The sequence below is a fragment of the Paenibacillus sp. 1001270B_150601_E10 genome, assembly GCF_015558675.1.
Classification (GTDB): Bacteria; Bacillota; Bacilli; order Paenibacillales; family Paenibacillaceae; genus Paenibacillus_B.
In genome coordinates this window covers 188,507-246,177 of record NZ_JADMOL010000001.1, presented here as the reverse complement: position 1 = coordinate 246,177, position 57,671 = coordinate 188,507, and the positions used below count along the sequence as shown (strand labels likewise).

At 46.3% G+C, this 57,671-nt stretch carries 56 protein-coding genes (1 of these 56 cut by a window edge); 46 read left to right on the top strand and 10 right to left on the bottom strand.

Annotated features, from left to right (window positions below):
- From I2H74_RS01195 to I2H74_RS01135, 13 genes are all read left to right on the top strand, one after another.
- On the top strand, positions 1 to 394 hold the 3' portion of the coding sequence (locus tag I2H74_RS01195) for an anti-sigma factor family protein (RefSeq protein WP_195570937.1). Its footprint begins 206 nt before the window's first position; the window shows 394 of its 600 coding nt (coding positions 207–600); its start codon lies off the left edge, out of view; its stop codon occupies positions 392 to 394.
- A 67-nt stretch (positions 395 to 461) separates the two neighbouring features.
- A complete protein-coding gene (locus tag I2H74_RS01190; protein WP_195570934.1) occupies positions 462 to 1,058 on the top strand; it encodes a histidine phosphatase family protein in 597 nt (198 codons plus the stop codon).
- 163 nt (positions 1,059 to 1,221) lie between these two features.
- Positions 1,222 to 2,355, top strand: coding sequence for a hypothetical protein (locus tag I2H74_RS01185; RefSeq protein WP_195570932.1), 1,134 nt, complete (start codon positions 1,222 to 1,224; stop codon positions 2,353 to 2,355).
- Between the two features lie 89 nt (positions 2,356 to 2,444).
- Positions 2,445 to 2,951 carry a gamma carbonic anhydrase family protein gene (locus I2H74_RS01180; protein WP_195572079.1) on the top strand — a complete coding sequence of 169 codons (507 nt, stop codon included), beginning with the start codon at positions 2,445 to 2,447 and terminating at the stop codon, positions 2,949 to 2,951.
- A 26-nt stretch (positions 2,952 to 2,977) separates the two neighbouring features.
- Positions 2,978 to 3,157, top strand: coding sequence for an IDEAL domain-containing protein (locus tag I2H74_RS01175; protein ID WP_195570931.1), 180 nt, complete (start codon positions 2,978 to 2,980; stop codon positions 3,155 to 3,157).
- A gap of 83 nt (positions 3,158 to 3,240) precedes the next feature.
- Entirely contained in the window at positions 3,241 to 3,693 is a 453-nt protein-coding gene (locus I2H74_RS01170) for a DUF2487 family protein (RefSeq protein WP_195570928.1), read from the top strand.
- Positions 3,694 to 3,858: 165 nt separating this feature from the next.
- Positions 3,859 to 4,401 (top strand): ubiquinol-cytochrome c reductase iron-sulfur subunit, encoded by a 543-nt coding sequence (locus I2H74_RS01165; RefSeq protein WP_195570926.1) that lies wholly within the window; start codon positions 3,859 to 3,861, stop codon positions 4,399 to 4,401.
- Positions 4,402 to 4,417: 16 nt separating this feature from the next.
- The gene (gene qcrB, locus I2H74_RS01160; protein ID WP_085493651.1) at positions 4,418 to 5,089 is read left to right on the top strand and encodes a menaquinol-cytochrome c reductase cytochrome b subunit; all 672 of its coding nucleotides are present in this window, start codon (positions 4,418 to 4,420) and stop codon (positions 5,087 to 5,089) included.
- A 17-nt stretch (positions 5,090 to 5,106) separates the two neighbouring features.
- Entirely contained in the window at positions 5,107 to 5,976 is an 870-nt protein-coding gene (locus I2H74_RS01155; protein ID WP_195570924.1) for a c-type cytochrome, read from the top strand.
- 120 nt (positions 5,977 to 6,096) lie between these two features.
- Complete coding sequence (locus I2H74_RS01150; protein ID WP_195570922.1) at positions 6,097 to 6,741, top strand: DUF1405 domain-containing protein; 645 nt, start codon at positions 6,097 to 6,099, stop codon at positions 6,739 to 6,741.
- 294 nt (positions 6,742 to 7,035) lie between these two features.
- Positions 7,036 to 7,485: a VOC family protein gene (locus I2H74_RS01145; RefSeq protein WP_195570920.1), complete on the top strand. Its 450-nt coding sequence runs from the start codon at positions 7,036 to 7,038 to the stop codon at positions 7,483 to 7,485.
- 14 nt (positions 7,486 to 7,499) lie between these two features.
- A complete protein-coding gene (locus I2H74_RS01140) occupies positions 7,500 to 8,261 on the top strand; it encodes an SDR family NAD(P)-dependent oxidoreductase (protein ID WP_195570918.1) in 762 nt (253 codons plus the stop codon).
- Between the two features lie 95 nt (positions 8,262 to 8,356).
- Positions 8,357 to 9,262 carry a sporulation protein YpjB gene (locus I2H74_RS01135; protein ID WP_195570916.1) on the top strand — a complete coding sequence of 302 codons (906 nt, stop codon included), beginning with the start codon at positions 8,357 to 8,359 and terminating at the stop codon, positions 9,260 to 9,262.
- 132 nt (positions 9,263 to 9,394) lie between these two features.
- Here the strand turns inward: I2H74_RS01135 and I2H74_RS01130 are convergent, their stop codons facing one another.
- Positions 9,395 to 10,267, bottom strand: a complete 873-nt coding sequence (locus I2H74_RS01130; RefSeq protein WP_195570914.1) for a YitT family protein — start codon at positions 10,265 to 10,267, stop codon at positions 9,395 to 9,397.
- Between the two features lie 214 nt (positions 10,268 to 10,481).
- Between I2H74_RS01130 and I2H74_RS01125 the strand changes: the two genes are divergently transcribed.
- The 21 genes from I2H74_RS01125 (at position 10,482) to I2H74_RS01025 (ending at position 32,113) form a co-directional block, all read left to right on the top strand.
- Complete coding sequence (locus I2H74_RS01125; protein ID WP_229106350.1) at positions 10,482 to 10,802, top strand: nucleotide pyrophosphohydrolase; 321 nt, start codon at positions 10,482 to 10,484, stop codon at positions 10,800 to 10,802.
- A gap of 4 nt (positions 10,803 to 10,806) precedes the next feature.
- Positions 10,807 to 11,610 carry a 4-hydroxy-tetrahydrodipicolinate reductase gene (gene dapB, locus I2H74_RS01120; RefSeq protein WP_195570910.1) on the top strand — a complete coding sequence of 268 codons (804 nt, stop codon included), beginning with the start codon at positions 10,807 to 10,809 and terminating at the stop codon, positions 11,608 to 11,610.
- An 84-nt stretch (positions 11,611 to 11,694) separates the two neighbouring features.
- Positions 11,695 to 12,120: a methylglyoxal synthase gene (locus I2H74_RS01115; protein ID WP_195570908.1), complete on the top strand. Its 426-nt coding sequence runs from the start codon at positions 11,695 to 11,697 to the stop codon at positions 12,118 to 12,120.
- Entirely contained in the window at positions 12,120 to 12,809 is a 690-nt protein-coding gene (bshB1, locus tag I2H74_RS01110) for a bacillithiol biosynthesis deacetylase BshB1 (protein WP_195570906.1), read from the top strand. The genes I2H74_RS01115 and bshB1 overlap by 1 nt, the downstream gene beginning before the upstream one ends.
- Before the next feature lie 66 nt (positions 12,810 to 12,875).
- Positions 12,876 to 14,042 (top strand): N-acetyl-alpha-D-glucosaminyl L-malate synthase BshA, encoded by a 1,167-nt coding sequence (gene bshA / locus I2H74_RS01105; RefSeq protein WP_195570905.1) that lies wholly within the window; start codon positions 12,876 to 12,878, stop codon positions 14,040 to 14,042.
- Between the two features lie 23 nt (positions 14,043 to 14,065).
- Positions 14,066 to 15,478 (top strand): CCA tRNA nucleotidyltransferase, encoded by a 1,413-nt coding sequence (locus I2H74_RS01100; RefSeq protein WP_195570904.1) that lies wholly within the window; start codon positions 14,066 to 14,068, stop codon positions 15,476 to 15,478.
- 160 nt (positions 15,479 to 15,638) lie between these two features.
- Complete coding sequence (locus I2H74_RS01095) at positions 15,639 to 16,607, top strand: biotin--[acetyl-CoA-carboxylase] ligase (protein ID WP_195570902.1); 969 nt, start codon at positions 15,639 to 15,641, stop codon at positions 16,605 to 16,607.
- A gap of 266 nt (positions 16,608 to 16,873) precedes the next feature.
- Positions 16,874 to 17,740, top strand: a complete 867-nt coding sequence (gene panB / locus I2H74_RS01090; RefSeq protein ID WP_195570900.1) for a 3-methyl-2-oxobutanoate hydroxymethyltransferase — start codon at positions 16,874 to 16,876, stop codon at positions 17,738 to 17,740.
- A complete protein-coding gene (gene panC / locus I2H74_RS01085) occupies positions 17,741 to 18,622 on the top strand; it encodes a pantoate--beta-alanine ligase (RefSeq protein ID WP_195570899.1) in 882 nt (293 codons plus the stop codon). It begins immediately after the preceding gene.
- A gap of 3 nt (positions 18,623 to 18,625) precedes the next feature.
- Positions 18,626 to 19,009 carry an aspartate 1-decarboxylase gene (gene panD / locus I2H74_RS01080; RefSeq protein ID WP_195570897.1) on the top strand — a complete coding sequence of 128 codons (384 nt, stop codon included), beginning with the start codon at positions 18,626 to 18,628 and terminating at the stop codon, positions 19,007 to 19,009.
- Positions 19,010 to 19,127: 118 nt separating this feature from the next.
- Positions 19,128 to 19,865 (top strand): hypothetical protein, encoded by a 738-nt coding sequence (locus I2H74_RS01075; protein WP_195570895.1) that lies wholly within the window; start codon positions 19,128 to 19,130, stop codon positions 19,863 to 19,865.
- A gap of 108 nt (positions 19,866 to 19,973) precedes the next feature.
- Positions 19,974 to 22,829 carry an ATP-dependent DNA helicase DinG gene (dinG, locus tag I2H74_RS01070; protein WP_195570893.1) on the top strand — a complete coding sequence of 952 codons (2,856 nt, stop codon included), beginning with the start codon at positions 19,974 to 19,976 and terminating at the stop codon, positions 22,827 to 22,829.
- A 52-nt stretch (positions 22,830 to 22,881) separates the two neighbouring features.
- Positions 22,882 to 23,553 carry a redox-sensing transcriptional repressor Rex gene (locus tag I2H74_RS01065; RefSeq protein WP_195570891.1) on the top strand — a complete coding sequence of 224 codons (672 nt, stop codon included), beginning with the start codon at positions 22,882 to 22,884 and terminating at the stop codon, positions 23,551 to 23,553.
- The gene (locus tag I2H74_RS01060) at positions 23,528 to 24,838 is read left to right on the top strand and encodes an amidohydrolase (RefSeq protein ID WP_195570889.1); all 1,311 of its coding nucleotides are present in this window, start codon (positions 23,528 to 23,530) and stop codon (positions 24,836 to 24,838) included. Before I2H74_RS01065 ends, I2H74_RS01060 begins: the two co-directional genes overlap by 26 nt.
- Positions 24,839 to 24,854: 16 nt before the next feature.
- Entirely contained in the window at positions 24,855 to 25,397 is a 543-nt protein-coding gene (locus I2H74_RS01055) for a DUF5590 domain-containing protein (protein WP_195570887.1), read from the top strand.
- A gap of 240 nt (positions 25,398 to 25,637) precedes the next feature.
- The gene (locus tag I2H74_RS01050; RefSeq protein ID WP_195570885.1) at positions 25,638 to 26,189 is read left to right on the top strand and encodes a quinolinate synthase; all 552 of its coding nucleotides are present in this window, start codon (positions 25,638 to 25,640) and stop codon (positions 26,187 to 26,189) included.
- Complete coding sequence (locus tag I2H74_RS01045; protein ID WP_195570883.1) at positions 26,170 to 27,690, top strand: AAA family ATPase; 1,521 nt, start codon at positions 26,170 to 26,172, stop codon at positions 27,688 to 27,690. Before I2H74_RS01050 ends, I2H74_RS01045 begins: the two co-directional genes overlap by 20 nt.
- A 144-nt stretch (positions 27,691 to 27,834) precedes the next feature.
- Positions 27,835 to 28,707 (top strand): 3-hydroxyacyl-CoA dehydrogenase family protein, encoded by an 873-nt coding sequence (locus I2H74_RS01040; protein ID WP_195570881.1) that lies wholly within the window; start codon positions 27,835 to 27,837, stop codon positions 28,705 to 28,707.
- Positions 28,704 to 29,909, top strand: a complete 1,206-nt coding sequence (locus tag I2H74_RS01035; protein WP_195570879.1) for an acetate kinase — start codon at positions 28,704 to 28,706, stop codon at positions 29,907 to 29,909. The genes I2H74_RS01040 and I2H74_RS01035 overlap by 4 nt, the downstream gene beginning before the upstream one ends.
- Positions 29,910 to 29,933: 24 nt before the next feature.
- On the top strand, positions 29,934 to 31,229 hold the full coding sequence (gene asnS, locus I2H74_RS01030) for an asparagine--tRNA ligase (RefSeq protein ID WP_195570877.1): 1,296 nt from the start codon (positions 29,934 to 29,936) through the stop codon (positions 31,227 to 31,229).
- A gap of 197 nt (positions 31,230 to 31,426) precedes the next feature.
- A complete protein-coding gene (locus I2H74_RS01025; protein ID WP_195570875.1) occupies positions 31,427 to 32,113 on the top strand; it encodes a DnaD domain-containing protein in 687 nt (228 codons plus the stop codon).
- Positions 32,114 to 32,365: 252 nt separating this feature from the next.
- Here I2H74_RS01025 and I2H74_RS01020 read toward each other — a convergent pair whose 3' ends face one another.
- The 8 genes from I2H74_RS01020 to I2H74_RS00985 form a co-directional block, all read right to left on the bottom strand.
- Positions 32,366 to 33,013, bottom strand: coding sequence for a methylthioribulose 1-phosphate dehydratase (locus tag I2H74_RS01020; RefSeq protein WP_195570873.1), 648 nt, complete (start codon positions 33,011 to 33,013; stop codon positions 32,366 to 32,368).
- A complete protein-coding gene (locus tag I2H74_RS01015; protein ID WP_195570871.1) occupies positions 33,006 to 33,686 on the bottom strand; it encodes a 2-hydroxy-3-keto-5-methylthiopentenyl-1-phosphate phosphatase in 681 nt (226 codons plus the stop codon). The genes I2H74_RS01020 and I2H74_RS01015 overlap by 8 nt, the downstream gene beginning before the upstream one ends.
- Complete coding sequence (locus I2H74_RS01010; protein WP_195570869.1) at positions 33,686 to 34,900, bottom strand: 2,3-diketo-5-methylthiopentyl-1-phosphate enolase; 1,215 nt, start codon at positions 34,898 to 34,900, stop codon at positions 33,686 to 33,688. Before I2H74_RS01010 ends, I2H74_RS01015 begins: the two co-directional genes overlap by 1 nt.
- The gene (gene proC, locus I2H74_RS01005) at positions 34,901 to 35,740 is read right to left on the bottom strand and encodes a pyrroline-5-carboxylate reductase (protein ID WP_195570867.1); all 840 of its coding nucleotides are present in this window, start codon (positions 35,738 to 35,740) and stop codon (positions 34,901 to 34,903) included. It lies immediately after the preceding gene.
- A 39-nt stretch (positions 35,741 to 35,779) separates the two neighbouring features.
- Complete coding sequence (locus I2H74_RS01000) at positions 35,780 to 37,027, bottom strand: glutamate-5-semialdehyde dehydrogenase (RefSeq protein ID WP_195570866.1); 1,248 nt, start codon at positions 37,025 to 37,027, stop codon at positions 35,780 to 35,782.
- Between the two features lie 78 nt (positions 37,028 to 37,105).
- Positions 37,106 to 38,215 carry a glutamate 5-kinase gene (gene proB, locus I2H74_RS00995; protein WP_229106271.1) on the bottom strand — a complete coding sequence of 370 codons (1,110 nt, stop codon included), beginning with the start codon at positions 38,213 to 38,215 and terminating at the stop codon, positions 37,106 to 37,108.
- A gap of 619 nt (positions 38,216 to 38,834) precedes the next feature.
- Positions 38,835 to 40,028 carry a pyridoxal phosphate-dependent aminotransferase gene (locus tag I2H74_RS00990; protein ID WP_195570862.1) on the bottom strand — a complete coding sequence of 398 codons (1,194 nt, stop codon included), beginning with the start codon at positions 40,026 to 40,028 and terminating at the stop codon, positions 38,835 to 38,837.
- 109 nt (positions 40,029 to 40,137) lie between these two features.
- Entirely contained in the window at positions 40,138 to 40,662 is a 525-nt protein-coding gene (locus tag I2H74_RS00985; RefSeq protein WP_229106270.1) for a type IV secretion system protein VirB6, read from the bottom strand.
- 74 nt (positions 40,663 to 40,736) lie between these two features.
- On the opposite strand from I2H74_RS00985, the gene I2H74_RS25070 reads away from it, so the two are divergent.
- Genes I2H74_RS25070 through I2H74_RS00975 form a run of 3 tightly spaced genes read left to right on the top strand, consistent with a single transcriptional unit; the run spans position 40,737 to position 43,514 of the window.
- On the top strand, positions 40,737 to 41,105 hold the full coding sequence (locus I2H74_RS25070; RefSeq protein ID WP_324253970.1) for a nitrilase-related carbon-nitrogen hydrolase: 369 nt from the start codon (positions 40,737 to 40,739) through the stop codon (positions 41,103 to 41,105).
- Positions 41,098 to 41,565, top strand: coding sequence for a nitrilase-related carbon-nitrogen hydrolase (locus I2H74_RS25065; RefSeq protein ID WP_324253969.1), 468 nt, complete (start codon positions 41,098 to 41,100; stop codon positions 41,563 to 41,565). The genes I2H74_RS25070 and I2H74_RS25065 overlap by 8 nt, the downstream gene beginning before the upstream one ends.
- Positions 41,566 to 41,591: 26 nt before the next feature.
- Complete coding sequence (locus I2H74_RS00975) at positions 41,592 to 43,514, top strand: glycoside hydrolase family 3 protein (protein WP_195570859.1); 1,923 nt, start codon at positions 41,592 to 41,594, stop codon at positions 43,512 to 43,514.
- A 10-nt stretch (positions 43,515 to 43,524) separates the two neighbouring features.
- Here I2H74_RS00975 and I2H74_RS00970 read toward each other — a convergent pair whose 3' ends face one another.
- Positions 43,525 to 44,478: a LysR family transcriptional regulator gene (locus I2H74_RS00970; protein ID WP_195570857.1), complete on the bottom strand. Its 954-nt coding sequence runs from the start codon at positions 44,476 to 44,478 to the stop codon at positions 43,525 to 43,527.
- A gap of 133 nt (positions 44,479 to 44,611) precedes the next feature.
- On the opposite strand from I2H74_RS00970, the gene leuC reads away from it, so the two are divergent.
- From leuC to I2H74_RS24410, 9 genes are all read left to right on the top strand, one after another.
- Positions 44,612 to 46,033 carry a 3-isopropylmalate dehydratase large subunit gene (leuC, locus tag I2H74_RS00965; RefSeq protein ID WP_195570855.1) on the top strand — a complete coding sequence of 474 codons (1,422 nt, stop codon included), beginning with the start codon at positions 44,612 to 44,614 and terminating at the stop codon, positions 46,031 to 46,033.
- A 16-nt stretch (positions 46,034 to 46,049) separates the two neighbouring features.
- The gene (gene leuD, locus I2H74_RS00960; RefSeq protein ID WP_195570854.1) at positions 46,050 to 46,664 is read left to right on the top strand and encodes a 3-isopropylmalate dehydratase small subunit; all 615 of its coding nucleotides are present in this window, start codon (positions 46,050 to 46,052) and stop codon (positions 46,662 to 46,664) included.
- 237 nt (positions 46,665 to 46,901) lie between these two features.
- On the top strand, positions 46,902 to 48,344 hold the full coding sequence (locus I2H74_RS00955; RefSeq protein WP_195570852.1) for an N-acetylmuramoyl-L-alanine amidase family protein: 1,443 nt from the start codon (positions 46,902 to 46,904) through the stop codon (positions 48,342 to 48,344).
- A gap of 60 nt (positions 48,345 to 48,404) precedes the next feature.
- Positions 48,405 to 49,070: a GerMN domain-containing protein gene (locus tag I2H74_RS00950; protein WP_195570850.1), complete on the top strand. Its 666-nt coding sequence runs from the start codon at positions 48,405 to 48,407 to the stop codon at positions 49,068 to 49,070.
- 100 nt (positions 49,071 to 49,170) lie between these two features.
- Positions 49,171 to 51,930 (top strand): S-layer homology domain-containing protein, encoded by a 2,760-nt coding sequence (locus tag I2H74_RS00945; RefSeq protein WP_195570848.1) that lies wholly within the window; start codon positions 49,171 to 49,173, stop codon positions 51,928 to 51,930.
- A 144-nt stretch (positions 51,931 to 52,074) separates the two neighbouring features.
- On the top strand, positions 52,075 to 52,743 hold the full coding sequence (gene nth / locus I2H74_RS00940; protein WP_195570847.1) for an endonuclease III: 669 nt from the start codon (positions 52,075 to 52,077) through the stop codon (positions 52,741 to 52,743).
- A gap of 28 nt (positions 52,744 to 52,771) precedes the next feature.
- Positions 52,772 to 53,044 (top strand): NAD/NADP transhydrogenase alpha subunit, encoded by a 273-nt coding sequence (locus tag I2H74_RS00935; RefSeq protein ID WP_195570845.1) that lies wholly within the window; start codon positions 52,772 to 52,774, stop codon positions 53,042 to 53,044.
- 114 nt (positions 53,045 to 53,158) lie between these two features.
- The gene (locus I2H74_RS00930; protein WP_229106269.1) at positions 53,159 to 56,899 is read left to right on the top strand and encodes a dynamin family protein; all 3,741 of its coding nucleotides are present in this window, start codon (positions 53,159 to 53,161) and stop codon (positions 56,897 to 56,899) included.
- Positions 56,900 to 57,184: 285 nt separating this feature from the next.
- The coding region (locus I2H74_RS24410) for an ABC transporter transmembrane domain-containing protein (protein WP_267490696.1) at positions 57,185 to 57,671 on the top strand (487 nt) is incomplete at its 3' end.

Genomic DNA, 57,671 nt, shown 5'->3' with positions numbered 1-57,671 from the left:
TAGGCCCGAGCTTGTTATGGAACGAATCTATAACGAGAGCGGCTGGCTCATGCCGGTTCAGCGAAGAGGGTACCGGATGTCGCCGCGGGTTCGCAATACGCTGGCAGGCATTATTGCCTTTTGTGTATCCATTTTCATTTGCAGTATTGTTGTACTCGCAATTCGCGCCGACCAAGAGATTCCTGAGATGCCAACGACCGGACTTGTACCTACGGCAGTAGCAGGTGAAGTGAATGCTGGCTCCATACAGATTGAGCTTCCTGGAACGGGAGCAAGTGAACCCTTCTTGCTGCACGTGGCACCTACTATTCCGAGCTATTGGATCGCATTATCTTTAATTGGAATTGTATTTGCGCTATTGCTTATTAACTGGCTGACTCGAGTAAAGACTTAGTGTAAGTCTTTTTTTGATACAAACGTTTGACTTGTAACAAACGAACATGAGGAGCAGAAGAGACGGAATGAATCATCAACGTATTGGATTAGTTCGACATGGACTGACGGATTGGAATGTGGCAGGAAAAATTCAAGGTCAGACAGATATTCCTCTGAATGACCATGGACGAGAACAAGCGATGCTGCTTGCTAATCGGTTGAAACAGGATGATTATCATTTTGACCTTGTCGTATCAAGCGGATTGAAGCGTGCCGAGGAGACGGCTGTTATAATTGCCAAGGAACTAGGTCTTCCTTTGTTGGAACCCCATGAAGGATTGCTTGAACGCGCCTTCGGTATTGTTGAAGGAACGACTGCAGCAGAGCGCGAAGCCAAGTGGGGCGTTGACTGGCGTGGTCAGGATCTCGGACAAGAAACAGATGAAGCGCTGAGAAAGCGCGCGTCAGAAGCGTTAGAACAGATTGCGATGAAGACACCCGATCAAAATGTGTTGATTGTCTCTCATGGCAGCTGGCTGGCTCAGCTCTTTATTTCGCTATTTGGGGAAGCATGCAGCGGACATATTGGAAATTTGTCCTTCACGGTGATCGAACGGACCGATCATGGCTGGAAGCCCATTCTGCTGAACTGTTCTGCCCATGTAGAACAACAAACCTCTTAAAATAATGATGAAGTCGAAGCGTGCGCAAATAGCGTACGCTTTTTTGTTGCTTTAGAAAGGTACAAAAGATTTCCATTATACTCGTATAAATGAACCGAAATGTCCAATAATGGATACTGTACAGCACGAATCGGCTCGCAATCGGGTAGGGTGGAGGTGAAGTATGAACTTAGCGGATATGCTGAGCTATGCGGATATCCAACAGCTAGCGAGAATTGCTCAGCAGTATGGTTGTGAATGCAATACAAACTCGAAGCATGAGCTTATCCAGGCGATATTAATCGAGTTGGGAAGAAAAGATCTATTTGAAGAGCATATCAACAAGATGTCGATAGAAGAAATTCGGTTTCTTAATTCGATGCTCTTCGACCAACAGGGATATTTCAGCATCGAAGAACTTGTCGCTAGAGTCCAGCAGTCTCGCTTTGATTCAGAAGCGAGTGAGAACGCGACGTTTAATCCAAGAGATATGATCGTCAAGTTCAAGCATAGTGGCTGGCTGTTTAGCGGATGCACACAACAGACAAAGTACTTGCTGCATATCCCTACAGACTTAAAGCATCGATTCAGAGAAGTTCTTCACCAACGATTCAAGGCTCAATTGCTGACAATCCCTCAGCCAGACGCGTATCGTGATGAGGATGGGCGATTAGGAGAGGACATGATTCACTTTCTTCGCTTCATCGATCGAGAGATGGTTCAGCTAAATGGAGATGGCGTCATGTATAAAAGGACTCAGCAGCAGCTTCTCGAACAATTGGCCGTATTAGAGCCGGTTGTTGCCAAAGGAGAATGGCGATTCGGGTACGGTAGACGCTTTCACAATTATCCTGACCGCTTATCTCTGCTTTATGATTATGTCTTCTATCGAGGATGGATTGAAGAAGGTAACGGAAGCTTGCAACTAACGCAAGCTGGTGAGGAAAGATTACATCAGGGATCAGCTTATGAACCGCTTCAGCCTGTGTATCGGTTCTGGCTGAAGCTATACAAAAATGCGATTCCTAATCTGCTCGCTCTTGTGCATTGGATCCAATTATGTACAGACAAGTGGACCACAGTCGATACATTACAAAAGACGTTAGTTCCATATATCAAGCCATTTTACTATGATACGCCGGAATCTATATTAGGTCAGCGTATTATCAAGATGATGATTCATCTAGGCTTGCTTCGGTATGGAGAAGATGCCGTGCATGGTTCCTTGGTTCAGATCACAAAGCGAGGACAAACCCTGATTCAAGGGATTTATGTGCCGCATGAAGAGAAAATTGAGCTTGTCGTTGACAAGCCGTAACCCGCTTGCTAAGATGAGACCAACTTTTTCCTGAACGGCTTTAGGTTATAAGGACCTGAAACACACGGGAGAGCTGGAGGTTACGGATGATGTTGATACCTTACTTAGGCAAATCGCCTGTGATTGATCCGTCTGCATACCTTGCGGATGGTGTGAAAATTATCGGAGAGGTTACCATTGGTCGAGAATCGACCGTATGGTTTAACGCGGTATTGCGTGGTGACCTTGCTCCTATACATATTGCCGATCGAGTCAATATTCAGGATGGCGTTATCGGACATGTTAATTCCGATCAACCGCTCATGATTGAAGAGAATGTGTCCGTTGGACATGGAGCTATTGTTCATGGCTGCCGTATAGGCAAGGGTACATTGATTGGCATGGGGGCTATCGTACTGAACGGGGCAGACATCGGTGAATATGCTTTAATAGGGGCGGGTTCGGTTGTCACCGAAAACACGAAGATACCGGCCTATACCCTTTCTTTAGGCACACCTGCACGTGTTGTCCGAGAGTTGACGGAACAGGACTTAGAGCGAATGAGACGCACAACAGATAGCTATGTGTTGAAGGGAAAGGAATATAGGATCTCTTAATCGTTCAGGTTTGGAGGGTGTATCCTATGGACAAAATGAAAGAAACGTATGAAGCGATGCTCAGCTTAACGGCTGAAATGGTGTGGGATGACGCAATTAAAAAGCATCGAACAAGCAAAATTTATGTAGCCATTGATGAAGCATTAGCAGCAGGAGACGAGGCTGCCTTTCGAATGCTGACGAACGAGCTAAAGACTTTACAATGAAGAACCGCAAAGTGGTTCTTCATTTTTTTTTATGGACAAGTATAATAGGAAGAAAACAAAAGGAAAATTGTGGAGGGTGCAGCATGAAATTCAGTGAAATTACCGAACAATCCTGGGAGGAGCTTAAGCCATATCTAGATACTTGCCTCCTGCCTGTTACAGGACTTACAGGATTGGAATCTCCTATTGAAGCATGCCGACAATTGGAGATGCTTCGAGACTGGCTGGACTTAGCTGAAATTCCCTTTCAAGGGAGATTAGTGACCTATCCAGCGTATCATTTTGTAAATGACGATGACAAAGATTCGGAGTGGACGCGATTAGAGCAGATTGCCTTAAAGCTAAAGCAGGCTGGGTTCCACTATGTGATCTTAATGTCAGCGGCTTATGACCTGTCCATCCAAGAAGAGTCAGCGGTTGACCTTGTGCTGACTCCCTATCAAAGTGAGTTGAGTGAAGCGCCGTCGCAGGGGCTGTATGTGCGCAAAAAAATTGAAGAGCTGTGGCATCGTTCACAAATCGGTCATCAATTGTGACAAAATACCAACATTTATATGAAGGCATATGGCTAAACTTGCCAAATTAATTGGTAAATTCTTGACGGTGTTTGGGGGCTGGGATATTATAGGAATGTCCTAGTTATAATGTGATATTGATCACGCTAAGCTGCAAGAACGGTTGGGTAAAGGGGGTAAGAGACGATGAGCAAACCGCATGAGAACGAGCACAATCCTCACAAACCGACGGCACGTAAAGAAATGTCACGCAGACAATTTCTTTCATACACGTTAGGTGGGGCAAGCGCTTTCATGATCGGCGGAGCGGCATTGCCAATGGTTCGCTTTGCAGTGGACCCGTTGCTGCAGAAGAAGACCGATTCGGAATATGTCAAGGTTGTAGAGGCGAGCAAGCTGACTGCTGAGCCACAAGAGTTCAATTTTGAAGTCTTGCAGGTGGATGGATGGTACGAGAGCAAGCCTACAATGACAGCATGGATAAGCAAGGACGAAAAGGGAATACTCGCTCTGTCACCTACATGCAAGCATTTAGGATGCACGGTATCCTGGAACAACAATGAGAAATACAAAGACCAATACTTCTGCCCTTGTCATGGTGCGCACTATACCAAAGAAGGCAAGCAGTTGGCTGTAGCCCGCGCTCCGCTTGATGAGTATAAGGTCAAAGTGAGTGACGATGGTTTTGTTTATTTGGGCAGCAAGCAACCGAATACAAGGGTCCAATAAGGAGGCGTAAAGACAGATGTTTAAAACGGTGTACAACTGGATTGACGAGCGTCTTGATATTACGCCGATGTGGAGAGACGTTGCCGACCATGAAGTGCCTGAGCACGTTAACCCTGCACATCACTTCTCGGCCTTCGTATATTGCTTCGGCGGCCTGACGTTCTTCATAACGGTCATCCAGATTCTATCCGGAATGTTCCTTACGATGTATTATGTGCCGGATATTATTAATGCATACTACAGTGTGGAATACTTGCAGACGAAAGTTGCTTTCGGTCAGATCGTTCGCGGTATGCACCACTGGGGAGCAAGCTTAGTCATTGTCATGATGTTCTTACATACGCTTCGCGTATTCTTTACAGGATCCTATAAGGCTCCTCGCGAAATGAACTGGGTTGTTGGCATGCTGATTTTCTTTATCATGCTGGGCCTTGGCTTTACTGGTTATCTGCTCCCATGGGATAACAAAGCCTACTTTGCAACAAAGGTTGGTATGGAAATTGCGGATACCGTGCCATATATCGGTCCTTACGTGAAGGAACTGCTTCAAGGCGGTGAGATTGTAGGAGCACAAACATTGACCCGGTTCTTCGCAATTCATGTCTTCTTCCTGCCAGCGGCATTATTAGCCATGTTAGGTGCTCACTTTATTATGATTCGCCGACAAGGCATATCCGGACCGCTATAAGAGAGGAGGAACGTTAAATGGCACATGGACATTCACCGAAGGAGAAAGTCGTGTACGTTGGCGACTCCCGAGTGAAGAAGAGAGTAAATCCATTGCTTCAACCTGACTATTCGGCTTTTCCTGGAAAGTCTGAAGCATTTATTCCTAACTTCCTATTAAAAGAATGGATGGTAGGATGTGTCGCGCTAGTCGCCTTCTTAGTATTAACCATCTCAGAACCTGCACCTCTAGGCTACCCAGCCGATCCAAACAACACAGGCTTTATTCCTATCCCAGACTGGTACTTCTTATTTTTATATCAATTCTTGAAATACCCTTACGCATCGGGTAGCTATGTCGTATTCGGTACGGTGTTAATTCCTGGTATCGCTTTTGGAGCTTTGCTCCTGGCACCTTTCCTCGATACAGGCAAGGAGCGTCGCTTCTATCGTCGTCCAATCGCAAGCTCCATGATGATCGTATCCTTGCTTGCGGTAATCTTCTTAACGAAGTCCGCTTGGAACGAGTATCAACACGAGTTGAAGGAATTGAATATCATTCCGGAGCATATTGAACGTGAAGAGAAAGCTCGTGAAGATGCAATGGCTGGTAAACCGACAGGGCAGCCTAAGCCAAATCAGGAGATTGCACTTGTCGAAAAGGATGATCCAGCATTAGAGACCATGAAGAAGGCAGGCTGCCTAAGCTGTCATGGCACTGATCTCAAAGGCAGTGCAGGACCAAGCCTCCGCGGTATCGGCGACAGCTTATCGCAAGAGGATATCCTTAAGGTTCTTCACGAGGGACCGATGAAGGCGCAATATGAGCAAGCGCTTGCTCAAGGCGTAACGGAAGAAGAAATCACCAACATCGCTGCATGGCTTGCCAAGCAAAAGTCTGCAGAATAAGCCATAGCATGTACCAAACAGCCTGGCCGATCTACTGGTCAGGCTGTATTTTTTGTATAAGTACTGTATTATAGTTTTATTATACATAATAAGCTTTAATTGAACTTCTGGGGGTGTAGGATGCGTTTGTCTTTCTATTGGAGCCGCTCGTTTTTATCGCAACGCTGGGTATTATGGGGGCTTTTTATTGCAAACTTATTAGGAACGATATACGGTTACTACTGGTATGGCGCACAGTTGCAATATACCTGGTCGCATAACTTGAAATGGCAAATTATATTTGTGCCGGATAGTCCAACAGCAAGCTTGTTTTTTACGCTAGCCTTACTGTTTCTATTGTTTCCAATGAAGGAAAGCAAAGGATGGCTGCATGTTGTTCGAGTCTTAATTGAAGGTTTAGCTGTCGTTACGTCTGTGAAGTATGGAATCTGGGCATGTGCGATTATTTTCGCAGGCGCCAATCTTGGGGAGCCTCTAATATGGCAGGACTGGATGCTGGTAGGGTCTCATCTGGCAATGGCCGTAGAAGCGCTTTTGTTTGTTCGATTATTCAAATTTGGCCCACTTGCTATCGCGATAGCAGCTGCTTGGACCTGGTTGAATGATATTTTAGACTATACGTATGATATCTTTCCGTGGTTGCCAGGCCCTCTTTATAACCACTTGGGCAAAGTTTCGATGTTTACTTGTATTCTTACTGGATTAAGCGCGGCCGCTGCACTTGCGGCATGGATGTATCGCAAACATACAGATCACCTTGATTAACACGAATTGATGTTGTAAGCAAAGATTGAAGAAGCGAACATAAAGTAGAAGAAGCTGTTGTAACACGGCAGTATTGAAATTGATGAGCGATAAATGAACATTTAAATTATTTTGGAAGTTGAAAAACAACAGTTTAGGTGCTTGTGGGAAGCTAACCTTATTGTTGTTTTTTTATTTGTTATGGAGCTGCAAATAAAATCTTGGTGGTAAGATGGATAATAGAGAGCCTCAATAGGATAGATCATGATGCAGGGCTATGAATTTTTGACTGGGATAGAAGGAGAAAACCTAAATATGAAGAATGAATCATTAAAGACAATCGTTCAAATCGGCATTGTTGTAAAAGACATTGAAGCAACAATTGCAGCGTACGCAGATTTCTTTGGAGTAGAGAAGCCCCAATGGTTCTGGACAGGACCACAAGAGGAATCCAAAACTATATTTCAAGGAGAAAAGACAGAAGCCAGAGCCAAACTCGCTTTCTTTGATATTGGATCTACTCAAATAGAGCTTATCGAGCCTGACCACCACCAGAGTTCTTGGAGAAGACATTTGGATGATCAAGGTGAGGGTCCTCATCATATTGCGTTCATTGTAGAGGGAGCTGAAGGGAAGAAAACGATTCTTGAAGAGAAGGGTTTCACTGTTCAACAGCAAGGGGAATTTGTCGGTGGACGCTATTCTTTGCTGGATACGGTAAAAGAGTTGAAGGTGCTTGTTGAACTCTTAGAATATGACAAGTAGAAGGAGCGGGTCTTGTGAGAATCGATTTGCAGAATAGGAATGTACTTGTAACAGGGGCATCCGGACAATTAGGGCGTGTTATGGTACGGACGCTTGCAGCATGTGGCGCAAATGTAGCGATTCATTATCAACGCAATGAAGCGAAGGCTCTGGAGCTTCAACAGGAAGTAAAAGAGCTAGGAAGACGTGCGATGGTCGTGCAAGCAGATGTAACTCGATTGGATGATGTTCTGCACATGCGTGATGATATCCATGCTTCACTTGGAAAACTGGATATTGTAGTTGCGAATGCTGTGATCCAATATCAATGGACCTCCATCCTTGAACAGAATGTTGAAGATTACAGAAGCCAGTTTGAATCCTGCGTGCTGCAAAGCGTTCATCTTGCAAAAGCATTTGTACCGGATATGATCGAGCTTAAACGCGGACGCTTTATTGGGATCAATACTGAATGCGCTATGCAGAACTTTCCCGGTCAGTCTGCCTATACCGCAGGCAAGCGGGGAATGGACGGCGTCTACCGTGTTTTGGCAAAAGAAGTTGGCGAACACCAAATCACGGTGAATCAAGTGGCGCCTGGATGGACAGTGAGCGAAAGGGATCGAGAGAACAATAGTGAACGTAATGAAAGCTACGAGCAAGCCGTACCACTAAAGCGACGGGGTACGGATCAAGAAATAGCAAACGTGGTTGCATTTCTCGCTTCTGATCTTGCCAGCTACATAACGGGGGCTTACATCCCGGTCAGCGGCGGTAATGTCATGCCTTCTATCTAAGAAAGCTCCATACCAATAACTATCAGAGAGGTTTGTCTCCTTCTATCGTTCTAAATCATGCATTCCCCCCATACAGTAATGGGGGAGGGATGTCCATGCTACGAACGCGAATCTTTAATCTACTCGCTGTTCTCATGCTATGCTCCATCATGTTGCCGCAGTTTACATACGCGAGTGAACAGCATTCGGAGCCCACAGCAGCGGAAGAGACCAATCAAAAGCAAACGAAGGAGAAATCTTCTAACAAGTCAACTTCAAATCCTTCCACAAGCCAAGAATGGGCCCTTGTCGATCAAACAGCAGAGCAGATGTATCGGAAGGTTGTTGATGGGGATCAAAATGGTGCCTTCGAGATATTGGTTCAATTAGAGGCTGCTCTGGCAGCCCCTCACTTGTTCGACGAGTGGAAGGCTGAACATATTCATGTTATAACGGGAAGCTATGTGGAGCTTAAAAGACAGTTTCATGCCATCAAGCGAGATTCCGATGCCCTTGAGCATGCGGTAGCGAAGTTTCGTTTCGCCACAGATGCGGTCACGCATCCCGATCAGCCGATGTGGCTCCAATATGCGGACATATTACGAGATGATCTTGATCAGATGCTGCAAGCGGTAGATTCCATGCAATGGGAGCAAAGCAGTCGAAAGTGGTTGGAACATATCGATCGTATTCTTCCTGCTGCTTCGCTGCAGCGTTCACCGAACACAATCGAGATGATACACTCCGTCATGGCGCTGGTTCAGCAGTCTCATAAATCTAAGGTTACGGTTGAGCAGGTGAAGCGTACGTTGCAGGAATACGAAGGTATGTGGATGAAGGAACTATTTGGCCCATCCAAGGATTTAACGACCTTCTCGATGGATCAAGAGCAGCCACTCCCTATGCGGGCCATTATTTGGCTTACCGGGATTGTGACGGTAACGCTAGCTTATGTAGCCTATCAAAAATATCGGGATGATGAGGAACAAATTCGCTCAGGCCCGTGGAATCCATCTGCATAACGAGGATTTGAGCTGGATCGATAAGTTATTCGCGTTGTAAAAAAACAAAGAGCGAGGAGTACCGTCTGATGACTAATGGGCGGTCTCCTTGCTCTTTTTTTCATTTATTATATAGTGGGAATGGAATCATGTTTAATCTTCTTTGAAGCCTTCGCCAAGCACATCATGCACCTCGCTGACGATAATAAATGCTTTTGGGTCAATACTTTTTGCGATAGACTTGATCCGACGAAGTTCAGCTCGACTGACAACACAGTATACCATTTGCTTTTCTGCCTTCGAATAATAGCCGATTGCTGGGATCAGTGTGACTCCGCGCTCAAGCTCCTTTGTAATCTGATCTGCTATGGCATGGGGCTCATCCGTAATAATCGTAAAGGCTTTTGCAGCATAGGCGCCTTCTTGGATGAAATCAATCATTTTCGATGAAATGAATACCGTAACGAGCGTATACAATATTTTTTCCTTTGTAATAAAGAAGAGCGACGATCCAATAATGAAAATATCCAAGAAAAGAATAAACTGGCCCATGCTGACACTTAGCTTTCGGTTCGCAATTCGTGCGATGATGTCTACTCCGCCTGTCGTACCTCCAAAGCGGAAGACAATGCCTAATCCAGCACCTAGCGTAACACCCGCATATAATGTAGCTAGGATCATATCTTGTTCAGTTCGGAAGGGGTCTATGTATCCAAGTTCAACGGCCTGCTCGAAAAACCACAGGAAGAAGGTCAATGACAAAACGCCGTAAATGCTGTATACCATTTGCGTTCGACCTAAAGAACGCCAGCCGATAAGAAATAAGGGAATGTTGATGATAAGAGTTGAAAGAGATGGTGAGATGTTTAGAGCATACTTGAGAAGAACGGTAATCCCGGTTACGCCGCCTTCCATCAATTGATTCGGAAGGATGAAGTAAATCAATCCAAATGCGTAAATTGCTGTTCCTATTGTAATAGGAAGGAAAATCTGTCCGATCTTCTTCAAGAGCACGGAAGCAGTCATCTTTAGCTCTCCTTATCTTCAATTTCCTCATGCTTTCTTAGTATATCGAAATTATCAGGGGATAAAAAGCATTTGTTTTCCAGTGTGCTTTGAGATAACATAGATAATACATGTACCTATAATGAAATGCTACATAATAGAAGAAGGGGATACCTTGAACACAAGCAACCATAAAGCGTTTTTAGACTCGCTTCGCAAGAAGCCGCTTGCGGAGATGCAGCGTGAAGTAGACCAGTATATTTCTCAATTCAAGGAAGGCTACTTTAGCCCGCTCGCCTTGATGGCAAGGTTGACGGAAGAAGCCGGTGAGCTTGCCCGCGAGGTGAACCATGCTTACGGAGAGAAACCGAAGAAGCCTGATGAGAAAGATAACTCCATTGCCCTTGAGCTTGGGGACTTGTTGTTTATATTAATATGCTTTGCCAATTCTTTAGGGATTGACCTCACCAAAGCGCATGATGATGTGATGCACAAATTCAACACAAGAGATGCAAATCGGTGGACAAGAATTGACGGAGAAGAGGGGGAAGGTTAAACCTATGGGAGAGCGTATTCGTGTAGGTGTCGTCGGTGCTGGCGGCCGAATGGGTAAAGAAGTTGTCAAGATGGTGCTGCAGGATCAGGCGTTGGAGCTTGTAGCAGCTGTGGATAGATCTGCTGGTGAAGTGGATGCCGGTTCATTGGTAGGCATTGCTGCAACAGGTGTGATGGTAAAAAGCGACCTTGTAGAAGCTTTAGCTGCTGCAAAGCCAGATGTTATTGTGGATTTTACCACACCAGCTTCTGTAATGGAGAACACGGTGACTGCGATTCAGCATGGCGTTCGGCCAGTTGTTGGGACAACGGGACTTTCTGTGGAACAAATTGAAGAAATTCGTTCTTTGTGCCGTGAAAAGGGGATTGGAGCAGTCATTGCGCCAAACTTCTCCATTGGTGCATTCTTAATGATGCAATTCGCTAAACAAGCGGCAAAATATTTGCCGAATGTTGAGATCATTGAATATCATGGCGATCAAAAGCTTGATGCTCCATCTGGAACAGCAGTAAAAACAGCTGAATTGATTTCTGAGGTTCGCGAGGAGCATCGTCAAGGCAACCCGAATGAGGAAGAAAAGATTGAAGGTTCTCGTGGCGGGTACTATAACGGCTTCCGCATTCACAGTGTTCGCCTGCCAGGCATTTTTGCTCAGCAGGAGGTCATCTTTGGCGGTAACGGAGAATCCCTAAAGATTCGTCACGATTCCTATGAGCGTGCAGGATATATGCCTGGAGTCAACCTGGCGGTGAAAAAGGTCATGCAGCTTCAAGAGCTGGTTTATGACTTCGAACATCTCATGGACTAAGGAAGACAACGATATACTGTATATTCAGCGTAACCAAAAACAAACGGTAGATAGAACATACTAGGGAAAGCTGAGGAGAGAACTATGCTAAATATTGCTTTCATTGCACACGACCGTAAAAAAACCGAGATCGTAAACTTTGTGATTGCATATGAAAAAGTGTTTGAAGGTCATCAATTATTCTCCACGGGTACAACAGGAACACGCATTATGGAGCAAACCGATCTTAAGATCCACCGCTTTGAGTCAGGTCCACTTGGCGGTGACCAGCAGATTGGGGCGCTTGTTGCTCAAAATGAAATGGACTTAATTATATTCTTGCGTGATCCGTTGATGGCACAGCCGCATGAGCCGGATATTATTGCATTGCTTCGCTTGTGCGACGTTCAAGGCATTCCTGTTGCGACGAATATTGCCACAGCAGAAATTCTTGTGAAGGCGCTTGAACGCGGAGAATTCGCTTGGAGAGAGCTGCCCAACAAATATAAACCGGGAGTCGATGAAGCGTAATGATCGCACTTGACATTCTGGCTATCGGAGCGCATCCGGATGATGTAGAGATTGGCATGGCCGGAACGCTGGCGAAGCATAAACAGGCTGGCTATAAGACGGGCATCTATGATCTAACCTACGCGGAGATGTCATCGAATGGAACGGTTGAGCTTCGACAAGAGGAAGCGAAGGATGCAAGCCAGATTCTACAGCTGGATGTTAGAGGAACGATTGGTCTTCCTGATCGCGGACTTCAGCTGATCAAGACGCATATCGACGAGGTTGTTAAGATTATTAGATGGCATAAGCCAAGAATTGTATTCGCACCTTATTGGGAAGACCGTCATCCCGATCATATCATGTGTTCTCGCATTGTCCAAGAAGCGTTGTTTAATGCAAAGCTGAGAAGATATATGCCTGAGCTGCCAGCCCATACGGTGGAACAAGCTTATTTTTACTTTATCAATGATACGGTGCCGGCTGATCTTGTTGTGGATGTATCGGAGGTTTACGAGCAGAAACGGCTTGCGCTAGGTGCTTATCGATCTCAATTCACTCCACAAACGAATGAGATGGTGTCAACACCGCTTACCCAGGGTTATGTCGAGCGTGTAGAAGCAAGGGACAGCCTGCTCGGTCAAGGACGCGGGATGAAATTAGCAGAAGGATTTATAACAAAGGGTCCATATGCTGTACAGTACTTTTAAGGCTGGTTAGATTCCTCCACGTGCAAGGCCACTATTTAGCAGAACATTAAAGGAGGGGGAAACGTCTTGGGCGATGGACTGAAAATTGGCATTACATGCTACCCGTCCTTAGGCGGTTCTGGTGTCGTTGCGACAGAGCTTGGCAAATTGCTCGCAGAACGAGGTCACCAGATTCATTTTATTACTCACAACATCCCATTTCGTTTAGGCACGACGTTCCAGAAGAATATTCATTATCATGAAGTTGATGTCAATGATTATTATGTATTCCGCTACCCGCCGTATGATCTGTCCTTGGCAAGCAAGATGGCGCAGGTTGCAAACATGCAGAAACTTGATATTTTGCATGTTCATTATGCAGTCCCTCATGCGATATGTGCTTATCTCGCAAAGAAGCTTGCTCACCCTGATCTTAAGGTTGTAACAACGCTTCATGGTACGGATATTACCGTGCTGGCACAGGATGAATCGTTAAAAGACATGATTCGTTTTGCTATTAATGAGAGCGATGCAGTAACGGCTGTATCACAAGATTTGATTCGTGAGACGCGTGAACTGCTTGATATTACGCGGGACATAGACCTGACTTATAACTTTATCGATAAACGTGTCTATTATCCAAGAGATATTTCTCATCTGCGATCCGAATTCGCATATCCTCATGAGAAGATTATGATGCATATTTCTAACTTCCGACCAGTGAAGCGGGTGTCGGATGTCGTGGATGTGTTTCAGAAGGTACAGGAGAAGATCCCCGTTCGGCTTATGTTTGTAGGCGAAGGCCCGGATATGCCGAAGGTACAGTGCAAGATTCGTGAGCTGGGGCTTGAGGACAGAGTTCACTTCCTTGGGAAGCAGGATGAGATTGCCCAGGTTATCTCTCTTGCAGACGTATTGATGCTCCCTTCAGAGAAGGAAAGCTTTGGATTGGTTGCTCTTGAGGCTATGGCCTGCGGAGTTCCGACCATCGGTTCGATTACGGGCGGAGTCCCAGAGCTTGTGTCCCACGGAGAAACCGGATTTCTTGCACCGATTGGCGATACCGAGCTGATGGCGGAATATGCCGTTCAGCTGCTAAGCGACCCAGAGCTTGCGAAGCGAATGAGAGAAGCATGCTTATACCGAGCACAACATGTTTTCTGCAATGATAAGATTACTTGGGAATACGAACAAATCTATCATCGTGTGCTTGGAAGAGAAGTGTCCACTGAAGTTCCGGCTTGCGATGATTAAGTGAATGTAAAGGAGCATTATGAATGAAGCGATCACCGCAGGATTCCTTGTACTTAGAAGCCTATGAAGTCATCAGGCAGTTGGAGGCTCATGGCTATGAAGCTTATTTGGTTGGCGGCTGTGTAAGGGACATTCTTCTTGATCGACCCGTTCATGATGTAGATATCGCCACGTCCGCAGAGCCTGCGCGCGTGGCTTCCTTATTTGAGCGTGTCATTCCGACTGGCATTGCTCATGGGACCGTCACAGTCGTTATGCCTACTTATACGTATGAAGTGACGACTTTTAGGTCCGAAGAAGGATATGCCGATTACCGCCGTCCTTCTGAAGTTCATTACATAACTGATCTTACAGAGGATTTGAGACGGCGAGATTATACGATGAATGCGATCGCGATGGATCGTCACGGCCAGCTTCACGATCCATTCCATGGCGAAGCGGATTTGAATAAAGGGCTCATTCGAGCAGTGGGTGTCGCAGAGGATCGCTTTGCGGAGGACGCGCTTCGCATACTGCGCGGCATTCGCTTCGCATCGGTGCTCAAGATGCGAATTGCGAAGAGTGTATGGCGCGGGATTAAGGTGAAGAAGCCTTTACTTCAGCATATTGCGATGGAGCGGGTGCGCGATGAGCTGTGGAAGCTGACGGAAGGGCCTGATCCTGCGAAAGGCTGGAGCATGCTTCTACGAAGCGGGGTGCTGTCTCATACGAAGGAGCCGCTTCGTATTGCAGTGGAGCCGGACGGGCCTGCATGGCTGCCCGTCTACGGCGCGCTCGGGTATGTGGAGACGCCCGAGCTGCGCTTTGCTTTGGTCGCGCTCGGAATTGGCGCGACGGAGGAAGACGCAGCGCAGGATGCACGCTCGCTGCGTCTCTCTAAGGCGCAGCAGGACGCGATACTGAGCGTCCTCGGCGCCTATACAAGGCTTGAGGAAGCAGCCGCTGCTTACATGGCGTCTTCCTCAAGCGAGCACGACGCAAAGGCAGAGCATGCTCCTTTGCGTCGTGCTGTCGCGCAGGCCGTTCTCCGCTATGGGGAGAACGCCGTGCGCGGAGCGCTTCGCTGCAGCCGGGCATTGGCCCATGCGGCTGCAGCAGCGGCTGAGCGTGGCAAGCAGGAGCCGAAGTCTCGCTCCTGCGGCCTTGCCAATAGCCTCATCGCCACGCTTAAGCCCTCGTATTGCAGCGAGGGCATCCAGCTGTTGAACAACATGGCATCGTCATGGATCGATGCCATGCCCGTCAAAAAGCTCTCTGAACTGCATGTGAACGGAAAGCAGCTCCTTCAGTTGACGGATCAACCTGCAGGGGCTTGGGTTAGAGAATGCTTGGAGCACGTTTTTCTTGAAGCTGCTCTGGGAACGGTTGATCCACTTCCAACGAGTCAGAAGCAATCAGCCAAGCTATGGATGGATCAGCATCTGCATGCGAAATAGCTCCTATAGTCAGTGATGTGATGGACTAAGAGATGTTCATAGGTGTTCATATAAGGTAAAGTCATTGTGAATTAAAGAAGCTCATTCCGTTCATATTGCATTTTTAGGTAATAAATGGCGGGTAGCTTTGCCATTGGTTTAGATGAAAGGTGGGATTGCTGTGAGTGATCGATTGCTGGAATGGTTTAAAAACCATCCGAATGAATATATTTCTGGGGAACAGATTAGTCGAGAATGGAATATCTCCCGGACAGCGGTGTGGAAGCAGATTAACCGTCTTCGGGCGAAGGGCTATGAGTTTGAAGCGGTTCCGAAGCTTGGTTACCGACTCATCCAGCAGCCGACGCGCCTGGATGAACGCACGCTGCTGCTTAAGCTGAAGACAGCGGTATTCGGTCGTCAATTGAAGCTGTTGAGCAAGACGGAATCAACCCAAAACGAAGCGTTGGCTTGGGCGAAGGCAGGCGCCTCTGAGGGAGCGTTAGTACTTGCAGAGGAGCAAACCTCTGGCAGAGGGCGCCGCAACCGCTCGTGGCATTCACCTCCAGGCAAAGGCATTTGGATGAGCTTGGTGCTAAAGCCAAAGATTCCGCTGCAATTTATGCCCCATCTGACGCTCTTGACCGCTGTCGCAACCTGCAGAGCGATAAAGCGTGTAGTGCCCATCGAGGTTGGCATAAAGTGGCCGAATGACTTGCTTGTGGACGAGTGCAAAATATGCGGGATTCTGCTTGAATCCTTCGCTGAGGATGAGCGCCTGCTTAGTGTAATAGCCGGGATAGGAATTAGCGTTAACCTTGACGAGCAGGATTATCCGGAAGAAATTATGACAAAAGCGACGTCTTTAAAGATCGCATCTGGTAAAGAGGTTGACCGAGCATCTCTTGTCACTGAGATTCTCTATGAATGGGAGCAATTATACCAATTGTATGAGGAGCAAGGATTCGGGCCGGTGCGTACGTTATGGGAAGCACAAAGCATAACGATTGGACGTACGATAACAGTAGATACTCCCTATGGTGAAGTGAGCGGTGTTGCGCAGGGCCTAGATGATAGCGGTGCACTTGTGCTGCTTGGCAGTGACGGACAATATCGCAAGGTGTTCTCTGGGGATGTTCATTTTATGTAGTGAAACTGTCGAATAATTTTGCTATACTATGCACGTAGGCGGTATCTGAAAAGAACTGCACTAGCAGAACAAAGCAACAGTGCTGACAGACAAGTACATATTCCTTGTTATTGCAGCGAATTCTGCTCTGAGCCTTGGGGACCGAGACAGAAAGTGCGTCGCATGCGACCTCTTTTTTGCTTTGGGACCTTTTTGGTGGAAACACTAAAAGGTTTTTTTGTTTTGCGCAAACTAAAAAGAGAAGTCTGACAAAAGGAGATGATGAAATGGCAATGAAGAAGCAACCGCTCAGCATTGTGAAAATGAAACAGATGAAGGAAAAGCGTGAACCGATTACGATGGTGACCGCTTATGATTATCCTTCTGCCGCGCTCGTCGAAGAAGCGGGCATTGATATGATTTTGGTTGGAGATTCTTTGGGCAACGTCGTATTAGGCTATGACTCGACTTTACCTGTAACGATAGATGATATGGTGTATCATACGAGAGCTGTTCGCCGAGGGGCACCTGATACTTTTGTCGTAGCAGATATGCCGTTTATGACCTACAACAGTACAGTAAGCGAAACCTTGCAAGGGGTTCGTCGCTTGATGCAGGAAGGCCAAGCGAATGCAGTGAAGATGGAAGGTGGCATCGAAATTGCGCTCATGGTTGATGCCTGTACAAAAGCAGGTGTTCCGGTGGTCGGCCATATCGGACTCACTCCACAAGCAGTCCATCAAATCGGGGGCTACCGCGTGCAGGGCAAAACGCCTGAGGATGCAGAGCGTTTACTTCAAGATGCCCTAGCACTAGAGCGTGCCGGTGCCTGTGCAGTCGTGCTTGAACTTGTAACGGAGCAAGTCGCGGAGATGATTTCGAAAAAGCTTGCCATTCCTACAATTGGAATAGGCGCAGGCTCTCAAACGGACGGCCAAGTGCTCGTATTCCATGATATTTTAAAATATACGTCTTCCTATCGCGAAAAGCGATTTGTGAAAACCTATGCGGATATCGGCGCAGTGGTTAGAAGCAGCGTAGAGCAGTATGTAAAAGATGTGAAGGAACGCTCATTCCCAGCAGAGGAACATTCGTTTCGTGCAGATGATCAAGTGCTGGAAAGCTTGTATGGGCATGGAAAGGTGGAGTCTTAAGTGAAAGTCGTTCGGACAGTAGAAGAATTAAGAGCCGAAATAAAAGCATATCGAAAACAGCATCCCGACGCTTCTGTAGGATTCGTGCCAACGATGGGATACTTGCATCAAGGTCATGCAAGTCTGATGGAGCGCGCAGCAGCTGAGAATGAATATTCCGTACTTAGTATTTTTGTAAATCCGATTCAGTTTGGGCCGAATGAAGACTTGGATCGCTATCCTAGAAACGAGGATCGCGATCTTGCTACTGCAGAACGCTGTGGAATCGATATTGCTTTCCTGCCTGCTGTTGAAGAGATGTATCCTAAGCCAACGAAGACGAAAGTAGTCGTTGCCGACCTTACGGGGTCATTATGCGGCGCATCCCGTCCAGGGCACTTTGACGGGGTAACAACCGTTGTCTCTAAGCTGTTTCATATGATTCAGCCAGATCGCGCTTATTTTGGGATGAAGGATGCTCAGCAGGTAGCTGTTATCCAGCAAATGGTGCAGGATTTGAATATGGATGTCGAAATTATTCCTTGCCCTATCGTGAGGGAGCATGATGGATTGGCTCTAAGTTCGCGAAATGTGTACTTGTCCGAAGAAGAAAGACAGCAGGCGCTTGCGCTGTCTCAAGCGCTAAAACAGGCTTCTCAAGCGGTCGAAACAGAGTCGCATACCGTTGAAGAGGTGAAAGTGGGCATTATCGATCATATTCTGACTGCGCCTTTAGCGGATATTGATTACGTGGAGATCGTTTCGTTCCCTAGCTTGGAAGGACTCCCTAAGGATGCCAAGCTTCCACAGCAGCATTCGGATATTCTTATCGCACTAGCTGTTCGCTTCGGTAACACACGTTTAATCGATAACATCCGGATTCCAATGTCGAAAGGGGAATAACCCATGTTCCGTGAAATGATGAAGTCCAAGATTCACCGTGCAACGGTGACGGAGGCAAATCTAAACTATGTAGGCAGTATTACGATTGATGAAGAACTTATGGAGCAGGCGGATATTTTGCCTAATGAAAAGGTGCAAATTGTGAATAATAACAATGGAGCGCGCTTAGAGACTTACGTCATTACAGGCAAGCGCCACTCTGGCGTGATATGTCTTAACGGCGCAGCTGCACGGCTCGTTCAGCCTGGGGATAATGTTATCATTATTTCCTATGCTGCAATGACGAATGAAGAAGCAAAATCATACGAACCCAAAGTGGTCTTCGTCAATGAACGCAATCAACCTGTCGAGGTTGCCAAGGAAGAGCTTCACGCAACCATACGTTAATCTTTTTGGGCGCACTTGGACAGGAAACATTGGTTCGGATGAAATAGGTCTGACGTACACAAAATGAACATGAGCCGCACAACAATCGTAAGCATCACAGCTGAAGGTGGGATGAAACGTGTTGCAGCACATGTTCGCGACGATGAATGAGTTGTTGGACGATATTCTGAAGCATTATCCGACTGCAAAGCAAGAAGAGAAGCAAGAGCTTGACCGTCAGTTATCTTTGCTCCATTCCATGAGCGATCAGATCGTGGAGGAATGGCTCCGCTTTGAAGAGAAGCTGGCGCTTGTTCGCACCGAGAATAATCTGGATGCGGTATTATTCTCTCAAGGTGAAACCGTTCAGGCAACAGCTTCTTCATCACAATCTGCGGCCTCTTCCAAGAAGCTGATGCAGGTTTGCCAAGATAAGGTGGCAGATCAAGCTCCAGCTCCCGTAGATGATATGAGCTGTCAAGATTCACTGCAGTGTGGACAAGGGTATTTTATTCTTAAGATGTATGAACAAGCCATAAGGCACTTGGAACGTGCAATTCGTGTTCAGCCTGATTCTATGATGGCACGCATTTATTTAGGTTTTTCTTATTTGTTGTTGGGCCGTGCGCAGGAAGCCTGCAGTCATTTTCACTTTATCATTCCTTTAACGGAAAATAAAAAGCTGAAGGCCCTTGCGTACAATGCCTTAGGCTGTATTCAGGCCATGTACAAGAATACCGAAAAAGCACAGCAATACTTCCAAAAAGCCCACTTTGCAGATCCGACCATACCTGAGCCGATCTCTAATATTAAGGCTTGCATGCACAATAGCGGAGTACTGCAGTATGGCGAGAAAAGAATGGAATATATGGCTTGAATAGTCAAGAGGGGAACGTCTTTTCGTAAGATGTTGCCCTCTAGTCATTTCCAAATGACCGAACATCTGTTATGCTAAAAGCATCAGAAGTTGAGAGGAATTGTGAGAATGAGATTTGCCGTTTTGGACTTTGAAACAACAGGGAACCAGCCTGGAGATGAGATCATCCAGATCGGACTTGTTGTACTCGGTGATAATCTTTCTATAGAACGAGAGTATCATACGTTAGTTCGCCCTAGCGTGCCGATACCTGAATTTATCACCCAATTAACAGGAATCACAGATCAGATGGTTCACGATGCGCCTGATCTTGACGAAGCGATGACGGGCATGGTTCCTCTGCTGAATGATGTCATACTAGTAGGGCACAATGTTGCCTTTGATTATCAATACTTAAAGAATGCACTTGAGCAATCGGGGTATTTGCCATTTACAGGTCGAATACTGGATACCATAGAACTGCTTCGCATTTTATTCCCTTCCTTAACGTCCTACCAGCTTGGCAATGTGGCGAGCACGTTTGGCTTAACCCATGACAGGCCGCATCAGGCGGATAGCGATGCGCTTGCAACAGCAGAGATTCTAATTCGCTGTCTAGAAGCCATTGATGACTTGCCGCTATTAACGCTTCAGCGGATTGTTGATTTGTTAGGGGAAGAGGAGAGAGATCTCGGCTGGCTTTTGTATAATAAGCTAGTGGAACGCGAGCAAGCTGCCGCAGGCCTTCGAGATGATCCACATATTTCACCATTTCGACAACTTGCCTTTAAGGTAGAGGAATGGACAGATGAGTTGCCACCGCGTGAAGGGTTGGAGGAAGAGGCGCTAAAGGATGTTTCCTTTTCTGCATTCATGGATCAAGTGAAGCATAACCTACAGACTCAACTATCCAATTATGAAACACGCGATGCTCAAGAGCAGATGTTTAACGCCGTAATGGAGAGCTTAGAGCAGGATCAGCATTTATTGATAGAGGCTGGAACGGGGACAGGTAAGTCCCTTGGATATTTGCTGCCTTCCATCTATCATAGTGTTAAGAACGAAAAGAAAGTGATTGTTAGCACACACACGATCAATCTGCAGGAGCAGTTGCGACATCGGGATTTGCCGCTGCTGTCGAAGATTGTTCCGGTGCCATTTAAAGCTTCTATCCTAAAGGGAAGAAGCCACTATTTGTGTTTGCGCAAGTTCGAGCATAAGATAAACTATAGGGAATTTGTTCATGCGAGAGACGATGTACTGACTGCTGCTCAGATGATGGTGTGGTTAAGCCAGACGGAGACAGGCGATGATGAGGAGCTCCATCTCATCCATAAAGGAGCAGATTTCTGGGATACTGTTGCAAGTGACAGCGACTCATGTCTGAACCGAGCTTGCCCGTGGTTTAGAAGATGCTTTTATCACCGTGCCAAAAATGACGCAAACTTGTCAGACGTGATAATTACGAATCATTCGCTGCTGTTCACGGATGTGATCGCAGATCATCGTCTGCTGCCTTCTTATGAACATTTGGTCATTGATGAGGCACATCACTTTGAGGAGACCGCTGGCAAGCATCTCGGCGTTCACTTACAGTATTTCTCATTGATTCATCCATTTGTTCGATTGTTTAAAGATAGTAAGAATGGAGCTCTTTCACTCCTACAGACCAAGCTTCGATTATCCGGTAATGAAAAAGCGCTCATATGGGCGGATGGAATAGAGAAACAGTACGCACAGCTGCTCGAAGCACGTGACGTGTGGGACAGGCTGTATGATGCGCTGTATCAGCTTATGCCATCAACTGAATCCGGACAAGCTGAAGCGGGTCAGACCGTGCTGCGTCTGAAAGCTTCAAGTCGGCCGGATGCTTGGAATGCGGTACATGAACTGGAGCAGGATGTTCATGCAAGACTAAGCGATATTGTAAGAACGGGTGAGAAGCTTGTAAACGAGTGGAAGGACTTGGATGATGATGAGGAGCTTCAGAGTGCGGTTGTTGATGTTGCAGGCTTATTTAAAGAGATTGCAACCGTACGTGATGAATTTAGACAATTCATTCAAGGGACAGACCCCGATACGGTATATTGGATGGAAGCAAATGCACAATTTAAGTTTAAATCCGTGCAAATGTATGCTGTGCCTGTTGATGTAAGCGAGCAGCTGAATCGATATTTCTTCGAGCCAAAGAAGAGCGTTATTCTTACATCAGCAACACTTTCTGTAGATAAATCCTTCCAATATATTGAGGAACAGATAGGCTTAAAAGCTGCGGCCGCCGAAGGAAGAGTAAACAATGTCATTCTTCCATCGCCGTTTCGCTATCGAGAGCAGGCGCTAGTTGTGATTCCAAGGGATTTTCCTACGGTTCGAGGCGCTTACGATGCGCATTTTAACGGCAAGTTGGCGGAATCATTGGCTGAGGTCGCAGTTGCGACCAAGGGAAGAATGCTTGTCTTGTTTACCTCTTATCGTATGCTGAAGGACGTCTATGAGCCCCTTAAAGAGGCTTTGCAGCCAAAAGGAATCCAAGTGTTGGGGCAAGGAATGGACAGCGGCAATCGAAGTAAGCTGACAAAGCGCTTCCAAGAGCAATCTGCCTCGGTATTGTTAGGCACGAGCAGCTTCTGGGAAGGGGTAGATATCCCTGGTGAGGCATTAACCTGTCTCGCGATAGTGAGACTTCCTTTTCAGCCGCCAAATCACCCTCTCTTTGAGGCTAAATCAGATCGGTTAAAGCGTGATAAGCAGAATCCATTCCGTAAGCTTGCTGTACCACAGGCAGTCATTCGCTTTAAACAAGGCTTTGGACGATTAGTCCGAACATCCCAAGATAAAGGGATCGTTATTATCTATGATACGAGAGTTATTGAGACAAGCTACGGCAAGCATTTCTTATATTCTCTGCCTGGTCCTAAGATGGAGCATATGGCGACGGATCAGCTTGTCCCTCGTATTGAAACTTGGTTTCAAGAACAAGATTAAATCTTCTGTGGACAACATATAACAATACCCGATTGAGAGGAGCCGCTTTAAGATGAAAACACTCAAGATTTCCGAGGCTGTTGTAAGACGCCTGCCGATTTATTTGCGGCACCTGATGGAACTGAAGCAGCGTGAAGTGCTGACCGTTTCATCACAGGACCTAGGACAAAAGCTGGATTTGAATCCTGCTCAAATTCGTAAAGATCTTGCTTACTTTGGTGACTTTGGAAGAAAGGGCATCGGATACGATGTGTCCTATCTCATCGAGCAGATCAGACATATACTAAAGCTAGACCAAGAGGTGCATGTCGGTCTCGTAGGTGCTGGTAAGCTTGGTCAAGCATTGTGCAACTACTCTGGATATCTGAATGACAACATGAAGATCGTGGCAGTATTTGATGCTGTGCCAGAAAAGGTTGGCTCCAGCATTAACAATCTGACCGTTAAAGCAATGGATGAATTAAAGCCAACTGTCGAGAACCAGAACATTCGCATCGGAATTATTACGGTTCCTGCGCCGGAAGCTCAGTATGTTGCTGACCAGATCGTAGAAGCAGGTGTTGAGGCGATTCTGAACTTTGCACCGGTTATTTTGAAAGTACCTTCTCATGTGAGAGTGCATGCGGCAGATTTCACAACAGATCTGTTCAGCCTTGCCTACTACTTACAAGATGAAGACAGAAAGGAACAATCAGAGAATGACGAAACGGTTAATCATTCGTAATGGTAGATTTGCACAATTAAGACCCGATGCGGCAAAGTCCACTTTACAAGGGTACATGGTTGTAGAGGATGATCGGATTGCATTTATTGGTGAAGAGCTTCCTTCTGAATACGAGACGGCAGAGGCTGAATATTTGGACGGCTCCAGATTATTTTTCATGCCCGGACTTGTAAACACGCATGGTCATGCGGCTATGACGCTGCTTCGCGGCTACGGAGATGACATGGTGCTCCAGCAATGGCTGCAGGAGAAGATGTGGCCGATGGAAGCCAAATTCACGGATCAGGATGTTTATGCAGGTACTGCGCTTGCTGTTCTGGAAATGCTTAAGACCGGGACTACAACGTTTGTAGATATGTATGATCACATGAACGAAGTCGCAACAGTGTGCGAACAATCTGGCATTCGTGCAAGCCTGATGCGTGGCGCAATTGGCTTATGCAGTGAGGAGGTACAACAGCAGAAGCTGAATGAAGCTGTTCTATTTGCAAAGGATTGGAATCATGCAGCGGATGGCCGCATTACGACAATGCTTGCACCGCATGCTCCGTATACTTGTCCTCCTGCGTTCATCGAGAAGTTTGTTCAGGCGGCACATGATCTCGATCTCATGCTTCACACGCATATGTCCGAGACAGCAGCGGAAGTAGAGCAAAATGTGACGGATTATGGCTTGCGCCCGGTTACTCATTTGGAGAAACTCGGATTCTTTAGCCGCCCGTCCTACGTCGCGCATGCTGTTCATTTAACGGATGAGGAGATTGAGGTGTTGGCTAAATACAACGTAGGGGTATCCCATAACCCAGCCAGCAACTTGAAGCTCGCAAGCGGAATTGCTCGCGTGACTGATCTGTTAAAAGCGAATGTCAATGTATCGATTGGCACAGATGGAGCGGCAAGCAACAACAATTTGGATATGTTCGATGAAATGAGACTTACAGCACTTATTCATAAAGGCGTATCTGGCGATCCAACTGCTGTGCCTGCGGCAGAAGCAATGAGAATTGCAACCGTAAATGGTGCCAAGATGATTCAACTGCAGGATGTTGGCTTGCTGGAGGCAGGAATGAAAGCGGACTTTATTGCGATTAACATCGATCAGCCGCATCTTCTTCCACACACAGATTTGGTATCCCATATGGTGTACGCAGCAACCGGTCGCGATGTTGCTCATGTGTTTGTTGATGGCAAGCAAGTTGTTAAAGACGGGCATTGCATCACGATGGATGAAGAACGCGTTCGCTATGATGCCAGTCAGGCATTTGAAGGCTTGCTTAAGCGTTAGGTGGTGTTGATCATTCATGGTGAGAGGTAGTAGATCACGGTATCGTAGACGGAATCGTGCAGGGTTATGGATATTTGGTTCTGCGGTTGTGGTGCTTCTCCTCCTCGTCTTGTTTATTCGGTATGTGATGGCCATAGATTCTGTTGAGAACGAAAAAGAGAATGCGGCTATAGAACGGGCGAAGCAGGAAGTGGCATTTGAGCAGATTATCGATGTAGAACGCTCTGTTTGGGATAAAGTAACGTACGTCGTTAAGGGAACAGATACGAATGGGGTAGAGCAGCTTGTCTTTGTGCAGGGTGATGAGGCGAACGTGAAGCAAGCTTCTGATGGAAAGACAAAAGAACAGATTCGCGAACAATTGTTGGGTCTTTATCCTGAAGCTAGCATTATCCGGATTTCGTTGAATAAAGTTACATTGGATCAAAAAGAAGAATATGTTTGGGAAACACAAGTTCGACGTAAAGATGAACAAGGAGAGAAGCGAGTCTTCTATCAATTTTTCCGCTTTACGGATGGCTCACCGCTTGGTGAAGCCTATTCAATGCCTAATCAATAATCAAAAGCGCTAAGCTCACGATGAGCTTGGCGCTTTTTGATTATTGAGCTTTTTTCGTGGCATGGTCTCCATAGAATGGAATGACAGATGATGGACAGACATTTGACAATTGCCTTGAGGAAAAAAGGATGAACGGCAGAAAATGTTCTTCCATCCATTGCATTCACTTATTGATATACTTATGTGATATACTTTCATATATACTCGCCGTCAGCGATATAGCTATAGGGGGGAATTATATTGAAACAAATTCGTTGGATACCACTCGTCGTAACGATGGCAATTAGTACCGTCATCCTTTTTGGAGGCTATACATTCTATCGTTCACAGCTAATGGAAAAGCCTCTAACATCAGCACTTTCTAACATCGATCAGATTGAACATGCAGAGGTCGTTTGGAATCCAAGCGAGCTGAAGATCAATCTTTCACTCAAACCTACAACCGAGATTGCGCCTGTCATGGAGCAAGTCTATGATATAGCCAAGAAGGAAGCGAGCTCACGCAAGCTAAATGTTGAGATTGTAAACGATGCATCTAATGCTCATATTGACCAGTTTTGGAATAAAGCACTGTTCGCTGTTGCTGAGGCCATGAGCCATCAGCGTTATGGGGATATCCCGATTCGGCTTGAAGAGCTTGCTAAGCAGGACCAAGGCATTCAGGTTGAGACTTCTATGGATGAACAAAATGTGTACATCACACTGAAGGATGGATCTAATCATAAGACGATCCTATTACCGCTTCAAGGAAGCAGCATGGGGGTGTGGCCAAATGAAGAACGACAATCTTAGATGGACGGAGCTTTCCATTGGTTTTGCGATCGTCCTTGTGCTTTTTTTAGCATATGTCGGTATTAATATATGGCCGATCATCGTTGCTGCCGTTGGGATTGGCTTGCTTTTCATTGCAGCTCGATATCGAAGCGGGGGAGGCAAGCAGGCTTTCTCCAGCCGTCAAGGGCAAGCACAGAAGAATGAGACATCATCTAAGCATTCCTTTGAACAGATTGGTGGTCAAGATCGAGCTAAGAATGAATTGATTGAAGCCTTGGACTTTCTTATCAAGCCAGATCGCATTGCAAAGTTTGGCATACGTCCCATCAAAGGGATATTGCTTACAGGTCCTCCTGGCACAGGGAAGACGTTAATGGCAAAGGCAGCTGCGAATTACTCTGATGCAGTATTTATTGGGGTGTCAGGCAGTGAATTTGTTGAGATGTATGTTGGTGTTGGTGCAGGCCGCATCCGTACACTGTTTAAGGATGCGAGACAGGCAGCACAGAAGCAGAAAAAGGCGAATGCGATTATTTTTATCGATGAAATAGATGCGATTGGAGGAAAGCGTGAGGGCGGTCAGCAGCGCGAGTATGATCAAACGCTGAACCAGCTCTTGACGGAGATGGATGGCTTGTATGAGCAGGAATCTCCCCGTATTCTCATCATGGCTGCAACGAATCGCAAAGAGATGCTCGATCCTGCGCTGCTTCGTCCAGGGCGCTTTGATCGCCACATTCAAGTGGATATGCCTGATAAGAGGGGCAGAAAGCAAATTCTTGAGCTTCATGCTGCCAACAAGCCGTTTGCTGAGGATGTGAATATGGATAAAGTAGCGGAAGAAACCTTTAACTTTTCTGGCGCCCAACTTGAAAGCGTGCTGAATGAAGCGGCGATCTATGCGATGCGTGATGAGCAAGAGCAGATTGAGACACGTCACCTATCTTATGCGATCGACAAAGTCATGATGGGCGAGAAGACCGATCGTGAGACAAATGAGGAGGAGCGTAAGCGCGTAGCTCTTCATGAGCTTGGTCATGCTATTGTTGCGGAAACACTGCGCCCGAACTCCGTTTCTCAAGTATCCCTCAGTCCAAGAGGGCCGGCGCTAGGTTATGTTCGTCATCAGCCGCAGCAGGATCGGTATTTGTATACACTACCTTACCTAGAAGATCAAATCATGATTTCCCTAGGAGGAGCTGTAGCAGAGGAAATGTTTTATGGTCACCGCAGCACAGGTTCGCAAGGAGATTTTGATCAAGCCCTTCATATTGTTGAAACGATGGTCAATTCAGGGTTGACGAGCTTAGGGATTGTGAAGATGAAGCATGTGTCCCTCGATGCCTTGTCGAAAGAGATGAATACGATATTGGAGCAGCTGATTGAGCGCACTAGAGAGCTGTTAGAGAGTCACCGGGCTACCTTTGCAAGCTCACTCGATATCCTAATTCAAGATGAAACATTGTCAGGAGAACAATTCCGTTGTCTATTATGTGACAGTAAACAATTACCAGCCTGATTTTCGGCTGGTTTTTTTCTTATAAGGTAAAGAAACATGGTAATATAAAGTGAGTTACCTATGCACTAATTTGTTTAATATTGTTGTTGCGGTGTCGGACACAATATTAAATAGCGTTAGCAACATTGAAAGGTGGAAGAGACCATGTTTTTCAAAAAAATCGGCGTCATCGGCGGCGGTACAATGGGCCAAGGCATTGCAGAAATGCTGGCAGTCAAAGGCCTAGACGTGCTGTTGGTGGAGCAATCTGCAGAGAAGCTTGATCATGCCTATGAAATGATTGAAACAAGTCTGGACAAGCAGCTTGAAAAATGGGCGATTACCCAAGCAGAGAAAAAGCTTATCTTGTCTCGCATTCACAAAGTGACACATCTTGCAGAGATTAGTGCTTGCGATATGGTTATCGAAACGATCTCTGAAGATTTAGAAGCTAAAAAAGCAGTATTTGCTGAATTAGACAGTGTTTGCCCTAGCAATGTAATCTTGGCAAGCAACACTTCAACTTTATCTTTAACAGAATTGGCAAGCAACACGAAATATCCAGGGCGTGTAATCGGCATGCACTTTATCTACCCTGTTGCGAATGTAGACCTGGTTGAAATTATCCGTGGGTTAAAAACTTCTGATGAAACGTTTAATGAGACAAAGCGTTTTGTTGAAGAGGTTGTACAGAAGAAAGGCGTTATGGTTTATGAGTCGCCAGGCTTCGTCACTTCACGGATTATTTGCGTGCTGATCAACGAGGCGCTTCACGTTCTTCAAGAGGGTGTTGCGACTGCAGAAGACATCGACAACGCGATGAGAATCGGATATAATTTCCAGTACGGCCCGTTTGAAATGGCAGACCGTTTCGGTTTGGATTCGGTACTCGCAGCTATGGAGCGTATGTTCCGCGAATTTGGAGACATCAAGTATCGTCCTTCCGTCGTACTGAAGAAGATGGTCCGTGCGAATCAACTTGGAATGAAGACTGGAGAAGGATTCTTCAAGTATAACAAGGATGGGGATAGAATATGAAAGTTCTCGTAATTAACGCAGGAAGCTCCTCGCTTAAATATCAGATCTATGACATGACAACTGAAACGGCTCTTGCAGCAGGTCGTGTTGAGCGTATTGGCATGGATTCATCCATTCTCGTTCATGAGCCGCATCATACAGATGAAGTTACCGAAGTAAGTGAAATTCTCGAGCATACGACAGCCGTTCGTAAAGTGCTTGATAAGCTTACCGATCCTCAAGTTGGTGTTATCAAATCCACTACTGAGATCGATGCTGTAGGCCATCGCGTCGTACAGGGCGGCGACTTGTTTAAAGAATCTGTAATCGTTGACGCTCAAGTAAAAGCTGGGATTACAAGTCTATTCGACTTGGCTCCGCTTCATAATCCTGCACACATGATGGGAATTCGCGCAGTAGAGGCTAACATGCCAAACATTCCGCAGGTTGCTGTATTCGATACGGCGTTCCATTCAACAATGCCTGAGAAAGCGTACATGTATGCTATTCCTAAAGTGCTCTATAAAAAGCACAAAGTACGTCGTTACGGTTTCCACGGAACATCACACGATTATGTAAGCAAAGTGACGGCAGAAACAATCGGCCGCCCTGTTGAAGATCTTAAGATTATTACTTGTCATATCGGTAACGGAGCAAGCTTGACAGCTGTTGATGGCGGTATATCTGTCGATACTTCTATGGGTATGACTCCACTTGAAGGCTTAATGATGGGTACGCGCAGTGGTGATTTGGATCCGGCGATTGTACCTTTTGTTATGATGAAGGAAGATTTGACTGTTAACGAAGTCAACTCAATGCTAAATAAGCATAGCGGTTTGTTAGCGATTTCTGGTTCATCAAGTGATATGCGCGAGATTACAGATGGTATGGAGCAAGGCGAACCTAATGCAACACTTGCATTTGAAATGTACGTGTATCGTCTTCGTAAGTATATTGGTTCTTACGCTGCGGCTATGGATGGTGTCGATGCGATTGTGTTCACTGCTGGTGTAGGTGAAAACTCCGTAGTTATTCGACAACATACATGTGAGAAACTAACTTTCTTGGGTGTAGAAATTGATCCGGAGCTGAACAAGATTCGTTCAAAAGAGCCTCGCCGCATTTCCACTCCGAATTCAAAAGTGGAAGTATTGGTCGTGCCAACTAACGAAGAGCTTATGATTGCACGCGACACGTATCGCCTCGTGACAGAAGCTAAATAATCGTTAAAGGGAGAGAACGTATCAATGGCGACAACTTGTGTCATTCGCGATGTAAATCGCCATGTGGACGAAGAAGTCCGCATTGGCTGCTGGCTACACAACAAACGTTCTAGCGGCAAGATCCAATTCTTGCAGCTTCGTGACGGTACTGGATTCATTCAGGGCGTCGTTGTGAAGAGTGAAGTATCGGAAGAGATTTGGAACAATGCAAAGAGCTTGACGCAAGAGAGCTCCATGTATGTTACCGGAATCATCCGTGAAGAGCCGCGTTCAAAGTCTGGCTTTGAAATGACGGTAACGAATGTAGAGATCATTCAGATTACGCAAGATTATCCGATTACGCCGAAGGAGCACGGCGTTGACTTCTTGATGGATCATCGCCACTTGTGGCTTCGTGCGCCGAAGCAGCGTGCGATCCTTACGATCCGCGGTGAAATCATTCGTGCGGTTCAGAACTTCTTCGACGAGAACGGATTTACACTTGTGGATCCACCGATTCTTACACCGACTTCCGCTGAAGGAACAACGAACTTGTTCCACACGAAGTATTTTGATGAAGATGCATTCTTGACACAAAGTGGTCAATTGTATATGGAAGCAGCGGCTATGGCGCTTGGTAAAGTATACTCCTTTGGACCAACATTCCGTGCTGAGAAATCCAAGACTCGCCGTCACTTGATCGAGTTCTGGATGATTGAGCCTGAGATGGCCTTTGTGGATCATGAAGAAAGCCTTCGTGTTCAAGAGCAGTTCGTTAGCCACATCGTTCAATCGGTCGTTAAGAACTGCCGAGCAGAGCTGGAAACGCTTGAGCGCGATATCTCGAAGCTTGAGAAGATCAAAGCTCCATTCCCGCGCATTTCTTATGATGACGCCATTAAGTTCTTGAAGGACAATGGCCATGAGATCGAGTGGGGAGAAGACTTTGGTGCACCTCATGAGACTGCGATTGCAGAAAGCCATGAGACACCAGTGTTCATTACAAATTATCCTGCCGGAATCAAGGCATTCTACATGAAGCCTGACCCGAATCGTCCGGAAGTTGTACTTTGCGCAGATATGATCGCTCCAGAAGGCTATGGCGAGATTATTGGCGGTTCACAGCGTATCGACGATCCTGAGCTCATGGAAGAACGCTTTAAGGAACATAACCTGTCTCCTGAGACTTACAAATGGTATATGGATCTTCGCCGATACGGTACAGTGCCTCACTCTGGCTTTGGCCTAGGTCTTGAGCGCACGGTCGCATGGATTTGTGGCGTCGATCATGTACGTGAAACGATTCCGTTCCCACGTATGCTTTATCGTTTGTATCCTTAATGGACAGACGATACAGCATCGTTCATAGCTGAATGAGACGATGTGAATGGGCTTAGTGATAAGCCCCTATACTTACGTATTGGCATCCCGAATCACGGTTGTGGTTCGGGATGTCTTGTATATTATTGGGGTACATGAGACAATAAGGTCAGTCTGTCTATGACTACATACGATGATCATAAAAGGAGGGGTGTCCGATGAGGGAAGAGGCTTATCGCGCATATGCAAAAGGAATCTCACATATTCTTCAGGCAGGACAGCTTACCTTGCCTTATGTCTTATTAAAGCATTATAAACGTATGGGCCTTACAGAATCCGAAACGATGTTGATCATTCAGCTGATTGGATATAAGCAAGTGGAAGGTTTGGATTTCCCTTCACTAGATGAGCTGCAGGAGCGAATGGCGATGCCAACGGCGATGGTGACGGCAACTTTGCAGCGGCTCATCAAAGATGGCTTCTTAAGCATTGATGAGCATGTGGATGAGGTGACTCATGTTCAATATGAGCATTACAACTGGACAGGCCTTTGGGAAAAATTAGGAAAGTTGCTATCGGAAGATATTCGCAATCAGCATGAGCAGCTGAAGGCGAAGGAGCAGGCTCATAGAGGAGCACAGCAGGAGCTGAATTTGTTTGAGATCTTTGAGAAAGAATTCGGCCGCCCACTGTCCCCAATGGAGTATGAGACAATCGGGGGCTGGATAGACGATGATCGTTATTCTCAGCCCTTAATCCTACTAGCGCTTAAAGAGGCCGTATTTGCAGGGAAAATTCATTTTCGCTATATTGACCGTATCCTTCTCGAGTGGAGCCGCAATCAGATCTCGACGCCAGAGGAAGCAAGAGCGTATACCCAGAAGTTTAGAGGGAATCGTTCATGAAATAAAGAGCGATAAGGTTCAAAAGAAAAACCGCCAATTCAGCGATTGTTCTCTTGATTAACGGCCTGGAACCATCTGGCTGCTAAAAGGGCTCACTCGTCTGAAGAAGCGGTTTTTATTCTGATAAGGTTAATCAATAGACGCCTATAAAAAAGGAAAGCATGACATTAGACATTTTACATTTGAGAACATACCATCATGATAACTTAGCCAATGGGTATGTGTAGTGAAGAATGAATGACAGTATATCTGTTATAGGCTTGTCCCTTTTAAGAGCTCCATGCGGTACACATATTCGAACAGGAATTCAAAGGCTTCTAAATGTCGCTTCGCTTCAAAGCTGTTCGCTCCCCAAGCATAGATCCCGTGATTGCGAAGCAGAATGCCAGGTACTTCCGGGTTCAGCTTATCGCTTACATGGGGAACAATGCTAGGGATATGAGCGAAGTTAGGGACGATTGGAACCTCGATACGAGCATTCTCCTCCCAGATGTTAAACGCTTTGATGAGCTCAACACCTTGGATCGGAACGGCTCCTTGATCGCCATAGCGCTCGGATACGATGCTGTTGAATACGGTATGAACATGAAAGATTGCGCCGCAACCGGTCTGCTTATAAATTTCACAATGGATAAGTGTCTCTGCGCTTGGCTTTAAGTTGGTTTGCTCAATGGGGACACCTGCTTCATTCACCAATAAATAATCTTCTGGTGAATGTACGGACTTGTCCTTCCCACTGGCGGTAATGGCAAATTGGAATTGGCCATCCTCGATCTCACCGACACGAACAGAGAGGTTTCCGCTTGTTCCAGGGAACCAATGGCGGGCAGCAAAGGTCTCTTTGATCCCGCGAAGCGTTTGATAGGCCTCTTGCTTCATTTCTAGCGTCACATTATTCATGGCAAACCGTCTCCCCCTGCTCAGTAAAATGCTGAATGATGTCATGGAACGTGTCAAAAGGAGCGTAAGGAAGCTTCAGCTGCTCACATTTCTCAATCAGCTGTGCTCTTGCATATATAAAGTCTACAAGCTTTGCAGCCGCAAAGTCGGTCACACTGTCTCCAATCACAATGCGCTCATATTCCTCAGACGAGAATTGCCGCACGATGGTCGTCTTGCACATGCCGCAGTCGTTCTCGCAAGGCGCTTTACAGGCATGAGGCCAAGTAATCGTAATGCGATCCCCAGAAAAGTCGCTTCCGTTGCAGAAGATATGATCTTGTGAGATATCATAGGCCTCAAGCAGAGGAAAGACAAAGAAATCAATTCCACCGCTCGTAACATAAAACGCAATGTCATTTGCCTTGCAATAGGTAAGAAATTCTTCAAAACCTGGGCGGATAATCGCCTGTTGAATGGCACGTCCCACGACTTCTTCACGCATAGAGGAAGGGAGCAAGTGGAATAGCTCGCCAACCCCTTGTCTAACCGATTTCTTTTCCGAAACGATGTCGAGGACAATCTGATCCCAGCCCTCTGGTTGAAAATGCTTGAACAAGGCTACGATATTATCATTGTTCGTAATCGTACCGTCAAAATCACAAAATACCACTTTACGTTTCTTAGCTGTCATTATTTTTTCCCCCAGCGATCTAATGCAACTTGAAGCTCTTGGTGCTGTGAAGCGGCCTGTTCCAACGAAATGTTGTTCATTACGGCTTCGATGGCTTGAACGAATGCTTTGCCTCCGCATGCGGTTCCCATGGGATGACCATGCACGCCACCGCCTGCGTTTATTACAACATCGATGCCGAAGTCTTCCACAATAAGCGGTACTAAGGCTGGATGGATGCCAGCAGATGGAACAGGGAAGCTTGTCTTCATCGGCAGCGTATCATCAAGGCACGCAGCTTTAATGCCATGATTGTCTTCCTTAGGCATCGTTACCGAGCCATATGGGGAAGGGAACAGCACAAGATCAGCGCCAGCAAGGCGCATGAGCTTACCAAGCAGGACCTTGGCAGAGATCCCTTGATCGATGCTTGGATACATGGCCCCTGCCAAAGCTGGATGTGCCAAGATTGGCACCGAGATATCGGGATCAGCGCTCAATTCATGAAGGGCATCATATCCGTAGCCCAACACGTTAAAGAGCAGCGCATTGGCTCCTGCGTCAATCGCACGAAGTGCTTGGTCACGCAGCTTGAATACAGGTCCAGTAAGGTTTGTGGCATACAGCAAAGGTTTGCCGGTCTGCTCCTGTGCCTGCCTTGCCGCTTCCATACAGGTTCTTACTCGGTCCTGAATCGGTGTTAGCGGATTCTCGAATAGAATCTCGTCATCTTTAATCAGATCTACACCGCCTAGAGCCTGCTGATAGAATTGATCGCGAAGCCCATCAAGGTCATGACCAATAACCGACTTGAAAATGCTCATCAGCAGCGGTCGATCATGAACTGATAGCAGGCTGCGGACGCCTTCTATGCCGAACTTCGGGCCTTTAAACGCTTGCTGAAACGATGTTGACCAACCAAGATCAATGAGCTTAATTCTGCCGTCCATGGACAGCTTGCCGAATACCGTAACAAGCAGGGCTGCAATGTCGTGACTAAAATTCACATCAGGATAGCCAATCGCAATATCTGCGTAACGCTTGCCAGGCTCATCGGAATCGTGAACATCCACAGATAGAACTCTGCCAAGATGCTTCTCCATTGACGCCTTCTTCGCTTCAGGAAGGTCCGTCCAACTGCCAACGGTCAGACCAACGGCTATGCCTTCCGCTTTCTTATCGAATGACGCCGTATCATCAAAGAGCCGATACGTGGCCACACAATATTCATTCATCTATAGCTCACTCCCAATTCGTTCTCCCATCTCAGCAGCACGGGCGCGAGCGTGAGCAACTGCCGTCTTCATCGCTTCATTTACATGCAATTCATGAAGTACCTTCAAGGCCGCTTCAGTGGTCCCCCCAGGAGATGTGACCTTTTGACGGAGCACGGCTGGGCTTTCGCCTGTAATCCGCACCATTTCTGCTGCACCTCGTACCGTTTGAATCACGAGAGATTCTGCTTGTTCTGCCGTTAAGCCCTCACTCACGGCTGCTTCGATTAAGGCTTCCATAATATAGTATACATAAGCAGGACCACTTCCGGATACCCCTGTAATCGCATCTATATCTTTTTCTTCCACTTCTACTACGATGCCAATGGCTTCAAGCATCGTTCTTGCTATGGCGTATTGCGTTTTGCCGACCTCAGTGGAATAGCATACTCCTGTTGCACCGAGTCCAATGGTGCTTGAAGTGTTTGGCATGGTGCGCACGACAGCGCATGGCCCAACGATACGCTGAATAGTAGCGATGCTTAGACCGGCAATGAGGGATAGCAGCATCGTATGTTCCTGGATATTCGGACGGAGCGCTTGAAGCGCCTGAACCGCATCCTTTGGCTTCATTGCTAAAATGATAACGTCTGCCCGAGAAAGCCATTCATTTGTAAGACTAGAATCGTTGGAAGCACTTACGCCATAACGATTTTCAAGCTCTTGAAGACGAGCTTGATTGCTGCGGTTGATCATCTGAATGTGCTCTGGTTGAGCGATCTTTTTGTCTAGCATTCCTTTGACAACCGCTTCAGCAGCCGACCCTGCACCATAAAAGCAATAATTTAGACATGCATTCATCGTATGTTTCCTCCCATGAATAAACGTTGGTTCTAACTCCTAGCCTCTAATCTGTCCGCTGCCTATTACGAGGTATTTGGTCGAGGTTAATGCAACAAGTCCCATTGGACCTCTCGCGTGAAGCTTCTGTGTGCTGATGCCGATTTCTGCTCCAAAGCCAAATTCAAACCCATCCGTGAAGCGGGTGGAAGCATTATGGTACACAGCAGCAGCATCTACTTCTTGTAAAAAGCGCTTCGCATGATTCTGCTCCGCAGTAATGATACATTCGGAATGCTTCGTTCCATAACGCGAAATATGCTTGATGGCTTCATCAAGATTGGCTACGAATTTGACATTAAGAATATAGTCGTTATATTCTGTCGCGTAATCCTGCTCGGTTGCTAGCTTGGCAAACGGCGCAAGCGCAAGTGTGCGCTCACATCCGCGGAGCTCCACCTGAACGTTTTGAAATTTCTGGAATAATTGCTGAATAGCAGCCTGATCATAATCCTGATGGACAAGGAGCGTCTCCATCGAATTGCAGACAGAGGGCCGTTGTACCTTAGCGTTCAGGGCAATATCAGCAGCCATTTCAGGGTTAGCAGTTGCATCGATGTAGGTGTGGCAGATGCCGGCCCCTGTTTCAATAACGGGAACAGTAGCATTTTGAACGACATTTTGAATAAGAGAGGCACCTCCGCGCGGAATGACGACGTCAAGCCAGCCATTGAGCTTAAGCATTTCATCCACAGATCTGCGATCTGCATCTTCAATGAGCTGCAGAGCATCTGGAGGCAGTTCAGTTGCATCGAGCGCTTCATGCAGCACCTCAACGATTCGTTTATTTGTATGAAGAGCCGCTGAGCCGCCGCGCAGAACAACCGCATTGCCTGTCTTCAAGCAAAGACCGGCAGCATCGACTGTCACGTTTGGACGGGCTTCATAGATCATGCCAATAACGCCAAGCGGTACTCGGATTTGTTCCATGAGAAGGCCATTTGGACGATCAATGGTTTGAAGCAGAGTGCCGACAGGGTCCTCTAGCGAAGCGATCTGGCGAAGACCTTCAGCAATATCGACGATTCGCTTTTCGTTTAAGGCTAACCGGTCGAGCAGGGAAGGGCTCGTGCCGTTTTGGCGGCCATTCTCCAGATCTTGTTGATTCGCCTCCATAATGGATTGCTGGCTTGTCGTTAATTGATCCGCCATGCGCAGCAGGGCTTCATTTTTCTCTGAGGTTGTAACACGGTTCATTTTGATGGAAGCTTCTTTTGCAAGCTTAGCTTTTTGCAATACTTCACTCATAAGGGCATCCTCCTTAACACACAATTGATAGTATTAATTTTCCAATTGTATTCATTCTAAGTATATAAATCTAAACCATTAAGTAGATCGCAGCGTTACCCATTCATCACGATGAATCACTTCAATGCGACTGACCTCACAGCGCTTTAGAACGTCAGGTGTCGTTAAACCAGCCACTTGGTTTAATTGCTCATGATCGTAATTGGCGATACCGCGTCCAATCACATCACCATGATGATTTGTTACCTCAACAACATCTCCAGGATGGAACTCGCCATGAATGGCTTTTACGCCGGCAGGAAGCAAGCTTGAACCTCTTACGAGGAGCGCTTGTTCTGCGCCTTCATCAACGACAATGCGACCAAGCGGAGTAGAGTGGAAGCCGAGCCACTGCTTTTTCACCGGTAATCCATGCTGATGGGTTTCAAAATAAGTTCCTCTTCCTTCGCCTTGGATTGTTCTCATCAAATCATGAGGTTCAGCAATGCGGCCTACAAAGGCCTTAACACCGCCGCGCATGGCAATGCGTGCTGCATCGAGCTTGGAACGCATACCGCCAGTACCGACTGCGGAACCGGCTCCGCCTGCATAGCTGTAGATTTCGTCTGTGATCTGCTCGATCACATCGAAGCGAGTCGCATGTGGATTTTTTCTTGGGTCTTCTGTATAGAGACCGTCCATATCTGTCACAATAATTAGCTGCGAAGCATGAACGAGATTGGCAACTAGTGCGGACAACGTATCATTGTCACCAAACTTCAGCTCATCAATGGATACCGTATCGTTCTCATTCACGATCGGAATCACACCAAGCTTCAGAAGCTCTTCGATCGTCAGATAGGCGTTGTGCCCGCGCTTGCGATTCGCAAAGTCCTGTCTTGTTAATAGAATCTGTGCAGATGATATGCCGTATGGCTGCAGATACTCTTGGTAAGCTTGCATTAACAGCGCTTGGCCGACGGCTGCTGCTGCCTGCTTCTCATGAAGGAGCTTCGGACGCTGATCATATCCCATTTGACGGAATCCGGCTGCAACGGCTCCTGAGGTAACCAGCACGATCTGATAACCAGCTTGGGTTAAAGTTTTCAACTCTTCTGCAAAAAAACGAACTTGATCACGATTTAAGCCGCCGTGCTCCGAGGTTAGTGAACTGCTTCCAATTTTGACGACAATACGCTGTACGCTCATAATGTTCTCATCCATCCTTTGATTTTTGCCGAATATGCCTATAATCTGCAGCCCTTCATCAGTTGACTCTGTAGGGCGATAACGTAGTAATGTTCTAAAGTGCGATCATACAGCTGATCGATGATTGACGCTGAAATGTATATAGTAGGGCTTAAGTGATGTTCCAAGAGCTCGGTTAGTCCTCGGGTAATGATCAACTATAGATGTGGATAATAAAAAAAGACCTTCGTCCGTAAAGGACGAAAGTCTGTTGCTTCCGCGGTACCACCTTCATTGAAACGATGTCCATTATGCATTCTGCACTCATAATGAATTCACGCTTCCCACTTCATGCCGATAACGGGGCAGCCGTTCCATAACCAGCTGTACACGATGACGATGTGCCATCAGCTAGGCTTAGACCGTTCAAGGGTAGGATTCTGCTGGTGTGAACGGCAGTTGCTTGCAGCCTGTGGCAACCGCTCTCTGAGCATCACGAACATTCACTTAGGAATGTACCATGCATACTGGCCCTCTCATTACGTTATATGTCAATAGGTTATTCAGCTCTTTTAAACTTGATACCAGTTTAGCATGCTCTTCATTGAAAAGTAAAGAAAGCAAATGCCACATTTATGAATTAAAATAAATGCAATGCACCAATGCGTTCAATCGCTTCAACAAGCCTTGCCTCTTCCGCCAGCAAGCCAACACGAACGTAGCCTTCTCCGTATGTACCGAATCCGATGCCCGGTGCAACGACGACGTTTGCTTTTTCGAGCAGCAGGTCCGCAAATTCCGTTGATGTATAAGGTCTAGGAACAGGAAGCCATGCAAAGAAAGACCCTTGGGAAATTCTAGCCTGCCAGCCGATCCGTTGAAGAGCTTCGAACATGGCTTTGCGGCGGCTTTCATAGGTTGCGCACAAAGCGTGAACAGAATCCTGCGGGCCAGTCAATGCCTGAGCAGCTGCTTCTTGAACAGCACCGAAAAGACTCACATACATATGATCCTGCAGCAAATTGATGTATCGAATAATCTCTTTATTACCAAGCGCAAACGCCACGCGCCAACCCGCCATATTGTACGTCTTCGACAAGGTGTAGAATTCCACACCGACTTCTTTCGCTCCTGGTGTCTCGAGAAAGCTTATTGGTCTGTTGCCATCAAAGCCGATCGCACCATAAGCAAAGTCGCTTGCAACGACGATTTGATGCTCCCTTGCAAACTGTACGGTTTTCTCATAAAAGGAAGAATCGGCTGTAGCCGCTGTCGGATTGTTTGGATAATTTAGAAACATCAGCTTTGCTCTTCTAAGCTCTTCTTCTTTAAGCTCCTCATACTTCGGCAAGTAATGATTGGCCTCCGTGAGAGGCATCATCACCATTTCAGCTCCAGACAACACGACGCCTGACCAATAGTCGGGATATCCGGGATCTGGAACAAGACAGACATCGCCTGGATTAAGGAGGATCTGGCTCAGCTCCACGAGACCTGTTTTACCGCCAAACAAGATGGCAACTTCGCTGTCAGGATCCAGATCTACGTTATAGTCTTCCTTATAGCGATGCGCAATCGCTTCTTTAAGGAAGCGATAGCCGGTAAAGGGAGAGTATTTGTGATACTGCGGGTTTGCAGCTGCTGCCTGCATAGAGGCTACGATATGGGGAGGTGTAGGCAAGTCGGGATTGCCTTGGCCGAGATTGATAACATCATGGCCTTCAGCGATACGAGCATTGCACTTTTTTACAAGCTGGGCAAAAAATTGAGTAGGCAGATCGTTCATACGATCTGCCGGAGTAATGTTTAACGACTGTTCATTCACGTACGGCATTCCGTTCACTCCATCTTCTATAACATGCGTATTGCCAATTATTAACGCTTAATTTAGCATGTTTTGACTGGAGTGTATAGCCTTTTTTCTTAATAGACTAAGAAAAGGTCTATTCTCGATTGGCACCTGGATGGCTTGGCGTAAGCATATGCTCGATAAACGGCTTTACGTCCGCCTTAAACTCCATTAGATAAGGCTTGCGATCAGGACCGAAGATAAGAAGCAGAGGCTCTTTTTGCGGACAGTAAATTAAAAATACCGTATTGGTTTCAACTTTTAATGTAGGCAGCGTTACGGTATATGGTTTGACTAATGGGACTCTAACAATGTAACCACATTTTGACCCGATGGATACTTGAGGGGCGACTTTTGTAATGGACTTTAGCCATTCCATTGCATGCTGCTGATAGATCTCCTGGTTGGGAACGCTTTTAACGATACGCTCCTGTTTCATATCGAACATTTGGACAGGTGGCGTAGCGAGTGTTTCTTCTGGAGCAGCTTGGGCTTCAGCTAAGGGAGCAAAGCAAGTAAGCGCCATACATACAACAAACATGATGGCTTGAATGCGTGATTGGTACTTCCGCATCATGATTCTCCTTTCAAGCATAGGTATCTGAATGCTGATTTTCATACTTTGCCCACCTTGACGGATTTCCATGAAAAGATATGATGGAAGAAAGTGACACAGATGAAGGGTGGACGAACATGAAATCAACGGAATGGAACATAAGCGTCGTTCAAATGGATGTTGTAATCGGTGAACCGGACAAGAATTATCAGCGGGTGGAAGCTCTTGTAGAAGAAGCCATGAAGGGCAATGAAAGACCGGATGTGATCGTGCTGCCTGAAATGTGGAACGCTGGTTATGCCCTAACTTCCATACAAGTGCTAGCAGATGAGAGGGGACAGCGGTCAAAAGAACTGCTGCACCGTTTGTCGCTTAAACACCAAGTCAATATCGTTGGAGGGTCCGTTGCTGTAATAGAGAATGGCCAAGTACGCAACGTGACCTATATTTATAACCGTCAAGGCGAATTAGTAAGCGAATATACACTTATTTGCTTTGATGGATGAGCACCTGCATTTAACGGAAGGGGAGTCCGTTAATCGATTTGAGCTGGATGGTATTCCTTGCGGCAGCATCATTTGTTATGATCTGCGTTTCCCCGAATTGACCCGAACGCTCGCCCTAAGCGGCGCTCAAGTGCTCTTTGTGCCTGCACAGTGGCCAAATCCAAGATTATATCATTGGAAGACGCTGCTTGCGGCTAGAGCAATAGAAAACCAAATGGCGGTTGTCGCTTGTAATCGAATGGGCAGCAGTATTGGGGATCATGGTGAAGTCACCTCCTTTTTCGGACACTCCATGATTATTGACCCATGGGGAGAAGTTACAGCTTCTGCTGCTGATGAAGAGATAATCTTAACGGGGAAAATAAACCTTGAGCAGATCCCTGATGTTCGTTCACGAATTCCAGTGTTCAAGGATCGCAAGCCGCATATCTACCATTTGGGTGCACAAGCTAATCAGTAATCATGCAAGACTAAGGGGAAATGCTTATGCAACAACGACGTTCGAAGTCTCGTCCCGCAAATAAGAAAGGATACCGTCGTTACTGGCTTATAGGAAGCATGAGCTTGCTTCTTATCGTGGCTGGTGTCGCAGCTTGGGGAGGAGGCTTTCAAGAGCTGGTTCAACGCTTTTCAGTGACATCACCGCCTTCAAGCCCCTCAGGCAATACGCCTCAGAAGCCGACTGTATCAAGTGCTACGTCCGAATCGCAGGCAAGCGAAGCTCAGGAGAAACGCAATGAAGAGGCACGCGCTAAAGCCAAACAGCTGCTAGCTCAGATGTCGCTTGATGAGAAGATCGGCCAGCTTCTCTTTGTCGATATGTCAGCTGTTGAAGTGGAGAATCCAACCTCAACCATGAAGCAGTCGCTCGAGAACATGAAGCCTGGCGGCGTCATTCTGTTTCGCTCTAATGCGGAAACGATTCAAACGACCATTGAGCAAACCTCAATGCTTCGAGAACTTGGGTTGAAAGTTCCGGCTTGGATTGGGGTCGATCAAGAGGGTGGCGTCGTGTCTCGCTTTCCGTTCATGTCAAGAATGAACGGCAATATGGCGATTGCCGCAGCGGGTAATCCCGATTATGCACGCGAAACAGCAACGCGTATGGGTCACAATTTGCACGCGCTCGGCATGAATTTGAACTTTGCACCCGTTGCAGATGTAAACAGCAATCCGAGCAACCCCGTGATCGGTATTCGATCCTTTGGTTCATCCGCTGATGTTGTGAGTCAGTATGTGCTGCCAATGATAGAGGGGATGCATCAAGCAAATATCCCAGCAGTCATTAAGCATTTTCCTGGTCATGGGGACACAAACGTTGATTCTCATATTAATCTGCCTGTTTTGGATCATTCGAAGGAACAGATGAAGATGATGGACCTAAAGCCTTTCCAGGATGCAATTGAAGCAGGTGTGGATATGGTCATGAGCGCGCATGTCGCGGTACCGTCTCTTGATGACTCTACAATCATTTCGAAAAAAGATGGAGAACCTGTATATAAGCCCGCTTCTCTCTCGAAAGCGTTGATTACTCATCAGCTTCGTACAGAAATGAATTTTCAAGGCGTAATTGTTACGGATGCAATGAATATGGGGGCAATAGAGCAGCATTTCGGCATTGAAGAAGCGAGTGAAAGGGCTATCGATGCAGGAGTGGATATTCTGTTAATGCCCGCTCACCCTTCTCGGGTGAAGGAGCATTTGGTGGATGCGGTTCTTAAAGGTCGGCTGTCTCATGAGCGCATCGATGACAGCGTCCTCCGTATTTTAACGGTTAAAGCAAAGTATGGCCTTCTGGATAAGAATGAAGAGCAGGCCACAAAGGAAGAACAGATCAAGCATGCTGAGAAATGGTTGAAGAACAATGGGGATCTTGAATTTGCTCTGCAAGTGGCAAGGCAGGCCATAACGATGAAGGGTGAGTCATCGCATCTCCCGTTCATTTCTTCACGGATGAAGCGTCTGCATATCGTCGGTACGGATCCTTATGCCATTAAGCTGCTGAATGAGGCCATTCAATCCTCACTCTCGGACCATTCCTCTCTTACAACAGAAACCATTTCTTTTAAGGCCCTCTCGCAGAATCAAGTAAGAAACAATCTTCATCTATCCGAGATGAATTCAGACGAGGACGGTATTCTATTTGTAACAAGAGATTTACAGCTGATGCGTCAGAATGAGGATGTTATGAAACGAGCCATCCAGTATGTTGCAACTAGCGATATTCCAATGGCTTCGGTATCGATCGGCTCCCCATATGATGTGAAATCATTGGAGCAAGTTCCTGTAAGCTTTATTAGCTATGGGGCTACAACAGCGAATATCCAAGCCGTGGTTGAGGCGCTATTTGCATCTGAGCCACCGCCTGGTCATTCTCCTGTTGATTTGAATATATCTCAAGCTCCTTGATCCTAAAGCTCTATTCCGTAGGCTTTGCAGGCTGGAGAACGGCACGGACACGGTCGCTGAACTGAACAGCAACCGTGTCTTTTAATGTTTCCATGAATGCTTCGGCTGCTTTAGACATATAACGCCCAGTACGATAAGCTAGCACCAGCTTACGAGAGGGACGATACTGGATTGGAATATACGCGGGTACAAATTCACTTCTTGGTGCTGTTGCAATAAGCGAGGGCACAAAGGCTATTCCCATGCCGGAAGCGACTAGAGATTGCACGGTCTCGATATTGCTGCTTTCAAAGACAACCTTAGGCTCAAACCCAGCTTCTCGGCATAGGTCAATCGTAATTTGTCGAAAGCCTTGTCCCTTTTTTAGTGAAATAAATGATTCCTCCTGCACAAGCTCTAAATCCACCGGCTCGCGATGCTCGATGTAAGATTTGTACAGCGCATGTTCTTTTGGAACAGCGAGAAATATTTCCTCTTCAACAATGGGTTCATAAGATAGTGATTCCTCATGAATGGGCAGGGAGAGGAGACAAAGATCGATTTTGCCCTGAGCGGTCATTTTAATCAAATTTGACGTTGAAGGCTCTTCAGTTAAGACAAAGTCTATGTCCGGATAACGCTTATGAAACTGCGGGACGACATGAGGGAGAATATGCGAGCCCGTGATGGGCATCGTGCCTATAGTTACTTTGCCAGCCTTCGTCTGGGAGATATCGGACATTTCCTTTCGAAGCTGCTCCATGGAATCAAGAATCTTCTGCGCCCGATCTACAAAGACTTCGCCTGCATGGGTCATTTCAACAGAGTTGGTTGTCCGCTGAAATAGCAGTACTCCAATCTCCTTTTCCAGCTTGGAAAGCTGCTGGCTTAATGAAGGCTGGGCAATATGAAGCTTATCCGCCGCCCGTGAAAAGTTGCGCTCCTCCGCGATTTGCAATACATACTGCAATTGACGAAATTCCATATATACACCTCTCTGAACTATATAGTCCAAACCTATTAATATTATAGATATTATATCTTGGAACTATGAATAAAGGAATGATATATTGATTGCAACACATAGAGAACGCAGATCAATGCGAGAGGTGAGGAATATGACGAAGAAGACGTTATATGAAAAGATTTGGGATCAACATGAAATTGTAGGTGAGGAAGGAAAGCCAAGCATTCTTTATATTGACCTCCATTTGGTGCATGAGGTAACTTCTCCTCAGGCCTTTGAAGGACTCCGCTTGAGCGGGCGCAAGGTGCGTCGTCCTGATTTGACCTATGCAACGATGGACCACAATGTGCCTACGAAGGATCGCTTCAACATTACAGATCCAATCTCCAAGCAGCAAATTGATACACTGTCTAAAAACTGCGAGGACTTTGACGTTCGTTTATTTGATCTGAACGATGTGGATCAAGGGGTCGTGCACGTTATGGGGCCAGAGCTTGGGCTTACACACCCGGGCAAGACCATCGTATGCGGCGACAGCCATACATCGACACATGGCGCTTTCGGCGCGCTAGCATTTGGTATCGGAACTAGCGAAGTTGAGCATGTCCTTGCCACGCAATGCTTGCAGCAGGCGAAGTCGAAGACGATGGAGGTTCGCTTCATTGGCTCGCGTAAACCAGGTGTAACCGCAAAGGATATGATTCTTGGCGTCATTGCGAAATATGGTACAGACTTTGCAACGGGCTATGTAGTGGAATACACAGGTGATGCGATCCGTGAGCTCTCCATGGAAGAAAGAATGACCGTGTGCAACATGTCCATAGAGGCAGGCGCGCGGGCTGGCTTGATTGCTCCAGATGAAACGACTTTCAATTATTTGATAGGTCGTCAGTATGTGCCACAAGGCGAAGCTTTTGATCAAATGGTGAAAGCTTGGAGCGAACTGTCAACCGATGAAGGCGCAGTCTATGATACGGTTGTTGAATTCGATGTGGACTCTTTGATTCCTCAGGTGACATGGGGAACCAGCCCAGGCATGGGTACCAGCATTACCTCTGCTGTTCCTCGTCCTGAAGACTTCAGCACAGAAAACGAACGCAAAGCCGCTGAGAAGGCTTTAGAATATATGGGACTCGCGCCAGGAACGCCAATGACGGAGATTGGCATCGATTACGTCTTTATCGGTTCCTGTACGAACGGACGTATTGAAGACTTGCGTGCGGCGGCTGAAATTGCACGAGGCTATCAAGTGAGCGAGAAAGTAACGGCTATTGTCGTGCCGGGCTCTGGACGTGTAAAAATGCAGGCAGAGAAGGAAGGCCTTGATAAAGTGTTCATGGAAGCGGGCTTTGAATGGCGTGATGCAGGATGCAGCATGTGTCTCGCGATGAACCCGGATGTGCTTCAACCTGGCCAGCGCTGTGCGTCTACGTCTAACCGTAACTTTGAGGGCCGTCAAGGACGCGGAGGCCGTACGCATCTTGTATCACCTGCAATGGCAGCTGCAGCAGCAATTGAAGGTCGCTTTGTGGATGTACGGAATTGGGAAATCAAAACAGAAGTGTTGAACTAGTTAGGGGGATAAGCCGATGCAAGCATTTACAACTATGACCGGGCTCGTAGCGCCTGTGGATCGTGTGAACGTAGATACAGATGCCATTATTCCAAAGCAATTTTTGAAAAGAATTGAGCGAAGCGGCTTTGGCCAATTCCTGTTCTATGAATGGCGCTTTGATGAAGAGGGGAATACGATTCCTTCGTTTAGCTTAAACCAACCGCAATATCAAGGGGCAAGCGTGTTGATCTCTCGTGCAAACTTTGGCTGCGGCTCCTCACGCGAGCATGCACCTTGGGCGATATTGGACTTTGGCTTCCGCTGTGTAATTGCACCATCCTATGCCGATATTTTCTACAATAACTGCTTTAAAAACGGCATTCTTCCAATCAAGCTTTCGGAGGAGCAGGTGGAAGAATTGTTCCAGCGCACAAGCCAGCATGAGAGATATCAGCTTCATGTTGATCTTGAAAATAAAAAAATAACCGACGATTATGGCTTGTCGTATGATTTTGAGCTGGATGAGCATCGTCGTCAGTTCCTGCTGCAAGGACTGGACGATATTGGCCTGACGCTAAAGCATGATGACGCGATCGGTGCTTACGAGGCGAAGCACCAAGATCGTCTAGCGTACCCTGTACAAGCATAATAGATGGATAGATTAGCATTGCAATCCACAAAAACACGAGTTCTAGCATTATTTGCTAGGCTCGTGTTTTTTGTTACTGACGAAGAATGGCAAAATAAGCTATAATTTCTTTGTCAGTATTATTTGGATTGACGCAACTTTTGTCTTTTTTTTTCGTCTAAATTAACGTCTGTTCCTTTGAACGTTATTTCATAGATTCAGAGTGTCAGAACAATACGAAAGGATGTAGAGGTGAAGATGCAGCAAAAATCAAAAAAATGGTTGACTGGTTTGTTGTTCATGTTTCTTCTAGCAATTGTATTTCCACAGGTGGGACAGGCTGCCCCACAACCCTCGCTTTATTTAGACGGAAGTTCTGTTAAACTTCCCGAACCCATTACGTTAAAAAACAATGTGGTAATGGTACCAATTCGCGTTGTATCGGAGACGCTAGGGTATAAGGTTGATTGGGACAAGAACGCGCGATTGGTTGTCATATATGGTGATAACAAGCGAATTGAATTGAAGATTGACAGCAAGAAGGCAACGATTAACGGAAAAGAAGTCGTACTTGATCAGCCGGCATTCATCTCAGGCGGCTCAACGCTGGTTCCGCTGCGATTTGTAGGAGAGAGCCTTGGGCTGACGGTAGATTGGGACAATACCGCTAAAGCCGTATACTTATTTACGCCAGACGGTGGCTCAACCGTTGATCCTTCCACGCCGGGGACAGGCGGATCCGAAGATGGAACAGGTACGACAGACCCTAATTCCAGCTTGATCAAGGTACAGGATTTTGTTTTCGGTGAAAACACATTACATATTTCTCTTGAGAAAGACGTACAACCGAAAATCTCAATGATGACGAACCCTCACAAAGTGATCATTGATCTTCCGAATACCACGTTTAATCAGGAGTTCATGGAGAAATACGGCAATGCTAACGGGTCTCAAGGAACTCAGGTTATTACAGGATATCCAGATGTGCAGCAAGTAAGATTTGCACAGTTCCAACCGGATACGGTACGATTTGTTGTAGATGCCAATTATGCACTTCAAGTAAAGACGTCGAAGAACGGCAGTGGACTTCTTTCCTTTGAGCTCAGTGCGAATACTTCAGGAGGCAATAATGGTACAACAACCCCTCCAACTAAGCCTGATGGAAAGTATACGGTCGTATTGGATGCAGGTCATGGTGCTCATGACTCTGGTGCTGTCAGTGTTAATAAAAAGCTTGAGAAAAACTTTGCGCTTCAGCAGACGCTCAAGGTCGCTGAGCTTATGCGCAAGGATGACCGTTTCAACGTCGTATTAACGAGAGAAGATGATACCTTCGTAGAGCTTTCTGATCGAGTGAAGGTGGCAAACGACCTTAATGCAGATTTGTTCATATCTTTCCATGGGAATAGTGCGGATTCCGCAGCGGCGAATGGGACAGAGACGTATTGGTATCGTCCAGAAAGCAAGGCATTTGCTGATGTGATGCACAAGTATCTCATGAAAGGCACCCAGTTAAAAGATCGTGGTGTACGCCAAGGGAACTTCCATGTAATACGGAATACGAAGATGCCGGGAATATTGCTCGAAATTGGATTCTTGAGCAATTCAAACGATGAGGCTCAAATGTACAATGAGCAATTCCAGCAGCGTGTTGCTGAACAGGTGTTTAATGGCATAAAAGCGTATCTCGGACTTTCTTGACGGAATATGTTTGAGAAATTCGTCATACGTGTATAACCATGACAAGGAGGTTGATTGGATATGAACAAAAGAAAATGGTTAGGACTCATGATCTTTGTATTAGCGATCACGATGCTTGCAGCTTGCTCGAATAAGAATCTTTCGTCAGGGGATCAACCGCCTACGGATTCCACTGATCAGCATACAAATCAAGGTACAGACGGCAATCATCAAGAGAATCCAGATGGAGATAAGGGCTCTGAAGGTTCTGAGGGTACCAATGGAACGAACTCCAATAGCGGATCCGGATCAAAGGATACACCTTCAGATCAAACGGATAAGCCAAGCGCGAACAAGCAGCAGCAGACGATTACCGTTTATGCAACAGATGATGAGTTTATGGATCTTCAGTCTGAGACTACAACGATTACGTTCAGTAATGTTGACGAGAAGATTCAGGCTGCTTTGAAAGCATTGCAAACAGATGGTAAGAAGACAGTCGCGCTTTGGAAAAAGATTGAGTTCAAATCTTGGAAGCTCGACAACAAGGGCATGCTGACGATCGACGTTCACGTTCCAGAGGACGGACATCTTGGCGCTGGCGGAGAATCCTACGCGATTGATGCGCTGACCAAGACTTTGTTCCAATTGGATGAAGTCAAATCCATCGATATACTCGTGGATGGGGAAGCAACTGAGAGCCTAATGGGACACGTATCGTTGGAGCATCCATACGTTCGCCCATAACATGATATGAAAAAGAATCGCAAACAGGGGCAGGATATGCCCCTGTTTGTGTCGAATTATAAGCTTTTAGGAGATTTTATCGAGAAAGAGGAGAGATACGATGAAGCCGAACATGAAGAAGAAAGTCAGCACCGTAACTAGTGCGCTTTTGGCAATGACAATGACGGTATCCGCGGTTCCAGCGGTTCTTGCTGCTCCAGTAGAACAAACTGAAGTGACGACAAGTGCTGCAGCAGGCACATACAGTCCTGTATTTAGCGACGTGAAGCTCGGTCATTGGGCTGAGAAGCATATACATAAGCTTGCAGCATTAGGTATTTTGAAAGGAAACAACGGTCAGTTCAGACCATCTGACGATATTACGCAGCAGGAAGCGATCGCGCTTGCGGTTCGATTCATGGACCTTGAAAAGGAATTGAATGAATCAGCTAACGTTGCACTGCCTGAAAATTTTAAAGTTGGCAACTACTTCAAGCCTTATATTGTGCTTGCTTTCCAGAAAGGTCTGCTTGATCGTGATGAAGAGCTGAAGAACTTGGATCCTAAGAAACCTTGGGGAGATCAAAAGGCTTCCCGGGAGTGGATTACAAAAATTCTGGTTCGTTCTGTTGGCAAGGAATCAGATGCTAAGCAGGTTATGACACTCCCAACCTCATTTGCGGATAACAGCAAGATCAGTGCAGGCAACTTAGGCTATGTGAATGTGGCTGTAGATCTTGGCTTGACTACTGGTGTGGATAAGAATCGCTTTGATCCGCAGGGCAAAGTAACGAGAGCTCAAATCGCTACGTTCTTTAGCCGCGGAGATGCTGTAAGCAAGATTAACTATGAAGACCAAGAGTATGGCATTGTAAGCGAAGTAACAGACAGCGCAATCAAGTTGTATTCAGAGGATGGAAAATGGACATCGTATCGCATTGACAACAAAACCATGTGGTACAAGTCCGATAGCGAACAATCCATTGCCAAGAGCGATATCCCTCTCTATACAAAAGTGAAGGTTATCTCCAATATGGGCAGCGCTCCTTATGTGGAACTTGTAGATGCCAAGCAGCAGGTAGAGACGGTAACGGGTAAAGTGAAGTATGTGATTGCAGATGACAAAGAAAAAACGTTGTTTGTTAATTTTAATGGTACAACCGATACCCGCGTACAATTTGAAGATAATACGGTCTTCAAGGATGCTTCCGGCAACGTAATTGCAGCAAAAGATCTGAAAGTAGATTCAGAGATTTCCATTACAAGAGAAACCTTCTCTCAAGAACGCAAAGTTCTAGTTGTTCAAGTGAAGTCTGGTCCAGTCAACAAGACCGCGACAGGTACGATTACTGCGATTGATACAACGAACCGCAATCTTGAGATTCAAGCGGATGGAGGCATAAAAGAGTCTTTCCGTGTCGCTGAGGATGCGATTGTGCGCTATGGAGATACGATTTTATCGAATGGGATTAAGGATCTTAGCTTGAATACGAAGATTACGTATACGGTTAAGAATAGCGTCGTTACAAGCATAGAATTATCTAAAGCTCCAGAGGTTACGATCCAAGGACGCTTATATGAAGTTGGGCCTACAAAAACAAGCGTTACGATCATGAAGGAAGACGGCAAGTTGGAAGCGAAGCGCCTTGTAACACGTGTATCTGTTGTGATTAAGGGCATGACCAACCCAACGGTGGATGACCTTGTCGCAGGGGAATATGGAGATCGTGTGAAGCTAACGGTAAATAGCGATGATCAAGTGACTCAAATTGAAGTTATCGATCGTAAAGTGGAATCCTTAATTGGTGCTTCCGTCATCAACTATGATAAGACGAAAAAGCTATTGTCGGTTACGGATGACAAAAACAAGCCATATATCTTCTACTTGAGCGATGATACCAAATATGAGTACAACGGCAATCCAATTATGGGTGAAGCGATCCTTTCGATGCTGAATGGCTCGCGAAAGATTAACATCCAATATACTGCCGACAAAGTGCTTCTTGTACAAATCGTTCACAAGTATGAAGGAACACTTATTCATGCAAGCACGACTTCTCGCACGATTACTATGAAGCTTGCTAACGATCAAATGGTCACATTGCCATACCAAAACTCCTTGTTGAGCGTGGATCTATATGGCAAGAGCAATGCAACGTTGACAGATGTCAACAACGGTGAATACGTAACAGCATTGCTGTCCACTGATCAAAACTATGTGATCTCTTTGGCTGTGCGCAGCTATAAGCAGTTTGAAGTAGCAACAGTGAATACAAGCACCAACCGTGTATCGCTCCGTGATACAAGCAATATTGTGAAAGAATTTAGTGTTGGCAGTCTGCCGATCTATAACGAGAAGAACGAACGTATCACCCTCTCAAGCTTATCGGCTAATGATGTAGTGAATGCAATCTTTGATGGCAGCAACCTCATTGAACTTCGTGTGGTTCCTGTAACTACTGGCATTGTGGAATCCATAGATCTATCCAATGGGATTGTTGTCGTTAAGAATTATGCTGGTCAAACTTCATCCTATACAGCAGCAAATGGACTTACAGTTCTCCTTGAATCCGGATCAACTACAAGCCTTGGCTCACTTAAAGTAGGCGATCGTGTTGAAGCACGCAAGGATGCAAAAAATGCATCAGTCCTTAAAGTCATGACAGGCTTGAACAAAACATTCTGGAAGTATGATACGTCCAATAGAGAGTTGTCTGTTCGCCGCAGCAACCTAAATGATAACAACTATCGTTATACGATTCATGCGAATGCGTATATTCATAGTAAAGGAAATGCGATTAGTGTCAATTCTTTGAAAGATGGAGATTCACTCGTACTTTATTTCCAAAAGGGTCAAGTTATTGAGATTGAAAAGCTTTAAGGTAGCCTCTATCGACATTTATCTATAGAAGGATTACTTGAACTGTCCCGTCCAACATTTGGATGGGACAGTTTGCATATAACACTAGGTTTCGCCTACTAGTCAGTGATATAATGCATAAAGATGGATAGGAGGGAATGAAGAGTGGCGACAAGTGCAAAGGTTCGTAGAATCTTGGATACACTCGGCGAGATGTTTCCAGATGCTCATTGTGAGCTGCATCATTCGAATCCCTTTGAACTGACGATTGCGGTGCTGTTGTCTGCTCAATGCACGGATGAGACGGTAAACAAGGTTACAGCGAATCTATTTCAAAAGTATAAGAGACCGGAAGATTATCTCGCTGTACCTTTAGAAGAGCTTGAGCAGGATATTCGTCGAATTGGGCTATATCGAAATAAAGCGAAAAATATTCAAAAGCTGTGCCGAATTGTAATAGACCAATATGGCGGCGAGGTTCCAAGCAAGCATGAACAGCTTACGGAACTGCCAGGAGTAGGGAGAAAGACTGCGAATGTTGTGGTCTCCAATGCTTTTGGTGTACCCGCGATTGCAGTGGATACGCACGTTGAGCGGGTTTCGAAGCGATTGGGGCTTGCTGATGAAGAAGATAGTGTATTAGAAGTAGAGAAGAAGTTGATGCGCAAAGTTCCACGTGATGAGTGGACGCTAACCCATCACCGTCTTATCTTTTTTGGTCGTTATCACTGCAAAGCTCAATCCCCGCAGTGTGAGATTTGCCCTTTACTTGATATGTGTAAATTCGGAAAAAAACGTATGAAAACAGCTCCATCGAGAAAGACTGGTAAATAAGAAGATTAGAGACAGGTGGTCGGTAGATTTGAAATGTATAGCGGTGTATACAGACAATTTTGAGCAATTCTCAGATATTTATGACAAAGTGATGCAACAAAGCGTAGGCGAAGATGAAGAGATCGTAGTTGACGGGGTTACCGTGTACGGTGCAGGAGATGTGCCAGAAGAGTATGTGGATCGCCTTCGTCAAAAGCGCAATGTCGTGGTCATGCGAGTGAAGGATCAAGGGATCACGATTCTCCAGCATTCCAAACAATTTGAAATTATTCTACCTGAACAGCAAAATATGGTACACTAGAAACCGAGCAAACAGGCAAAAAGAGGAAGCCGAGCTGCTCGGTTTTTTCTTTTTTTTAGCTTGCTTGTTATACATGTTTCGTTATACCGCGTGGGAGTGAGGTAGAATCAAACGATGCAGCAGGAAGTGAAATCAAAAGTGTATTCTTCTGACATCGGGGGAGCGAAGAATACAAACCAAGAATTGCATGAAATACTTGTCCAATTAGCTGCGCATGCAGCTGGAAGAGACAATCAAGAGCTTGAGCTCAAGCTGAAAGATCTTGCGGATAAAGCAAATGAGCGGCAGTTTGTGCTTGCGATGTGCGGACATTTCTCTGCAGGGAAGTCGACAATCATTAATCAGCTATGCAGCAGGCAGCTGCTCCCATCAAGCCCCATCCCAACAAGCGCTAATGTAGTAACAGTGCGCTATGGGGAATCCAAGGTAGAGCTTATACGAAGAGGCTCGCAACCAACAGGCAAGGAGAGCAGGTACAAGGAAGAGGTTCCGCTTGAACGGCTTGAAGATGCCTGTCGAGATGGCGAACAGGTGGAACGCATCACGATCTTTGAACCGATACCTTGGCTTCAGAACGGAGCTGCATTATTGGATACGCCAGGCGTAGATTCAACCGATCCTCTTCATCGTGAAGCAACAGAGTCGGCCCTTCATATGGCGGATGTCGTTGTATACATGACGGATTATAATCACGTCCAATCCGAAATGAATTTTGATTTTGCAAAAAAGGTAGCCGAGGCAGGGAAACCGCTCATTTGGGTTGTCAATCAGATTGATAAACATCGAGAGCAAGAGCTGCCATTTTCCCAATACCAAGCTGATGTCAGAAGTGCGTTGAAGGTATGGGGAATCGAACCTGTCGAGATTTATTATATTTCGATGCGCGCGCTGGAACATCCTTATAATGAGTGGGAGCTCTTCCAGAAAGGCTTGCAACAGTTTGTTCAAGATAGTCAGGAGTTATCGGCAGCGACTCTCATTCGATCCGCACTTGCTCTACTGGAAGAATATAAAGAGCGTGAACTCCAACCATTCAAGGCACAGTTAGAGGAATGGAAAGCTTCGATCGGAGGAGAAGAGCTGGCTCAGTCGCTACATGTGCAGCTGCAAGAAAAAGAGTCCCAAGCCGAGGAGATCCAACGGTATTCAACGAAGCTTCGAGAGCAGGTTGTAAAAGAGCTGGATAAGCTGCTGAAGGATGCAAATATTACACCAGCGGTTCTTCGGGATTGTACAGATGATTTTCTGAAAAGCATGCAGCCAGGCTTTAAAGTTGGCTTATTGTTCAGTGCTAAGAAGACGGAGCAGGAAAAGGAGCAGCGCCTTCAAACTCTCGTTCGACGCTTTAGCGAGGAAGTGGACGGCAATATTCGACCGCATGTCCTGGTTATGATTCGCAGGCTTGCCTCTCAAGCAGCAGCGGATGAAGCAAAGGCTGTTGAAGAGCTGGATCAGGCCTTTCCAATGTTTTCGGGAGAATGGTTTATCAATGCCGTACAACCAAGCTCTGTAGGAAGTGGAGAGTATACGCTTAATTACTGCAGAGTACAGAGTGATCAAGCCAAGAGCGAAATTCGCAAGATCATGTTAGAGCATGTGGATCGATTGATAGCCGTCATTCATGAACTTCAGCTAACAAAAGGCTCAAAGATCGAGAGTGAGCTTCAAACTCTGTATGCACAGACATCAAAAGAACGAGAATTGTTGAAGGGCATGGAAGCGGTAATAGAGGAGTATAAACGTTTAAAAGATAACCTGCCGCATGATATCGAGCATGCGGAACTTCATCTGAAGCAGCATCTTATTGAGGTGCGCTCCTCATCACATAAAGTGCCTCAACTGCTCGTTGTCGAAGAGGAGCCGTCAAGCGTTGAGACGGCACGCAGCAAGGATTCTGATTCGTCCACAGCAGCGTGGGAGACCTTTAATTCCGCTGCTCCACACAACCGTGAGCGACAGGATCGTATCCACGTACTACTACAGGAGGCTGCTGCAGCAACGAAGGATATTCCAGCTTTAGCAGCTGTTCGTCGCAATCTAATTGATAAGAGCGAGCGAATATCGAATCAGCGATATACAGCGGCACTATTCGGTGCATTTAGCGCAGGAAAGTCATCCTTTGCGAATGCATTGTTTGGAGAGTCCGTGCTTCCTGTGTCGCCTAATCCGACGACGGCTGCCATTAATCAGATTTCATTAGCGGAAACGAAAGAGGATCATCGTACAGCAGCAGTTCGCCTAAAGACTGAGGAAACGCTCTTGGAGGATCTGCGCTATGCCCTTTCTCGATTAGGAGCTGACCATGCGGAATCTCTAAAGATGAAGGATGCGCTTAAAAAAGCGGCACAATGGAAGCCTGATCAGGTGCATCCAGCAGGAAGGCCTCATTACAGCTTCATTCAAGCCGTTATTCAAGGGTATGAAGAGCATCAGCAGCATCTTGGAACCGTGCTTCACGTTCAAGAGGAGGAGTATCGACAGTTTGTAGCTGTTGAACGGAAATCCGCCTTTGTTGACCGAATTGACCTGCTGTTAGACAGTCCTTGGACTCAGCAAGGCTTTACCTTTGTTGATACGCCTGGTGCTGATTCGGTTAATGCTAGGCATACGGGCGTGTCGTTTGAATACATCAAGAATGCAGATGTCATTATCTTCGTGACCTATTACAATCATGCTTTCTCTCAAGCGGACCGTCAGTTTCTAACGCAGCTAGGACGAGTGAAGGATGCCTTTGAGCTGGATAAAATGTTCTTTGTCGTGAATGCCTGCGACTTAGCTTCATCAGAAGAGGAACGTGAAAGTGTTCTACAATATGTAAAGGAACGCCTCCAAGAGTTCGGCATTCGTGAGCCGCGATTATTTCCGGTTTCGAGTCTCCAAGGGCTTGAGGCGAAAGAACGCCAAGACATGGGGTTATATACGGCATCGGGCTTCCGTTCCTTCGAAGAGGCTTTCTATCGGTTTGTAGACCATGAGCTTATAGGAATGGTTGAACAAGCTGCTCTATCAGATGTTGAGAAGCTGAAGCATCAGCTGCAGTCACTAAACCAAGCAGCTAAGCTCGATAGCAAAGCACGAGAGGAACAGCGGAAGCTGCTCTCGATTCGAACAGAAGAAGCCGTTCAGCTAATTTCTGAGGCAGATGGAACCTCCGTGGAGCGATTCATTGCTCAAGAGAGCGATGAGCTTCTCTACCATGTCAAGCAGCGTATTCTGTATCGTTCGCATGACAGCTTCGCCCATGCATTTAACCCTGCAACGCTTAGGGGAGATAACCCGCATATTGCTAGTGCATTGGTGCAGTGCTTGCGAGATTGGGAATCGACGCTGACGTTGGAGCTCACGAACGAATTGTTGGCAACAAGTCTTCGTCTTGAGCAGTTTGCGAAGCGGGAGCTTCAAGCCTTTATAAAGCACATGTGGGAAAAAGTGAACGCCCTGCTTCCTGATTATGCGCCGGATGATTGGAAGATGGGAGCTTGGGAAACCCCTTCTCTTAGGGTATCGGCCAATACGTGGATAGAAGCCTATCCAATCCAAGAGCGTGAGCTCATGTCCCTGTACAAGAGCAGCAAGTATTTCTTCACGGGTGGAGGACGCGAACAGCTTCGTACACGGCTTGATGAACGAGCAGCTCAATTCATCTCTGATTCGCTTGAGCAGGAAAGACAGACGTTCACGATCCATGCATGGAAGCAATGGCTGTCAACATTGGAGAAGTGGAAGTCAAGTTCCGTCGAGCAGTTGAAGTTATATGAAGAAACGATGCTCCAAGCATTGGATGATCCGAAGCAGGTGGAAAGGCTGGAGCAGGCTCTTACATTAGTTGTAAAAAAGTCAAAGGCTTATTCATGACCATTATGAGATCAGTTTAGCTATTTTTATATCAAAATGGTATCGATTACAACCATGCTTTTCCAAAACCCGGTCGTTTTTAGCGGTCCGGGTTTTTTGATTGCCAAGAAAGGGATGTGAAGGTAGGAATACGGCAGATATAAAAGATTACATACGGTTATGGTGCCTTAACGACAAAGAATCGACTCATTTACGTCAGAATGGAGGAAAACTGGTTTTGAAGTTAATATAGCGTGATGATAAACTGCGGTACATATCGTTAGAAACACGGAGAGGGGATTAATCATGGACGTTTTTAAACAGCTAGCACCTTTTTACTGGCCGAAAAAAAAGCTGCTGTTTGTATCCATCCTTTGCTTGATGTTCGCCACGGCATTAGGACTTGTGTATCCGAACTTACTCAGGATCCTGATCGATGACGTAATCGCAAAGGAGAAGTACGAATGGGTGCCTTGGCTAGCTGGAACGGTTGTTGCCGTTGTTAGCCTTAAGGGCACCTTACAATTTTTGCACGGCTTCTTTGGGGGAAGAGTCGGCAACTATACGGCCTATGCAATGCGCAATGCTTCTTATCGCAAATTGCAATCGCTATCTTTTCGTTACTATGACAAGGCAAGAACAGGAGACCTCATGTCTCGATTGACCGCGGACCTTGAGGGGGTTCGACAGTTTGTTGGCTTTGGTTTCGCCCAAATCCTGAACATGGTGCTGATGATTGTGTTTGGCGGCGCAATGATGATGTCGATTAACTGGCAGCTGACACCCATTTGTT

Coding starts and splice junctions, on each gene's coding strand:
- I2H74_RS01190 (WP_195570934.1), top strand. CDS start 462: ATGAATCATCAACGTATTGGATTAGTTCGACATGGACTGACGGATTGG.
- I2H74_RS01185 (WP_195570932.1), top strand. CDS start 1,222: ATGAACTTAGCGGATATGCTGAGCTATGCGGATATCCAACAGCTAGCG.
- I2H74_RS01180 (WP_195572079.1), top strand. CDS start 2,445: ATGTTGATACCTTACTTAGGCAAATCGCCTGTGATTGATCCGTCTGCA.
- I2H74_RS01175 (WP_195570931.1), top strand. CDS start 2,978: ATGGACAAAATGAAAGAAACGTATGAAGCGATGCTCAGCTTAACGGCT.
- I2H74_RS01170 (WP_195570928.1), top strand. CDS start 3,241: ATGAAATTCAGTGAAATTACCGAACAATCCTGGGAGGAGCTTAAGCCA.
- I2H74_RS01165 (WP_195570926.1), top strand. CDS start 3,859: ATGAGCAAACCGCATGAGAACGAGCACAATCCTCACAAACCGACGGCA.
- qcrB (WP_085493651.1), top strand. CDS start 4,418: ATGTTTAAAACGGTGTACAACTGGATTGACGAGCGTCTTGATATTACG.
- I2H74_RS01155 (WP_195570924.1), top strand. CDS start 5,107: ATGGCACATGGACATTCACCGAAGGAGAAAGTCGTGTACGTTGGCGAC.
- I2H74_RS01150 (WP_195570922.1), top strand. CDS start 6,097: ATGCGTTTGTCTTTCTATTGGAGCCGCTCGTTTTTATCGCAACGCTGG.
- I2H74_RS01145 (WP_195570920.1), top strand. CDS start 7,036: ATGAAGAATGAATCATTAAAGACAATCGTTCAAATCGGCATTGTTGTA.
- I2H74_RS01135 (WP_195570916.1), top strand. CDS start 8,357: ATGCTACGAACGCGAATCTTTAATCTACTCGCTGTTCTCATGCTATGC.
- I2H74_RS01130 (WP_195570914.1), bottom strand. CDS start 10,267: ATGACTGCTTCCGTGCTCTTGAAGAAGATCGGACAGATTTTCCTTCCT.
- I2H74_RS01125 (WP_229106350.1), top strand. CDS start 10,482: ATGCAGCGTGAAGTAGACCAGTATATTTCTCAATTCAAGGAAGGCTAC.
- dapB (WP_195570910.1), top strand. CDS start 10,807: ATGGGAGAGCGTATTCGTGTAGGTGTCGTCGGTGCTGGCGGCCGAATG.
- I2H74_RS01115 (WP_195570908.1), top strand. CDS start 11,695: ATGCTAAATATTGCTTTCATTGCACACGACCGTAAAAAAACCGAGATC.
- bshB1 (WP_195570906.1), top strand. CDS start 12,120: ATGATCGCACTTGACATTCTGGCTATCGGAGCGCATCCGGATGATGTA.
- I2H74_RS01100 (WP_195570904.1), top strand. CDS start 14,066: ATGAAGCGATCACCGCAGGATTCCTTGTACTTAGAAGCCTATGAAGTC.
- panB (WP_195570900.1), top strand. CDS start 16,874: ATGGCAATGAAGAAGCAACCGCTCAGCATTGTGAAAATGAAACAGATG.
- panD (WP_195570897.1), top strand. CDS start 18,626: ATGTTCCGTGAAATGATGAAGTCCAAGATTCACCGTGCAACGGTGACG.
- dinG (WP_195570893.1), top strand. CDS start 19,974: ATGAGATTTGCCGTTTTGGACTTTGAAACAACAGGGAACCAGCCTGGA.
- I2H74_RS01065 (WP_195570891.1), top strand. CDS start 22,882: ATGAAAACACTCAAGATTTCCGAGGCTGTTGTAAGACGCCTGCCGATT.
- I2H74_RS01060 (WP_195570889.1), top strand. CDS start 23,528: ATGACGAAACGGTTAATCATTCGTAATGGTAGATTTGCACAATTAAGA.
- I2H74_RS01055 (WP_195570887.1), top strand. CDS start 24,855: ATGGTGAGAGGTAGTAGATCACGGTATCGTAGACGGAATCGTGCAGGG.
- I2H74_RS01045 (WP_195570883.1), top strand. CDS start 26,170: ATGAAGAACGACAATCTTAGATGGACGGAGCTTTCCATTGGTTTTGCG.
- I2H74_RS01040 (WP_195570881.1), top strand. CDS start 27,835: ATGTTTTTCAAAAAAATCGGCGTCATCGGCGGCGGTACAATGGGCCAA.
- I2H74_RS01035 (WP_195570879.1), top strand. CDS start 28,704: ATGAAAGTTCTCGTAATTAACGCAGGAAGCTCCTCGCTTAAATATCAG.
- asnS (WP_195570877.1), top strand. CDS start 29,934: ATGGCGACAACTTGTGTCATTCGCGATGTAAATCGCCATGTGGACGAA.
- I2H74_RS01025 (WP_195570875.1), top strand. CDS start 31,427: ATGAGGGAAGAGGCTTATCGCGCATATGCAAAAGGAATCTCACATATT.
- I2H74_RS01020 (WP_195570873.1), bottom strand. CDS start 33,013: ATGAATAATGTGACGCTAGAAATGAAGCAAGAGGCCTATCAAACGCTT.
- I2H74_RS01015 (WP_195570871.1), bottom strand. CDS start 33,686: ATGACAGCTAAGAAACGTAAAGTGGTATTTTGTGATTTTGACGGTACG.
- I2H74_RS01010 (WP_195570869.1), bottom strand. CDS start 34,900: ATGAATGAATATTGTGTGGCCACGTATCGGCTCTTTGATGATACGGCG.
- proC (WP_195570867.1), bottom strand. CDS start 35,740: ATGAATGCATGTCTAAATTATTGCTTTTATGGTGCAGGGTCGGCTGCT.
- I2H74_RS01000 (WP_195570866.1), bottom strand. CDS start 37,027: ATGAGTGAAGTATTGCAAAAAGCTAAGCTTGCAAAAGAAGCTTCCATC.
- proB (WP_229106271.1), bottom strand. CDS start 38,215: ATGAGCGTACAGCGTATTGTCGTCAAAATTGGAAGCAGTTCACTAACC.
- I2H74_RS00990 (WP_195570862.1), bottom strand. CDS start 40,028: ATGCCGTACGTGAATGAACAGTCGTTAAACATTACTCCGGCAGATCGT.
- I2H74_RS00985 (WP_229106270.1), bottom strand. CDS start 40,662: ATGAAAATCAGCATTCAGATACCTATGCTTGAAAGGAGAATCATGATG.
- I2H74_RS25070 (WP_324253970.1), top strand. CDS start 40,737: ATGAAATCAACGGAATGGAACATAAGCGTCGTTCAAATGGATGTTGTA.
- I2H74_RS25065 (WP_324253969.1), top strand. CDS start 41,098: ATGGATGAGCACCTGCATTTAACGGAAGGGGAGTCCGTTAATCGATTT.
- I2H74_RS00975 (WP_195570859.1), top strand. CDS start 41,592: ATGCAACAACGACGTTCGAAGTCTCGTCCCGCAAATAAGAAAGGATAC.
- I2H74_RS00970 (WP_195570857.1), bottom strand. CDS start 44,478: ATGGAATTTCGTCAATTGCAGTATGTATTGCAAATCGCGGAGGAGCGC.
- leuC (WP_195570855.1), top strand. CDS start 44,612: ATGACGAAGAAGACGTTATATGAAAAGATTTGGGATCAACATGAAATT.
- leuD (WP_195570854.1), top strand. CDS start 46,050: ATGCAAGCATTTACAACTATGACCGGGCTCGTAGCGCCTGTGGATCGT.
- I2H74_RS00955 (WP_195570852.1), top strand. CDS start 46,902: ATGCAGCAAAAATCAAAAAAATGGTTGACTGGTTTGTTGTTCATGTTT.
- I2H74_RS00950 (WP_195570850.1), top strand. CDS start 48,405: ATGAACAAAAGAAAATGGTTAGGACTCATGATCTTTGTATTAGCGATC.
- I2H74_RS00945 (WP_195570848.1), top strand. CDS start 49,171: ATGAAGCCGAACATGAAGAAGAAAGTCAGCACCGTAACTAGTGCGCTT.
- I2H74_RS00930 (WP_229106269.1), top strand. CDS start 53,159: ATGCAGCAGGAAGTGAAATCAAAAGTGTATTCTTCTGACATCGGGGGA.